The following is a 56054-nucleotide window of genomic DNA, read 5'->3' as shown; positions in this document are numbered from 1 at the left end:
ACCAAAGCAGTTGAAAATCCAGCGCCTCGGCCAATTCTGTCTGCACCGTTGGTTCGCTGTCCAAAATCAACGTTATTTCGGACATGACGGATGTTGTCATGCGCCGCGTCACGCCATCGTAGTGACGTTGAATAAAAACGACAGAGACCAAAAGCTGTAGAAAAATGACGGGCAGCAGCAGGATCATAGCGGCGCGACCGTATAGGCTGCGGGGCAGATAGGATTTGATTGGCTTGTCTGTCATGCAGAAAACCCTATCGTGAGGGCATAGAATAGGAAAGCGTCCGATGCATCGTTTCGAAACTGGTATTTGCTGTGTAACGGCGCCAAATCCTTCGCCGCTGACCTATCGCGGGACCAATAGTTTTATTATCGGGACATCGCGTGTGTCGATCATTGATCCCGGACCCGTTAGTGATAGCCATTTCAATGCGTTGCTGGCAGCGATTGACGGACGTCCTGTGGATGCGGTGATCGTCACTCATAGCCATCTGGATCATTCGCCTTTGGCGCGCGCCTTGGCTGATCGGGTGGATGCGCCAGTCGTTGCCTTTGGGGCGTCAGATGCCGGTCGTAGTGCCGTGATGCGTTCGATCGTTGATGACATCGGCGGTGGAGAGGGCGTTGATACCGATTTTCAGCCCGACCAAACCGTTGGTCATCTGGACGTGGTCTGCGGCATGACCGTTTTGCACACGCCCGGACATATGGGGAATCATATCTGTTTGGAAAAAGGCGATATTCTTTTCTGCGGTGATCATATCATGGGGTGGTCAACGTCACTGGTTTCGCCGCCCGATGGTGATCTGACGGACTTTATGGCGTCTTGTGCGATGTTGTTGGATCGTCCGTCCCGCCGGTATTTTCCTGCGCACGGTGATCCCATAGATCGCCCCCATGATCGGGTGCGTGAAATCATGGCGCACCGCAAAACCCGCGAGGCACAGATCCTTGAGGCATTGAAAAACGGTGCAAATTCGGCCGCTGCGTTGGTTCAGGCGATTTATCACGATATCGATCCGAAATTATGGCCTGCGGCCGAACGAAATATCATCGCGCATCTTATTGATCTTGTGGGGCAAAACAGAGTTCGCGCGGTGTCGGATATGTCTGTTTCAGGCTTGTTTGAATTGAGTTAAAAAATCTTCCGAATTCCTCTTGCGCCCCCGAAATACCATGGCTATACACCCCGGCATGTTCCGGCGTAGCTCAGCGGTAGAGCAGTTGACTGTTAATCAATTGGCCGTAGGTTCGATCCCTACCGCCGGAGCCAACATCCCCCACGTTGCATCGGGGGCCTTAGGGAAAGATGCACATGGCATTCCGGCGTAGCTCAGCGGTAGAGCAGTTGACTGTTAATCAATTGGTCGTAGGTTCGATCCCTACCGCCGGAGCCAATTTTCCTTAGACCGTTACAACGATCTTATGGCCATTGGCATCGATCACCTGAACAGGTGTATCGTATAGGTCTGTCAGCACAGGTTCATTGATCACATCACCCACTGGTCCTTGGGCGGCGATGGCACCGTTTTTCATGGCAATCACGTGATCGGCATAGCTGCCCGCCACCGTCAGATCGTGCAAAACCAGAACCACGGTTTTCCCTTTTTCAACTTCTTCGCGCGCGATTTTCATCACGCGGCGGGCGTGAACCAAATCTAGGTTGTTCAGAGGTTCGTCTAGTAGGACGATGTCGGTGTCTTGTGCCAATGACATCGCGATCAGCGCACGCTGTCTTTGGCCGCCCGATAGGGTGTCCAGAAAACGGTCGGAAAATTCGGCCAGATCCATTCGGGCGATGATGTCATCGACGACGTCGTGATCGCGCTGTGTCATGCGCCCGTGGCTGTGCGGATATCGCCCAAATCCAACCAGATCCCGAACGGTCAATCGTGGCGCGACATGCGTATCTTGGCGCATGATCGCCAAACGCAATGCCAGATCCCGCGGGGCAAAATCGGATATGTTTTTGTCTCCGATTGTGATCGTGCCTGTGTCGGCTGCAGTCAGGCGTCCGATGGCTGCCAAAAGGGTGGATTTGCCCGCTCCATTCGGGCCAACCAGCGCCGTCATCTGGCCCGCAGGGACGGTTGCGTCGACGTCTTTCAGGATCGGGGTGCGGTCCAATGTGACCGACACATTGCGGACGGTAATCATGCGCGTCGCCTTTTTAAAATCAGGTATAGGAAAACCAAACCGCCTAGACCTTCGATCACGACAGAGACGCTGGCCGATAGGTGCAGAACGCGTTCAAAAACGGTTTGGCTAAAGATTAGGATGATTGCAGATAGCAGCGACGCAACGGGGATCAGCACCGCGTGTCGCCATGTGCCTGCGATCTGATAGGTGACTGCGGACACCAAAAGGCCGAAAAACACGATGGGGCCGACCAATGCCGTGGAAACTGACACCAATAGCGCGACAACAATCAGCAACTGCCGTGTGCTGCGGTCATGATCGATGCCCAGATTGATCGCATGTTCGCGGCCCAATGCGATCACGTCCAATTCGCGATGACGGCTCCACAGCCACAGCGTACAGGCCAATGTGATGACCAAGGCGATGATCGTCAGATCCTGATTCATCGCGTTGAATTGGGCAAAGCTGACCTGCTGGATGATCGAAAATTCGTTCGGGTCAATGATCCGGTTCACCATGGATGTCAGGCTGCGAAACAACACGCCCAAGATTAGCCCCGTTAGGATCATGCGGCTGATGTCGCTGGCATCGCGCAACACGAGCCGAAACAGGATCAGCGCGGCCCCGGTCATGACCAGTGTTTCCGCAGCGAATTTTACGAATGATCCCAATGATGCATAAGCCAAGCTGCCGATGGTCAGCACCAGCGCGCTTTGGATCATCAGGTATAGCGCGTCAAAGCCCATGATGGATGGGGTCAGGATGCGGTTTCCGCTAAGGGTTTGGAAAATGATTGTGGACTGGCCGATCGCGATGGCGATCGTGAGCATCGTCATCAGTTTGCTGCCGCGAAATGCCAGAATGAAATCCCAATTTCCGCGCGCGCCCAAAGTCATGAACAAACCGCATGACAGGGCAAATCCCGCGATCAGGGTCGAAAATAGGATGGTGTTACGCACGGGCACGGGCCTTTGTATGCAGCAAATACAGGAACAAAATCGCGCCCAGAACGCCCAAAACAGTGCCGACTGGAATTTCGAACGGATATCGGATAACCCGCGAAATAATGTCGCAAAACAACACCAGACAGGCTCCGAAAATCGCAACGACGGGCAGGGTGCGGCGTAGGTTTTCGCCATAGATGCGTGCGACAATGTTGGGAACAACCAACCCCACAAATGGGATCATGCCCACTGTCACGACGGTGATTGCCGAAATGATAGACACCAAAGCCAGCCCCAACCGCATCACGTGGCGGTAGTTTAATCCCAGCGAATGGGACGCGCTATCGCCCATGCCCGCAATGGTGAAACGATCCGCGTAGATATAGGCAACGATGGCCATTGCACCGCCGATCCATAGGTATTCATAACGGCCCAGAATGACGCCTGAAAATTCGCCGCCCATCCAGATGCCGATGTATTGCAGCAGGTCACGTTCATAAGCGATGAACGTGGTCACTGCGCCAATGATGCCGCCGAATACGATGCCTGATAGGGGCACCATTAACGGATCCTGACGGGGCAGGCGGCGGACGATTTGCAGGAAAATTGCGGTGCCGATCAGCGCACTGGTCGTTGCCGCGCCCATCTGGACCCAGATCGGCAATCTAGGGGCCAAAATGGTGACCGCCACCAATCCCAACGCGGCAGATTCGCCTGTGCCTGCGGTCGATGGTTCAACAAAACGGTTACGGGCGAGCATTTGCATGATCACGCCCGCAACAGCCAGCCCCGCGCCAGCCAAGATCGCGGCTGCAGTGCGGGGCAGGCGGCTAAGGTACAACAGCCATAGATTATCAGCCGACAGCGACGCGACCCCCGTAAGAACACTTACGACAGATAATGCGGCCAGCGCCGATAATGCTATGGCTGTGTTTCGGGTCACGAATTGGTGTCGCCGAATGCTGCCTGAACGGCGTCAAGCAGTTTGATGGTCGATGTATAACCGCCGCCGCCAACGTAAACTTCGGCCGAAGGCAGGTAAACGATTTGACCATTTTGGCCTGCAGTCGTGCCAGCAACCAAAGGGTTGTTCAATGTCGCGGCTGCGGATTCGCCCTCTTGGCCGATGGCAGCTGCGCGGTCCAGAACCAAAATCCAGTCAGGGTTGGTTTCTGCGATGAATTCAAACGAAATCGCTTCGCCGTGGGTGACGGTTTCGATGTCTTCGATCACTGGGGCCAGACCCAGTTCGTTGTGCAGCCAGCCAAAGCGGCCTTCGGCACCGTAGGCCGAAACTTTACCACCATTGGTCATGACGATTAGCGCGTTGCCACGACCTTCGGTTAGGTCTTGGGTTTCTGCTACTTCGGCTTCCAGAGCCGCGACCAGCTCGGCGGCTTTGTCCTCTAGGCCGAACAGGGTGCCATAATCGGTGATGCGCGAACGGGTGTAGTCAATCAGATCATAGCCGCGCATGGTCATGTCGACGGTTGTCGCCAGTTTGGACAGATCTTCGACCTTGCCCGACGAACGGTTGCCGGCAACGATCAGATCGGGTGCCAGCGCGTTCAGGGCTTCGTAGTTTGGTTCATGCAGGGTGCCCAGACCCGCAGCGTATTGTGCAAGGTGCGGGAAATAGGTTTTGTCAGGCGCATTCAGGCCCGATACGCCCAAAGCGTCCAGAATGTCCAACTGTGCAATGTCCAGAACTGCGACGGTTGCTGGCTGAGATTCCAATTCGACAGGGCCAAGTGCGGTTTCGATGGAAACAGTTTCGGCGAATGCTGGCGCAGCCATTGCGATGATCGCTGCAGAGATTGTGAAATGACGGGTCATTAGACTTTTCCTGATGTCCTGAATTTCTGGCTACTTGCGTTGGCTATTAACCCACCAATTACGTCAGGTAATTCGGGATGACCACCCAATGTTGATAAAAAAGGTCGGTAAATTTTCCGAGAGCACCTTTGCGTAAATGCACAGAACTGTATTTCTGCCCTTTGGCGTTGCCCATCGCGCATGAATGCGCTATCGCAGCGGCAATCTAGACAGAGGGTTACCATGACAAACAAGAACGGTCTGACATATGCCGATGCTGGCGTAGATATTGATGCTGGCAATACGCTTGTTGAACGGATCAAACCTGCGGCGAAACGCACGGCACGTTCTGGTGTTATGGCCGGTCTTGGCGGCTTTGGCGCGCTGTTCGATCTAAAGGGCGCAGGCTATAACGATCCTATCCTTGTTGCAGCCACTGATGGCGTTGGCACCAAACTACGTATCGCGATTGATACCGGCAATGTCGACACTGTTGGCATCGATCTGGTGGCGATGTGCGTCAACGATCTGGTGTGCCAAGGTGCTGAACCTCTGTTTTTCCTTGATTACTTTGCGACCGGCAAACTGGATGTTGATGCGGCGACCCGTATCATCAACGGCATCGCCAAAGGCTGCGAAGACAGCGGTTGCGCATTGATCGGTGGTGAAACCGCTGAAATGCCTGGCATGTACGAAGGCGGCGATTTCGATCTGGCCGGTTTCGCGGTTGGCGCAATGGAACGCGGCGCGGATCTGCCTGCTGGCGTATCCGAAGGCGACGTTTTGCTGGGGCTGGGATCGAACGGCGTGCATTCGAACGGCTATTCGTTCGTCCGCAAAGTCGTCGAAATGTCCGGTCTGTCGTGGGACGATAAGGCTCCATTCGCGGATGGTTCGCTGGGCGCTGAATTGCTGGCGCCAACCCGTTTGTACGTCAAACAGGCACTGGCAGCGGTGCGTGCGGGCGGCGTTCACGCGCTGGCGCACATCACTGGCGGCGGTCTGACCGAAAACCTGCCACGCGTTCTGCCCGAAGGTCTGGGTGCAGATATCGATCTGTCGGCATGGGAACTGCCTGCGGTATTCCGTTGGTTGGCTGAAACCGCTGACATGGCGGAATCGGAACTGCTGAAAACGTTTAACTCTGGTCTGGGTATGATCGTTGTGGTCGCTGCGGATCGCGCTGATGAACTGGCGGCATTGCTGGCGGATCAAGGCGAAACTGTTTCGCGCATCGGCACCATCACCGCAGGCGAAGGCGTGCGTTATTCGGGCAAGCTTCTGTGACGAAACGCGTTGCGATCCTGATTTCTGGCGGCGGGTCCAACATGGTCTCGCTTGTTCAGGATATGCAATCGGGGGATCACCCATGTGAACCCGTGCTGGTCGTGTCCAACGTGCCTGATGCGGGCGGTTTGAAAAAGGCCGCCGATCTGGGCGTTGATACGGCTGTTGTGGATCACAAACCATTCGGCAAAGACCGCGAAGCGTTCGAGGCAGAGCTGACACGCGTTTTGGAACAGGCGCAGCCTGATATCATCTGCTGCGCTGGGTTCATGCGGATTCTGACCGAAACCTTTACCAAACGGTGGGGCGGTCAAATGTTGAACATTCACCCGTCGCTATTGCCGAAATACAAAGGTCTGCACACGCACCAACGTGCGCTAGATGCGGGTGACGCGGAACACGGCTGTTCCGTGCACGAAGTAACGGCAGAGTTGGATGGCGGGCCTATCTTGGGTCAGGCTGTCATCGCGGTTGAACCTGGTGATACCGCTGACACATTGGCCGCGCGACTGCTGGCATGGGAACATAAATTGTATCCTGCCGTGCTGCGCCGCTACGCTGCGGGTGACCGCACCATGCTGCGTTTGGGCTAAAGCAGGGCTTTTACCAACCGATTGGGAATGCAAGGGCGCGCAGGGATGTGCGCCTTTTCTATAAGGTCGGGAAAGATTTCCAGAATTTCGTCCATCGCCTCTGGTGGTAGATCCTGACGGGACTGCGGCCCAATCAATAGGCTTTCCGTGCCCGCACCTTCGGCAAAGATGACTTCATGCTGGTCAAACATCACATGGACATAGGTGATTTCTGCCATGGGTTTGCGATGAACTCCCATCCAACCAACCAGCGCGATTGCTGGCACCAGAATTTGCGGTTCGCCCAGATATAGTGCTGCTGACGGGGTGCTGACCACGACCCGATGTTGTGGCGACACTATCAAATCGCGTTCATTCGCAATCGTACCTTGCGGAATAACGACAGGGGCCAGTCGGTCGGTCGCATCGACTGTGCTTTGGCCGATCCAGCGAATAGGCTGGGCGCCATGATCCACCGTCTGGACCAGATCACCGACAGACAGGGTTTCGATGGGTTTTTGCCCCAATGGGGTCAAAACGGCTGTGCCCGTAGCAAAACAGGGAAAAGCTTTACCGTTTTTGTAATGTCCTAAATGTAGTCCGTTGTCGGATCCTTTGGGCATTCGTCAACTCCATCCTTGGATGATGAACGGTTTGCTCCTCCACCTATGGTTTATAAATCGGCTTTTGGGTGAAATGCTGTCGTGATCTTTCCAATCGGATCGAATTAATCTACACAACATATGAAAATATCCAGAGATGCCGCAGTAAATGAAGACCATCACAACGACCGAGGCGTTGGCCGCCTTTTGCGAAGAAGCAGCAAAACGCCCATATGTGACCGTCGATACCGAATTTTTGCGTGAACGTACGTATTATTCGAAACTTTGCCTTATCCAGATGGCCTATCAGGATGATCTGGGCGAAGACGCGGTTTTGGTCGATCCTTTGGTCGAAGGTCTGTCTTTGGAACCGATGTATGATCTGTTCCGGAACACCACCGTGGTCAAAGTGTTCCACGCCGCGCGTCAGGATTTGGAAATCTTTTTCGTGGATGCCGGTTTCATCCCGACACCTTTGTTCGACACTCAGGTTGCTGCAATGGTCTGCGGCTATGGCGAACAGGTTGGGTACGAAACACTGGTTCGTAAAATCGCAAATGCGTCGTTGGATAAATCATCGCGTTTCACGGATTGGTCGCGCCGACCACTGACAGATGCGCAGATGAAATATGCGGTCGCAGATGTGACGCACCTACGTGATATTTACGAAGTGTTGTCCAAACGTCTGGCAAAATCGGGCCGGTCCCGTTGGGTGTCCGAAGAACTGGCCGTGTTGAATGATCCGCAAACCTATGTGTCCCACCCCGAGGATGCATGGAAACGCGTGAAAACCCGCACCAATTCGGGTCGTTTTTTGGCCATTGTGCGTGAACTGGCCCGTTTCCGCGAAGGCTATGCTCAATCACGCAACATTCCCCGCAGTCGCGTTTTCAAAGACGATGCTTTGGTTGAATTGGCATCAACCAAACCAGAGACCGAAAAAGACCTGAGCCGGTCCCGACTATTGCTGCGCGAAGCCCGCAAAGGCGAAATCGCCGACGGCATTCTGACGGCGATCAAAATCGGCATGGCGGTCAAACCAGAAGACGCACCAAAACCAGATCAGAGCCGCGAAAAACTGCAGGTCAATCCAGCCTTGGCCGATCTTTTGCGCGTACTGTTGAAGGCCAAGGCAGAGACCGAAGGCGTTGCACAAAAACTGATTGCGACATCCGCTGATCTAGACGCAATCGCGGCAGGCGAACGTGATGTTAAGGCTCTAACCGGTTGGCGTCGCGAAGTTTTTGGCGAAGAAGCGTTGGAACTATGCGCAGGTAAAATTGCCCTTGCGACCAAGGGCAATGACGTCATCACGATAAAATTGTGATCTTAGCGGGTCGTTTGAAGCGACCCGTTTTGACCTTGGACCACCACACGGCGGATTTGGGCCAGATAGGCTGCATCTACGGGCGTTGCGACTGTGACCACCTGTTGGCCCGCAGATGCGCCGCGTTCCGTCACAAAGGCATATGTCGCTGTCCCGTTTTCTAAACTGACCAAAACCAGTTCGGCGTTATAGGGCTGTCCTGTGACCAGCGCGGTTGCGCGAATAATCGCGCCATTGTTCGTCCGTTCGATCGCAAGGGTGGTAATTTGATCTGCGGCAACGCGTTGATCCACGACGATGATCCCGCGATTTTCCGGAACCAATGGGCGGATCACCGTTTCTTCGGCCGTGACAATAGCGACAGGTTCGGCGCGACCAAACCAGTTCAGTGGATTAAGGCGCGATTGCGAAATGCGGGCACAGCCCGAGATGGTGATTAAAACGCAAGCTGCCAAACCGATTTGCCGCAACATGTCGTACCTCTTTTCGTCATTTGCAAAATTGGTAGACGAAACTGAACCTGTTGGAAAGCATCCTCTGGACGTTTTGGCCATAGCACCCTAAGTCCAAAGGGAAGACAAAGAAGGGACCGAGCCATGGCCACCGACGCCTTTGAAGAAATCGCAGACACCTTTGATTTTCTGGACGATTGGGAAGACCGCTATCGTCACGTGATCGATATGGGCAAAGCCATGCCGCCGCTGGATGATGCGTTCAAGGTTCCCGCGACCAAGGTTGACGGCTGCGCAAGTCAGGTTTGGATCGTGCCGCATACGGACGGCGGGACATTCACATTTGAAGGCGATAGCGACGCGATGATCGTCCGCGGTTTGATCGCGGTGTTGCACGCGCTGTATTCCGGCGTGCCTGTGGCCGAAGTTGGCAAAATCGACGCACATGCGGAATTGGGCCGTTTGGGCCTGAACGAACATTTGTCCGCACAGCGATCCAACGGTGTGCGCGCGATGATCGAACGCATCCGTCAGACCGCTGCGGCAGCTTAACGGGGTAGGGGGTCGATCTGTATCCCGATAAATTCGGCCAGTGTTGCGGTTGAAATTTCGTGGTCTTCGATCGACGGCAGACCCGAAATGCCGATCGCCGCAACAAAGCCGACGTTTTTCACGAAAATCGGAAAACCGCCGCCGTGAATCACGAAATCTTCGTAGCGCAGGCCGACGTCTGGCCATTGTTCGCGGCCTTCGGCGTTGTATTCCAGACCTGCGCGCATGGATGATTTATAAGTGCGTAGCACTGTGTTGATCTTGCGGCGGCCCCAATCCTGGTTTTCAGGCGTTGCACCCGGCAAGGTCGCAAAGAAATACCGCCGCGACGCAGACCGAATTTCGATGCTGACAGGGGCGTTCATGGCTGCGGCGCGGGCGCGCAGCGCGCAGCCCAATTCGAATGCGATGTTTTCATCAAAAGCATCCAGAACCAGACGCTTTTCTTGATCGGTAATGGCAGAAATCAGTTCACTGGACATTATAGCTCCTCCGGAATGGGGCCACGTTAATCGGTTGAAATGCAACTACAATGGGTGGATCGTATTTTGTGTCAAAACGCGTCATGCGTGTTGAATGGCGGTTTCCAATTCACCATAGCCCGTGAACCGTCGTTCATAGGCCAACCCCATCCGATCCGCGTGTTTTTGGGCCAAAGTGTCCAATTCAGGATCGTCGATTTGGGCTAGATAGACCAGTTTGTCGTAATTGCCGAAATACATGGACAATAGTTCAGGGTGTTTATCCAGCCCCAAGGGTTTCCAGACAAAGGCATCAAACTGACGCGCCAGAAAATCGGTTAGGAAAAACGCGGTGACTTCGCCGCGGGAGTCAAATTGGTCCACGCCGTCGAAAAACGCATAGCAATGCGGGCCGCGGATCATGCCGACGCCCATGTCGGCGCAAGCCATTTCCAGCAATCCGCCCGTGCCGCAATCGGCATAGGCGACAAACACGCGGTCATAGTCCGCGCGGTGTTTTTCCACGGCGGTACGGACAGCATCGGTGATGCGTTCGGGGTGATTGTGCAGGATCGCGGGCAGGCATTGAAGGTCTAGGTGGTCCAGACCATTCATGCGTTTGATCGCCAGAATTTCATGGGCCAAGGCCCCGCAGGCGATAATCAAAACACGGCCCCGCCCATTCGGGGCGAGGCCGTCATTCGTAAGTGTCTGATCGTTCAGATCAGGCATTCATTTGGTTGTGACGGCGCGCGACAAAGGTTTTCGCGGTTTCGACAGCCACGGCTGCGTCACGGCAATAGGCGTCAGCGCCGATCGCACGACCGAATTCTTCGTTCAGCGGGGCGCCGCCCACCAGAACGATGTAATCATCACGGACGCCTTGTTCGACCATCGTGTCGATCACGGTTTTCATATATGGCATGGTGGTGGTCAGCAGAGCAGACATGCCCAAGATGTCTGGCTTTTCAGCTTCCAACGCCTCTAGGTAGGACTCCACAGCGTTGTTGATGCCCAGATCGACGACTTCGAAACCTGCACCTTCCATCATCATGGAAACTAGGTTCTTGCCGATGTCGTGAATGTCGCCTTTGACGGTGCCGATCACCATTTTGCCAACGCGCGGCGCGCCAGTTTCAGCCAGCAATGGTTTCAGGATGGCCATGCCGCCCTTCATCGCGTTTGCAGCCAGCAGAACTTCGGGTACGAACAGGATACCGTCGCGGAAATCTTTGCCGACGATGGTCATGCCGCCGACCAACGCTTCGGTCAGGATGCGGTAAGGGGCCCATCCGCGTTCCAGCAGGATGTTTACGGACTCTTCGATTTCTTCTTTCAGACCGTCGTACAGGTCGTCGAACATTTGTTCGACAAGCTCTTCGTCGTTCAGGTCGGACAGGATCAGATCATCATCTTCAGACATGGCAATCGCTTTCATGCACATCGTTGTTTTATTCTAGATGCGGCCAAAGCGGCAATCGGTCTGAACCGATTGCGACTTTGGTTGTGCCGTAAACGACGGGCGAATTCGCCCGTGTCGTTTTTTATCCGCGGCGGCGGGATTTGCGGCGCTCTGGTCCGCTGTCGTCGGTGCCGTCGGATTGGGACGAAAATCCACCCAGTTTCGCGGCAATTTCATCCAGCGAAGGGCGTTCACCACGAGGGCGGGTTTCCAGCGCCTCTTTCATCGCGGCCAGATGTTCAGGCGTGGTGCCACAGCAGCCGCCGATGATGGTCGCGCCGCAATCGCGCGCTAGAACGGCATAGTCGCCCATCAGTTCAGGGGTGCCGTCATAATGGATGTGGCCGTCGTGGTATTTGGGGATGCCTGCGTTGCCTTTGGCGATGATCGGGGTTTCGGTGCCCGTCGCGGCAAAGCCCAAAACGGTGCGCAGCAGGTCGGATGCGCCAACACCGCAGTTTGCACCGAACGCCAAAGGCGGGTGATCCAGTTTGCCCACCAATTTCGCCAAATCCGCGCTGGTGATGCCCATCATGGTGCGGCCTGCGGTGTCAAACGACATGGTGCCGGCCCATGGCATGCCAGCCAGTTTCGCGGCTTCGGCGGCGGCTTTGTATTCTTCGGACGCGGAAATGGTTTCGACCCACAGCAGATCAACGCCGCCTTCTTTCAGGCCTTCGGCTTGTTCGTGGAACATCTCGACCGCCAGTTCGTGGGTCAGGCTGCCCATTGGCGCCATGATTTCACCAGTTGGGCCGACCGAACCTGCAACGATCACAGGGCGGCCTGCTTTGTCAGCCAATTCGCGGCCCAGTTCGGCGCCCGCGCGGTTCAGTTCGCGCACGCGGCCTTCGGCGCTGTGCAGTTTCAGGCGCGATGCGTTGCCGCCAAAGGTGTTCGTTAGGAACAGGTCGGACCCTGCGTCGATCGCGCCCGAATACAGCGCCTTGATCTTCTCGGGTTCGTCCACGTTCCACAGTTCGGGCGCATCACCCGAGCTAAGGCCCATGTTGAACAAATTCGTCCCGGTCGCGCCGTCGGCCAGCAGCCAGTTACGCGTTTCAAGTAGTTTGGACAGAGCGTTCGTCATGGTGGACCCCATAGATGCCAAGAATCAGATTTTGCCCCGCATTACACGGGGCATTCACTATTTAAAATGGTTATAGCCTTATGCCGTGGCCGGTAATCGGATGGACCCGCCGCACCATGGATCAAAAGCGACGTTTCGTTAGCTTTGGGCGGCAAGTTGCGCTTTGGCTTCTTTTAGAAATTCCGACATTTTTGAACGGATCGTTTGATCGTCGACCTTTCCGTTCAAATCGGCCGCCAATTTGCGATAAACGTCTTCGTCACCGACCTCTTCAAAGTCGGCTTTCACGACGTCTTTGGCGTAATCCTCGGCCTCTGTGCCAGTCTTTCCCAACAGATCTGCTGCCCAAAGGCCGATCAATTTGTTGCGTCTGGCCTCTGCTTTGAATTGCAATTCGGCGTCATGGGCAAATTTGGTCTCAAAGGCGTTTTCGCGGTCATCAAATGTGGTCATCATGGCCTCCGATCAGGGGTGAATGTCCTATTGATATGGGGACAGTGCATCTTTGTGCCAAGGTAGCGCGCCATTTGCGCATCTATTTCACGTCATATTCTTGCAGCTTTTCGGGGCTTGCCCTATACGCGGGGCCAAGACTCACGCCGCGTCACTGCGGCAATCATAGGGATTCCCGCATGGCGCGTCGCAACAAAATCTACGAAGGCAAAGCAAAGATCATCTACGAAGGTCCAGAACCAGGTACCATCGTTCAGTATTTCAAAGATGATGCGACCGCGTTCAACGCCGAAAAAAAGGCGGTGATCGAAGGCAAAGGCGTGCTGAACAACCGTCTGTCCGAATTCTTTATGACTGGTTTGCAGGCTGTGGGCATTCCAACCCACTTTATCAAACGCCTGAACATGCGCGAACAGCTGTGCCGTCAGGTTGAAATCGTCCCGTTAGAAGTCATCGTGCGCAACTATGCAGCGGGTTCCATGGCGAAACGTCTGGGATTGGAAGAGGGCATGCAACTGCCGCGTCCGATCGTTGAATTTTCGTACAAAGACGACTCTCTGGGCGATCCGCTGGTTCCCGAAGAATACATCGCGGCATTCGGCTGGGCGACACAGCAGGAACTGGACGAAATCGTATCCATGGCGCTGCGCGTTAACGATTTCCTGTCGGGCGTCATGCACGGCGTCGGCATCCGTTTGATCGATTTCAAAATCGAAATCGGCCGCGTTTGGGAAAACGATTTCCAGCGTCTGGTTGTTGCAGACGAAATCAGCCCTGACAGCTGCCGTCTGTGGGACATCGAAACCGGCCAGAAACTGGACAAAGACGTGTTCCGCCGTGATCTGGGCAACCTGACCGACGCATACACCGAAGTGGCGAAACGTTTGGGCGTTCTGCCTTCGAACGTGACCCACCCAAACAAACCTACCTTGATCAACTAAAAGGATACACCCGATGAAAGCTCGTGTGCATGTCATGCTGAAAAATGGCGTTCTGGACCCACAGGGCGAAGCTGTTCGCCATGCTTTGGGCGCGATCGGTTTCGACGGTGTCGAAGGTGTGCGTCAGGGTAAAGTGATCGAACTGGATCTGGCCGAAGGCACATCCGAAGAAACCGTAAAAGAGATGTGCGAAAAGCTGCTCGCGAATACGGTGATCGAAAGCTACACGGTGGAGCTGTCGTAATGAAAGCGGCGGTTCTTCAATTTCCGGGTTCCAACTGCGACCGCGACATGGCGGTTGCACTGGAACAGGCCGGTGCTGATGTCACCGTTGTTTGGCACAAAGACGCCGAACTGCCAAAGGTCGATCTGGTTGCAGTTCCGGGCGGTTTTTCGTTCGGTGATTACCTGCGTTGCGGCGCGATTGCAGCCCAATCGCCGGTGTGCAAAGGCCTGATCGATCACGTTCACGCAGGCGGTTATGCTTTGGGCGTGTGCAACGGTTTTCAGGTTCTGACCGAAACCCGTCTGCTGCCTGGCGCGCTGATGCGTAACGCTGGTTTGAAATTCGTGTGCAAATCCGTCGGCCTAAAGGTCGAAACCACCGATAGCGCGTTTACCTCGGCTTACTCGGACGGTCAGATCATCGACATCCCAGTTGCGCACCACGACGGCAACTATTTCTGTGACGATGAAACGCTGGCACGCCTACAAGGCGAAGGTCAGATCGCATTCACCTATACAGACAACCCAAATGGCGCACGTGCGGACATCGCTGGCGTTCTGTCGGACAACCGTCGCGTTCTTGGCATGATGCCACACCCAGAACGTGCTGTTGATGCCAACCATGGCGGCACCGATGGACAGGCGCTTTTCCGCTCTTTGCTGGACCAACTGGTCAGCGCCTGATTGAGCATTGCGTGGGGCGAGCGTAACATCGCCCCATGCGTGATAACCCCGTGAACCGTGTAAATCGTATCAAACTTGGCCGCTGGATTAACCGGCTTGCCTTTGCTTTGTTCGTGATGATTGCGGTCGGGGTGGTGTATTTCACCAACCTTTTACTGACCGAACGTTTCACCGAAAGCACCCGCAACCGCGCCGAGGTGCGGATGACGCTATATGTCGGTAACCTGATTTCCGAACTTCAGCGCAATTCTATCGTGCCGCAGTTGCTGGCGCGGGACCCGGAATTGCTGCGCGCACTGCAAGGGGCGGAATATACGCTATCCACCCAGCGGCTTTTGTCGTTTGTCGATGAAATCGGTGCTGCGTCTTTGATGCTATTGGACAAAGACGGGCGCACTGTTGCGGCCACGGATCGCAATCGTTTGGGCGAAAACCACCGCACTGATCCCTATTACGTCAATGCGCTGCGGTCTAATTCTACGATTTTCACCACAGTGCAGGGCGAATCCGGCGGATATGCGTTCGTCTATTCGCGCAGGATGGAAGATGCGGCCGGCCTTTTGGGTGTGATCACGGTCGAGGTTGACCTGCAAAAACTGGAACGCAGCTGGGCCAGTATTTCCGACGCCGTGTTTGTTGCTGACAGCGAAGGCACGATTGTGCTCACGACCGAACCGCAATGGCGCGGCATGAACGAAGGCGACGCGCTGACTGCGCTGACGCCATCCGACGCTATTGATCGTGCGTTTAGCACATTCAACCGTGACTGGGCCGTATCGCCCATTGATACCTACCTACGAGGCGAAGCCGTGATGCGCCGCGAAGCGCGCGTTCCGTTCCAAGGCTGGCGCATGGTCAGTTTCACAACCTACAGTTCCGTGCGGGAAAAGGTGAACGGCGTTCTGGCGTTGGAAATCATGGGATTTGCGATCCTGTTGGCATTGGCGTTTTGGGTGTCGTCCCGCAAATCGGCATCGCGCGTTGTTGTGTTTCAACGTGAATCGGCTGAACTGCGCGCGCTAAACATCCGCCTTCAAAGGGAAATTTCAGAGCGCCAGCGAATGGAGAAAACGCTAGAGGTCGCAGAACAATCACTGGCGCAATCGTCCAAATTGGCGGCCTTGGGTGAAATGTCAGCCGCCGTCAGTCATGAATTGAACCAACCTTTGGCCGCAATGCGCACGTATCTGGCGGGGGCAAAGCTGCTGTTGCAACGGCGCCGCGTGGACGAAGCGTTATCGTCATTTCAGCGTATCGATGATTTGATTGGCCGTATGGGCGCAATCACAAAACAGCTCAAATCCTATGCCCGCAAAGGCAAAGAGGCTTTTGAAAAGGTCGATGTGCGGGATGCTGTTTCCACCGCTTTATCGATGATGGAACCGCAGCTAAAGGCGCGTAAGATCGCGATCACGAAAACGATCCCGACCGAACCCGCCTATATCTACGGCGATCGTCTGCGGCTAGAGCAGGTGCTGATTAACCTGATGCGCAACGCATTGGACGCAACCAAAGGTGTCGATGATCCCGCTGTCGAAATTCAGCTGACTGTTGGCGACACGGTGCGTCTGATCGTGCGCGACAACGGCCCGGGTATCGAAGACCTAGAGGCGCTGTTCGAGCCGTTCTACACAACCAAACAACCGGGCGAAGGTGTGGGGCTGGGGCTCGCGATTTCGTCAGGCATTGTGAACGACCTAGGGGGTCGCCTCACCGCACATAACGGTGCAAATGGGGGGGCTGTATTTGATGTACAGCTACCTATCTATATCGAAGACGTCGAAGCAGCGGAGTAACGTAGTATGAGTAAGGCCATGAAAATCGCCATCGTCGATGACGAAAAGGACATGCGCCAGTCAATCGGACAATGGCTTGCCTTGTCCGGCTTTGATACGGAAACCTTCGCCAGTGCCGAAGATGCATTAAAAGCGCTGACCCCTGATTATCCGGGGATCGTGATTAGTGACATTCGCATGCCCGGCATGGACGGTATGCAATTTCTGCGAAAGCTAAAGGGGTTGGACAGTTCGATCCCCGTGATCATGATTACCGGTCACGGCGATGTTCCCATGGCGGTCGAAGCGATGCGGATCGGTGCGTTTGATTTTCTGGAAAAACCGTTCAACCCAGACCGCATGACCGAATTGGCCAAAAAGGCCACGGCATCGCGTAGGATGACCTTGGACGCGCGTGTTTTGCGCAAAGAATTGTCCGACGGCACCGCGTTGATGCAGAAACTGATTGGGGCGTCTCCTGTTATGGAACGCCTACGCGAAGATATTCTGGATCTGGGGCAGTCTGACGGTCACGTTCTGATCGAAGGTGAAACAGGAACCGGCAAAACGTTGATTGCTCATGCGCTGCACGCAGTCAGCGCCCGCGCGTCAAAACGGTTTGTCATCCTGTCGTGTTCTGCGTTTGATGAAGACAGCCTAAACCGCCGTTTGTTCGGGCCAGCCCAAGACGACGAACCGATCCCAGCCATGGAAGAAGCGCGCGGCGGAACGCTGGTTCTAGAAGACATTGAATCCTTGTCGGCCGCGCAGCAGTCACGCCTGATGACCGCGATCAATGAACAGGGTACACCGTCAGAGACGCGGATCATTGCGATTTGTAACCTGCAAGAGCAGGACAAAACCTGCGAAAGCGAATTGCGCGCCGATTTGTTCTATCGCCTAGCGGCCCTTCGCCTGACGGCTCCGCCTTTGCGCGCGCGGGGCGAAGATATTTTGACCCTGTTCACATCCTATAGTGATCAATTCGCTGACGAATACGGCTGCGACGCGCCCAAAGTGTCCGCGCAAGAGGCGGCCCAGCTGTTGCAAGCGCCGTGGCCGGGTAACGTCCGTCAGTTGATCAATGTGGCCGAACGCGCCGTTCTGCAATCGCGCCGCGGGTCTGGCACCATCGCATCACTGTTGATGTCCGACACCGAAGAACACGCGCCAACCATGACGACCGAAGGCAAACCGCTGAAAGAGTTCGTCGAGGCGTTTGAGCGGATGTTGATCGACAACACAATGCGCCGCCACAAGGGATCGATCGTATCGGTCATGGATGAACTGTGTTTGCCGCGTCGAACCTTGAACGAAAAAATGGCGAAATACGGCCTGCAGAGATCCGATTACCTTTGACAGGACGTGTCATCCTTTAGTTTAAAGCCCCTGATTTTGATCTGTTCTGGATTGTGTTGGGGGCTTTATGCGTTTTTTGGGATTTGCACCGTTTGTTTTTCTGATGGCCTGTGGCGGGGGCGAACGGTTGTATTTCGGCGGAAGCATAGAAGAGCCGCAGCCTGACGGCAGTTTTCTGATTAACGAAATCGCTGAAACCAAGGTTCTGGAATACGATGGCGCGGCTGCTGCCGCCTATGGTTATGGCTGGGCAGATCCCGCGACTATGGGCGGTGATCGCGGCGTTTTTGCTGTTGCTGGATATATGGACGATACGGATGTTGGGACGACCCCGACATCAGGCACCATGTCTCAATCAGCGATTTACGGCATGTACGTTGTGACAGGCGCATATCAGTCGTCATCACCGTCGGATTGGGAATACAACGAAGTCGTTGGCGCCGTAACCGTCACCGTGGATTTTGATGATCAAAGCTTTACCGCAACATCAAACAATGCACTGATTGCGATGGACGGCTATGTGAATAATGGCACGTTATCGGGGAGCGTTGTGTACAGCGACGCAAACTATGAAGCGTCCGGGTTTGTCGAAGGTTTGTTTGGCGCTGACGGCACTGTTGGTGCGTTCGATTGCGAAGGCAATAACATCATCTGTGCAGGTGCATTTGCTACGCCATAATGGCTGGTTTTTCAGTTCATTTGGGCAAACTGAAACTTATCCATTGTAATTTATCCCCAGCCGCTATTAGATAGTAGAACGTGATGGCGTCCGCATTGGCGCGGCCGACCTCCGGAAAGTTTCACTGTCTCAGGCATTTGGGTTAAACGACTCGGCCTCCGACAGAGTTGATCGGGCCCGATAATGGGCCGCAGAATTGCCCAGGCAGCGCGAGTTTATCGGACGCGCCGGGCGTGTAACGGGCGCCCCCGAAAGGGTCGGCGCTAAGGAAGAACCGCGATGCAACGCGTGCTGGACACAGGCAACAAAATGACGGCCCTCGGGGGCCTCTTTGCCTGCCGCATGACGATCGCCAATGACAGACACATCCAAAAGGCAACCACCGCTCCTCCGGGGCGGGCGGGCCGTTTTGCATGTGCATATGGAACCCATGGCAAAGAAGATGCTAATCGATGCCACTCACGCGGAAGAAACCCGCGTCGTAGTGGTGGACGGCAACAAAGTAGAGGAATTCGACTTTGAGAGCCAATCCAAACGCCAGCTTGCTGGTAATATTTATCTCGCAAAAGTAACGCGCGTCGAACCGTCGCTTCAAGCGGCGTTCGTAGACTATGGCGGTAATCGTCATGGTTTCTTGGCGTTTTCCGAGATTCATCCGGATTACTACCAAATCCCAGTCGCCGATCGCGAAGCGCTGATCGCAGAGGAAAAGGCATACGCCGAAAGCCTTGCTGCTGAGGACGAAGAAGAAAAGCCCAAAAAGGTATCGCGCCGTCGTCGGTCGCGGTCCAAAGCGGCTGCTGCGAAATCGAACGATCCGGTCGCAACCAAAGAGGTCGATGCCGAACCAAAAGGCATGGAAACCATCGATTTGGGCGATGAGGAAGATAATCACGACGATGCGGCGACTGCGGAAACAGTCGAAGCACCAGAGGCAGACACAACAGAAGCGCCAGTCGCCGAACCTGTTGCTGAAGAAGCCGTGACTGAAGACGCCCCTGTTGAGGCCGAAGACGCCCCAGCGCCAGAAGCAGACGTCGCCGAAACCGAAGCGGAAACCGCCGAGGAAGAAGCCGCTGATGCGGACGCTGACGACAGCGATGACGCGTCGGGTGACGACGACAGCGATGATGATGCCGACGAAGATGACGGTATTGAATCGGTCGCTGACGAAGACGATTCCGAAGAGGTTCGTCCAGCACGTAAACCGCGTCCAAAGCGTTACAAAATCCAAGAAGTCATCAAGGTCCGTCAGGTCCTGTTGGTTCAGGTCGTCAAAGAAGAGCGCGGCAACAAAGGCGCTGCGCTGACCACCTATTTGTCGCTGGCAGGTCGTTACTGTGTCTTGATGCCAAACACCGCACGTGGTGGTGGGATCAGCCGCAAAATCACCAACGCCGCTGACCGCAAAAAACTAAAAGAGATCGCGAATGAAATGGATGTGCCAGATGGCGCAGGCCTGATCATCCGCACGGCGGGGTCCCAGCGGACCAAAGCCGAGATCAAACGCGACTACGAATATCTGCAACGTCTGTGGGAACAGATCCGCGAACTGACACTTAAATCGGCGGCTCCGGCCAAGATTTACGAAGAAGGCGATCTGATCAAACGCACCATTCGCGATCTGTATTCCAAAGAGATCGAAGAAGTGATCGTTGCGGGCGAGGGCGGTTATCGCACCGCCAAGGACTTCATGAAAATGATCATGCCGTCCCATTCGAAAAATGTGAAATTCTACGCCGACCAGCTACCGCTATTCGCCCGCTATCAGGTCGAAGGCTATCTGGCTGGTATGTTCAATCCAGTCGTTCAACTGCCGTCGGGCGGTTACATCGTGATCGGCGTGACCGAAGCGTTGGTTGCGGTTGACGTCAACTCTGGCCGTGCGACCAAAGAAGGGTCGATTGAACAGACAGCGTTGAAAACCAACCTAGAAGCCGCCGACGAAGTTGCTCGCCAGTTGCGTCTGCGCGATTTGGCTGGTCTGATCGTCATCGATTTCATCGATATGGACGAACGCAAGAACAACACAGCCGTTGAAAAACGGATGAAAGAAAAGCTGAAAACCGACCGCGCCCGAATTCAGGTGGGTCGCATTTCCGGCTTTGGTCTGATGGAAATGTCCCGTCAGCGTCTGCGCCCAGGCATGATCGAGGCGACCACGCAGCCTTGTCCGCATTGCCATGGCACGGGTCTGTTGCGTTCGGATGACAACGTCGCTTTGTCGATCTTGCGCCAACTGGAAGAAGAAGGCGTTCGCGGCCGTTCGAAAGAGGTGCTGGTCAAAGCGCCGATTGCGATCGCAAACTTCTTGATGAACCAAAAACGCGAACACATTGCACAGATTGAATCGACTTACGGCATGGCCGTCAGCATCGAATGTGACCCGACCAAAGTGTCGCCTGATTTCGAAGTCGAAAAATTCAAAACGGCGACTCGCATCGTCCCTGCTGCTGCGCCGGTTGTGTCGGTAGCAAGCGTTGTCATCGACGAAGATGATGATGTGGATGTGACCGAGGACGAAGAAAACAAAGTCGAAGCCGAAGAGAGCGAAGACGACAAGCCCAAGAAGCGCCGTCGTCGTCGTCGTCGTCGGAAAAAGCCAACCAATGGCGAAGGCGAAGCAACCGAGGGTTCATCGGAAAACGAGTCGGATGAAAATGCTGAACCTGCGTCCGAAGGCGATGCCGAGGCTGAGAAACCAGCCGAGGAAGAGCCCGCAAAGGATGCGCCTGCGGTAGAAGCCGAGACCGAAACCGAGGACGCGCCAAAGCCGAAAAAACGCACCTATACGCGCCGCAAAAAGGCCGAGCCAGCCGCTGAGGCCGAAGGCGAGGCTGCGACCGAAGAAGCTGCACCAGCGGAAGAGGCAGAAGCGCCCAAGCCCAAGCGGACTCGTACGCGTAAAAAGAAAGAGCCTGAGGCCGAAAAGCCAACCGAAGCCGCAGCGGAGGACTCCGATAAGGCTGAAGAGGCGCCCAAGCCCAAACGGACCCGTACCCGCAAGAAACCAGCGCCAAAGGCAACAGAAGTTGTTGAAGGAACGGTAGAGGGCGATTCAGCCGCGGTGTCAGAGGCAGCTCTAGAGCCGACTGAAACCGAAGAGACCGCGCCTGAGGTAAAACCAGAGCCGGTGGACGTGGCAAGCCCGGAACCGGTCGAGGCGCCTTCGGACACCACCGCACCGGTCGGCGCGGGGCCAGAGCCAACGCAAGGTGAAGTCGTCGCCGTTGAAACGGTCGAGGCCGAAGAACAAGCAAAGCCCGAGCCTGAACAGCCCAAAAGACGCGGCTGGTGGTCGCTAGGCTAATAGACAAAAGGCCGTCCCGATGGGGCGGCCTTTTCTTTCATTCCATCGCCAAACTGTGACGACGTTGCGCAGTCATTTGGGATGACCTTTGGCGCGCGGCGCGCTATTTCAGATCAGACGAAACAAAGGAACCGATATGGGCGAGCTGTTTTCAACTGAATTTGTTATGGATGCCAGCCTGTGGGCCGCGATGTCCGTGGCGTTGATTGCAGGGCTGCTGTCATTCCTTAGCCCATGTGTTTTGCCCGTCGCCGCGCCGTATCTTGCCTATATGGGCGGCGTCACCGTGTCTGAAATGGACGCCGGAGAAAGCCGCGCGCGGGGCCGCGTTGTTCTGGCAGCGGTCTTTTTCGTGCTGGGCCTGTCAACGGTGTTCATCTTTCTGGGCTATAGCATGTCGATCATAGGCAAGATGTATTGGTCTGTGATCGAATGGATTAACTACATCGCTGGCGTCATCGTCATCATTTTTGGCCTGCATTTTATGGGCGTCTTTCGGTTTGCGTTCCTGATGAAAGAAGCGCGTTTCGACGTCCGCGATCAGGGCGGCTCTGCGGTGGGCGCCTATGTTTTGGGGTTGGCCTTTGCCTTTGGGTGGACGCCATGTTTGGGACCGATTTTATCGGCGATCCTATCGCTGGCCGCACAAGAGGCGAACGCAGCCCGCGGAGCGGTGTTGCTGGGCACCTATGCGGCGGGGCTTGGTATTCCGTTTCTAGTGGTGGCGATCTACTTCTCTCGGCTGAAGGGGCTGATGAACTGGATGAAACGCCATATGGGTGTGATTGAAAAAACGTCTGGCGTGTTTTTGATCATCGTGGGCGTTTTGCTGCTGACGGGGCAATTCACGGTTATGTCAAACTGGCTCTTGTCCACGTTCCCGTTTCTGGCCAAAATCGGCTAGGGCTATCGTTCTGGGATCAATCACGCTAACCTGATGATCAGAACGCATAATTTGGCGTAGGGTGATGACAGGTTCGCAGACAGTGAAACGGCGCAAAGTTTTTTATGTGCCGGGATATGACCCGATCCATCCGCGTCGCTACCGCGAATTGTACCGCCGTGAATCCGCCGATCAGGCGCAGATTTCCGGCTATGACATTTCGCAAACGGCAAAATCCGGCAAGGGCGGTTATGGCTGGCATGTAACCGCAGATATCGATGGCTGCGCAACACAAGCCGATATCGAAGTTCTGGTTTGGTCAGACATTGTGCGCAGCAGCATGTCGCAAACCATCCCCGCGACCTATGCGCAATTGCTACGCACGGCGTATGAATACATCGCGACGGGCGCTTTGTTTCGGCTTATGCGTTTGCGCAAAGGTCCGGTTATCGCGGCCTTGTATCCGGTGGGTATGTTGTTGCTGCAACTGGCCGTGGCGATCGGCTTGGGCGTTGGCGTGGCGGCGATCCCATCCCATGTGGTGGGCGGCATTGTGGGGAATGGCGCTGCGATTGTCGTCTTTGCCGCGACTGTCGGTGTGGTGCTGCGTTGGTTCAAATCCATCGATGGCAAATTATTCGCCTATTACCTGATGCATGATTACGCCTATTCGGCACGTTGGCGCGGTGCCAATCCGCCCCAGTTGGAAAAACGCATGGCCGAATTTGCAGAGGCGATTATCGCCGCCCAACAGCAAGGCTATGACGAAATACTGGTCGTGGGCCATTCGTCTGGTGCGCATTTGTCGGTGTCGATTTTGGCGGATCTATTGCGGGACAATCGCCTGCACGGAACGCCAGTCGCGTTTTTGTCGCTGGGGCAGGTGATCCCGATGGTCAGTTTCCTGCGCGACGCATGGCGTTTGCGTGCAGATTTGGAATTTATGGCGGGACAGGACCAAATCGCATGGGTCGATGTGACGGCTCCGGGGGATGGATGTGCCTTTGCGCTGTGTGATCCGGTCAGCGTCACGGGCGTTGCGCCGCAGGACAAAAAATGGCCATTGGTTATGTCCGCGGCCTTTACGCAATCGTTGTCGGCAAAGCGTTGGAAAGAACTGCGTTGGAAATTCTTTCGGCTGCATTTCCAGTATCTCTGCGCCTTCGATCAGCCCAAAGATTATGACTATTTCCAGATTACGGCGGGTCCGATCACGCTGCGCGAACGATATGCAGACCGTCCGCCGTCGCGCAGTCGCAAAGAAACGCCAGCATCACGTTACACGTCGGTTGCGCCATGACGACGCCGCCTAAACCGAAATCCAGACGTGATCGCGTTTCGCTGTTCCAATATCTGCGGTTGTTTCGTCAGGACATCCTGTCTGCGCAACCCGAACGATTGTATCGGGCGTGGATGGCCGAATTCAAAACGCCGTTTTTCCGCAGCTATCTGTGCAACGATCCTGCGTTGATACGCTCAGTTCTGCGCGACCGGCCTGATGATTTTCCCAAAAGTGAACGCATCGGCGAAGGCCTTCGCCCGTTGTTAGGCAATTCGGTGTTTTTGACCAACGGTGACCACTGGAAACAGCAACGTCGGATTATTGATCCTGCATTCGAAGGTGGTCGATTGCGCGATGTTTTCCCTGCGATGTTTGATGCCGCTTTGGCGGCCGTGGACCGTTTGTCCCGTCATGATGGCGAACAGGTCGAGATCGAAGAGATCGCCAGTCACGTTGCAGCGGATGTGATTTTCCGCACGCTGTTTTCCATCCCAATCGAACATGAAACGGCATCCAAAGTGTTTGCCGAATTCAAAGCGCACCAGCGGACCCAACCGATTTTGAATGTGGCCGCATTCGTTCCCGTGCCGCGTTGGTTTCCTCGCATGTTCAAATCCGAAACGAAACAGACCGCGCAAACCATACGTGCGTTGATTTCGGGGTTGGTGGCCGAACGGCAAACGCAGATTGATGCGGGGACCGCGCCAGACGATCTGGCCACCAAAATCATGACGACGACAGACCCCGTTACGGGCGAAAAGTTTGCCCCTGATGAAATGGTGGATCAGGTCGCGATCTTTTTCCTTGCGGGACATGAAACCAGTGCGTCCGCATTGGCGTGGGGGCTGTATTTATTGGCGACCAACCGCGAATGGCAAACCGCCATCGCGCAAGAGGCCACAGCAATTTCCGAACCTGATTTCGCTGTTCTATCCCGTCTGAAACTGTGCCGTGATGTGTTTCGCGAAACGCTTCGTCTGTATCCGCCTGTTCCGATGATGGTGCGCGAGGCGACCTGCTCAGAACATTTCCGCGACCGCACTGTGAAACCCAAATCCCAGATCGTTCTATCGCCGTGGCATCTGCACCGTCATAGCCGTATGTGGGATAATCCAGATGGTTTTGACCCAACGCGCTGGGAAACCGAGAACGGTAAATCCTGCCAAAGAGAAGCCTATATTCCATTTTCAGCCGGACCGCGTGTTTGCACCGGCGCGGGTTTCGCCATGGCCGAAGGCGTTCTGTTGCTGTCTATGCTGGTGCGTGCCTTTGAATTCGAACCTGTGCCAGACCTGATTCCGGTTCCGGTTGCCCATCTGACAGTTCGGTCTAAGGACGGAATTTGGTTGAAAATCCGCAAACGGACCGACAATTCCTGATTTTACCTTACGTTAGCAGTTTTAGAACGAACCTATTTGTTCAAAATTTTTATTCTAATAAAATCAGATACTTGTTGACATAAAATTGCCTCATTTTAGCCATTTTGATTTTTGGCGCTGTTTATTCCCCGTTCTGTGACAATTGTATGAACGCGGCTCTGTTCATATCTAAATCCCGTAACCTTGGGGGATACGTAATGATTAGAACAGTTATGAAAATGATGACCGGATCGTCTGCCAACGATTCTGAATCGACCTCAACCTTTCGCGTGGCTGTGCCATCGTGGGGCTATGCTGGGATCCGTATCGTGAACGAACAAGAGCCTGTTCAAACGCTGTCGCGCGATGAAATCGAAGCATTGTTTCAAAACGATTTGTCACGTGCCGCGAAGGATAGCGCGTCGGACAAATATACCGATCTAGAACGCGAAGAAATGCAGATCACGGCGATGTTGCGACATGCGCTGTATGCCCCGCAGGGCACGATGGCGGCCTAGCCACAATCGTCCACAGAGGCGGGCTTTATACCTTGTGGTATACGTGGTTTGTCGCGGGTTTATAGCGCCGCTTCTGTCCAAATCGTTAACATCGAAGCGATCGAAAGGCGTTGAGATGCTAAACTTTATCTTGGAATTCTTTAAAAAACCAAAGATCGCAGAATTGGTCGAATGTGAATCCGACAACGTTATTCCGCTCGTCCGGCCTGCGCCGTTAACGGCGGCTGAAAGGTCCGAGATCGAAGATAACGCACGACTGCGGCACGCGTTGTACGACGAACCAGCGGTTTAGCGGCTGATCTGGTTTTGCAAATGACGTAGCACAAACACCCGAATAGCAGAGGCAAGGCCCGCATCGGTGCCGCGGTCTGCATCGACTTCGGCTGCCAAAGCATTGATTGGTTTACCTTGATCCGCTGCGATTTTTACAAAGGCATCCCAAAACGGCGCCTCAAGGCTCACCGATGTGCGGTGCCCATGCAGGGTCAGGCTATGTTTGACAGGACGGCCGGTCATTCGTCGATTTTATGCTGATCTAGGTGCGATTTCGCGCGGTCGGCGTCGCGGTCTTCGGCCTGTTTTTGCGCCTTGGTGCGTCCGAATTTCGCAGAATTGACATCGCCCTGCGCGCGTTTGTCTGCGCGGGCTTTTTGTTTGCGAAACTGGTTTAGGTTTGTGACGTTTGACATGGTGCAAATTTACGGTCGGGCAGGGCGCAGCGCAACGAAAAAGGCCGCCCGAATGGGGCGGCCTTTCTAACAGGTTCAGATGGATTAGCCTTTTGGACCAATCATCTGTTCAGGACGCACAACCGCGTCGAATGTTGCTTCATCCACAAAGCCCAGTTTGATGGCTTCTTCTTTCAGGGTGGTGCCGTTTTTGTGCGCAGTTTTCGCAACGGTGGTTGCGTTGTCGTAACCGATGGTCGGCGCCAAAGCAGTCACCAGCATCAGCGATTCATGCAGCAGTTTTTCGATGCGCACTTCGTTCGCTTTGATGCCCACAACCATGTTGTCAGTGAACGCCGATGCGGAATCGCCCAGCAGCTGCATGGATTGCAGCACGTTGTACGACATCATCGGGTTGTAGACGTTCAGTTCAAAGTGACCTTGGGAACCTGCGAAACCAACGGCTGCGTCGTTGCCCATGACGTGGGCGCACACCATGGTCAGCGCTTCGGCTTGGGTTGGGTTCACTTTGCCTGGCATGATGGACGAACCTGGTTCGTTTTCAGGCAGGATCAGTTCGCCCAGACCGCAGCGTGGGCCCGAACCCAGCAGGCGGATGTCGTTTGCGATTTTGAACAGCGACGCCGCAACCGTTTTCAACGCACCCGAGAACATGACCATCGCGTCATGCGCTGCCAATGCTTCGAATTTGTTTGGCGCGGTGACGAATGGCAGGTCGGTGATCTCTGCCATGTTTTTCGCGACCATTTCGGCCCAGCCTTTTTGGGTGTTCAGACCGGTTCCAACAGCGGTGCCGCCTTGGGCCAGTTCGTAGATCGCAGGCAGGCACATTTCAACGCGCTGGATGCCCATGCGGACCTGATGCGCGTAACCACCAAATTCCTGACCCAAGGTCAGAGGCGTCGCATCCTGTGTGTGGGTACGGCCAATTTTGATGATGTCTTTGAAATTTTCTGCTTTTTCTTCTAGCGCGGCCAGCAGTTTGTTCAGGCCAGGCAACAGAACGTCACGCGCCAGCATGCCGATTGCAACGTGCATTGCGGTTGGGAATGTGTCGTTCGACGACTGACCCATGTTGCAGTGATCGTTCGGGTGCACAGGTTTTTTCGAACCCATTTCGCCGCCCAGCATTTCGATAGCGCGGTTCGAAATAACTTCGTTCGAGTTCATGTTCGACTGCGTGCCGGAACCCGTCTGCCAAACAACCAGAGGGAAGTTGTCGTCGAATTTGCCTTCGATGACTTCGCCTGCTGCTGCGATGATCGCGTCCGCGATTTCCGCGTCCATGTTGCCCAGCTCTTTGTTGGCCATGGCACATGCTTTTTTCACAACGCCCAATGCGCGCACGATCGGCACAGGCTGTTTTTCCCAGCCGATAGGGAAGTTGATGATCGAACGCTGGGTCTGTGCGCCCCAGTATTTATCTGCAGGAACCTCTAGCGGGCCAAAGCTGTCCGTTTCGGTGCGGGTTGCGGTCATTATGAACACTCCGAGTTGTGATTGAGAGTGTCATACCGCATCGACGCGCGAAATCAATGCGGTATACCGCTGCATACCGCAATGAGACCGCTAACAGTCGATAAATTTTGCTTACTTACGGAATTTGTCCAGACTGACGACTTCTGCCTCTTTGCGCGGCTCGTCTTCAGGTTCGGCCATTTCGACCATCGGCGCTTCGTCTTCGTCGTCCAGATCGTCGTCGTCAAAGTCGTCGTCTTGGGTTTCGAAACGCAGTCCGAATTCAACAGATGGGTCTACAAACGTGCGGATCGCGTCGTAAGGCACATAAATCGGTTCTGGATTGTCGCCAAACGATAGGGTGACTGCAAAACCATCGTCATTCACGGTCAGATTTTCAAACCAGTGTTCCAACACGACCGTCATTTCACCCGGATAACGATCAGACAGCCAGTCGGCCAGTTCGACGTCTGGGTGCATCGTATCAAAGGTGATAAAGAAATGATGTTTACCAGGCAGGCCGTTTTCAGCGACGCGCGTCAGAACCTTTTGAATCAGGCCGCGCATAGCCTCGTGCATTAGGTTGCCATAGTCGATTTTCTGGCTCACGGTCTGTCCTTTCTGGGTCCCCTATATCCACCATACGATATTTTAAGTTCTAGAAAAGAGGCTATCTTTCTAGGGTGTGGTAGACTGGATTATCGTTGGTCGCTTTTTGCCAAAGGGCATGTTGCACCGCAAGTACAGAAAGACTCTGGTACAAAATTTGCACCGATCATGCTGCAATTGCAGAAAATAGGGCGTTGATATGGGTAAAGTCTTGATCGGATTGGCATTCGCCGTAACCGCTGTGGTGGTGTATTTCACGTTATCCGCGCTAGGAATGGTGGGGGATAGCCGTAGCCCTGCGGAACGCATGGCGGATAATTTGACATCCATCGGGTCGGAATTTGAATCGGACGGCCATCTGCCATGGGACAACACCGCAGAGGTGCACAGCGTTCAAACTGTGGGCAACACGTTGAAAATCACGGTGCGTTCAGCGCCTGATCTGCCCGATACGATCAAAGCGATCGTTTGCAATTATCGGGACTTGCGCGAATTGATTTATGATGGCGCTGAAATCGAAATCATCTGGAGACCAGCAGAAATAGGTCGCGTTATGGGAACGACGTCCATCAATTATTGTCCAAGCCTGCGGGGATGAAGTGAAGGTTTCTGTTGCCAGGTACCTTCGAACCCCGCCTAACGCGGCTAGGCGCTAGGACTTAAGTTTCGGAAACTCCGACTGCTTAAGCAGCCATTGCTACCGGAGCACGATTGTCATTTGCAATTGTACAGTTTGAACCGATAACGGTGGTATCTCACCGAGACAAAGCAACACCTTTACACGTTCGTCGATCCTGTTTCGGCCCCATGATCCCCAAATGAAGGATATATGGTGGAGCCGCCGGGTACCGCCCCCGGGTCCGATCCGCTTATTACGAGCGCGTTTATGTCCATAGTCCCCGAAGGGACACTGTTGATATAGGCAGCGATGTTGCTGGCTTCAAGGGCAAATTCAGGCGCCATCTGGATAGCTATCATTTGACATCTCACTTGTCCCATTACAGCGTGGCAATACATGTCGAATTATCTGAATGGAGGATGCAGATGTTCAACGCTTTGGTCGTGGAAAAAGACGAAGACGGTAAAACTCATGCCGCTGTGAAAGGATTGGAAATCAACGACCTGCCCGAAGGCGACGTTTTGGTTTCTGTTGAATATTCGACATTGAACTACAAAGACGGTTTATGTGTGGGGCCGGGCGGCGGTCTGGTTCGCAATTACCCGCATGTTCCGGGTATCGATTTTGCGGGAACTGTCGAAGACAGCAGCGACCCGCGCTACAAGGCTGGCGATAAGGTTGTATTGACCGGTTGGCGCGTCGGCGAAGCGCACTGGGGCGGCTATGCGCAAAAGGCGCGCGTCAAAGCCGATTGGCTGGTGCCATTGCCCGATGGTTTGACAGCGCGTCAGGCGATGGCGGTCGGCACCGCAGGGTTTACCGCTATGATCGCGATCTTAGCGCTAGAGGATCATGGTCTAACCCCCGAAAAAGGCGAAGTTTTAGTAACTGGTGCGTCGGGCGGCGTGGGGTCGGTGGCGACGTCGATTCTGGCCAATTGCGGGTATCAGGTTGCTGGCGTCACGGGCCGCCCCGAAACCGCAGATTACCTGCGCGATCTGGGGGTAACGCGCATTGTTGACCGCGCCGAAGTGGCCGAGGTCACCAAACGCCCATTGGAAAGCGAAATGTGGGCGGGCTGTATTGATGCCGTTGGGGGCCCAATGTTGGCCCGAGTTTTGGGCCAAATGAAATACGGGGGCAGCGTCGCCGCGGTTGGTTTGGCTGGCGGTGCTGATTTGCCTGCAAAAGTGATCCCTTTTCTGCTGCGCGGCGTAAACCTGTTGGGTATCGATAGCGTTCTTTATCCAACCGAAAAACGCAAAACCGCATGGGACCGCATCGCCTCTGACCTGCCTATGGACAAGTTGGAAACGATGATCGTGCCTGCAACGCTGTCTGATGTGCCGAAATTGGGCGCAGACATCTTGCAAGGTCAGGTCCGTGGCCGCGTTGTGGTGGATGTGAATGCGTGATGCGGACAAAGGGTTGAAAACAAAACAAAAGCCCTAAGTCCATTTCAGGAATTTAGGGAGTTTTTATGTCTGACACCTCTGCCATCATCGTCTGGTTCCGCCGCGATTTGCGTCTATCCGATCACGAAGCGTTAAACGCGGCGGTTTCAACGGGCCGTCCAGTCATTCCGGTTTTTATCCGCGATGACATCGTCGATGCGACAGGTGCGGCCCCTAAAATGCGCTGGGGCCAGTCAATTTCGGCTTTGCAAACGCAGTTGGAAAAACTGGGCAGTCAGCTGATTTTGCGGTCGGGAAATGCGCTGGACGTTCTAAAGGCTCTGATCGATGAAACAGGCGCTTGCGCGGTTTACTGGTCGCGCCTGTACGATCCTGCATGCAAAAAACGTGATACAGAAATTAAATCTGCCCTGAAAGATCAAGGGGTTGAGGTTCAAAGCTACACCGGTCATCTGTTGTTTGAGCCTTGGACAGTTGAAACGAAAACGGGCGGTTTTTACCGCGTTTACTCTCCCATGTGGAAAGCCGTCCGTGATCTGCCGGTAGCCGAATGTATTCAGGCGCCTTCGTCTTTGCCAAAGCCCGAAAATTGGCCAGAAACCGAAGAATTGGCAGATTGGAACCTTGCGGCTGATATGCGCCGCGGTGCTGAAATTGTCACGCAACATCAGTGCATTGGCGAGGTTAATGCACGTGGACGTCTGGACGATTTTATCGAACAGAAAGTGGATGATTATAAAAAACTACGCGACTTTCCCGCGATCGACGCGGTGTCGGGCCTGTCTGAAAACCTGACCTACGGTGAAATTGCGCCTCGGGCCATGTGGCATGCAGGATGGCGCGCGATGGAGGGCGGCGCAAAGGGCGCAGAGCATTTCCTGAAAGAAATCGTATGGCGCGAATTTGCCTATCATCTGCTACATCACACGCCTGAAATTCTGGATCGTAACTGGCGCGAAGAATGGGATAATTTCCCGTGGTCCACTGACGAAGACAGCGATGATGTCAAAGCATGGAAAATGGGGCGAACGGGTGAACCCTTTGTCGATGCGGCCATGCGCCAGATGTATGTGACAGGCACCATGCACAACCGCGCGCGCATGATCGTAGCGTCGTATTTGACCAAACATCTGATGGTCCATTGGAAAATCGGGTTAAAATGGTTCGAAGATTGTTTGACCGATTGGGACCCTGCATCGAATGCTATGGGATGGCAGTGGGTTGCTGGATCAGGCCCCGATGCCGCGCCGTATTTCCGAATTTTTAATCCCGAAACCCAATTGGATAAATTCGATGAAAAAGGAGACTATCGCGCGGCGTGGATTGCCGAAGGGTATGGTAACCCATCGCAAACCGCTCTTAGTTATTTTGACGCGATCCCCGAAAGCTGGGAATTGACCGTTGATATGGACTACCCCGACCGTATCGTGGACCTAGCTAAAGGCAGAGAGCGCGCTTTGGCGGCGTATGAAGCGCGGGAAAAATAAATCCAAGGGTTGCAATGACACGTATCCTTTTGGCTAATATATAAAAAGGGCGGTTAAATGCCCCAACAGGAGGTCACATGATCCTGACATCGACCCATGGCCAATCTGGCCTACCACGTTACTTCGTGCCGGTTTTTGATATTCTGTCACGCATTGAACGGGGAAGGATCGATATAATACTGCCCGATGGTCGCAGGTTCCGCGCCGAAGGTCCAAACGCAGGCTATGTGACCGAACTACATGTCCATAACGCCGATATCTTTGCGCGCCTGATCCGCGAAGGCGATCTGGGGTTCATGGAAGCCTACATGGATGAATGGTGGTCCACGCCGGATCTGATGGCATTTATGGATTTCGTCCACGACGCATCGGACGAAGTTTTCGATGGCTTCCCAGGGCAAACTTTGGTGCGGGCCTATGAAAAACTACGGTTTTGGCTGCAATCCAACACCAAACGTCAGGCCAAGAAAAACATCAGCTATCATTACGATTTGGGTAATGATTTCTATGGCTTATGGCTCGATCCTAGTATGACATATTCATCGGCGTTGTATTCCGAACCGCAGATGTCACTAGAGGATGCGCAGACCGCCAAATACAAAGCCATGGTTGATCAGATGGACGTGAAACCGGGCGATCACGTGCTGGAAATCGGCTGTGGTTGGGGCGGTTTCGCGGAATACGCTGCCAAAGAACGCGGGCTGCGCGTCACTGGCCTGACGATCAGCCGTGAACAGTTCGATTATGCGACCAAACGCATTGCAGATGCAGGTCTGTCTGACCGCGTGACGTTTAAAATGCAGGATTACCGCGACGAAAAAGGCCAATACGACGGCATCGCCAGCATCGAAATGTTCGAAGCGGTCGGCGAAAAATATTGGCCAACCTATTTCAACACCGTCAAAAAATGCCTGCGCCCGGGTAAAAATGCGACTTTGCAGATTATCACCGTTCAGGACCATCGGTTTGAGTTGTACCGCAAGGGCGTTGATTTCATTCAGAAATACATTTTCCCAGGTGGTATGTTGCCCAGCCCCAAAGTGCTGCGCGAACAGGTAAACAGCGCGGGGATGAATGTGGTCGGGTCCATCGAATTTGGCGAAAGCTATAGCCAGACTTTGCGTCGCTGGTACGATACTTTTAATGAAAAATGGGATGAAGTCGCCCAAATGGGGTTCGACACAAGGTTTAGGCATATGTGGAATATGTATCTAACCTCTTGCGCGAGCACATTTCATAGCGGTAACTGCGATGTAACGCAGATAACGGTGCAGCGACCCGCCTAAGTGTCCTTGCTCCGCAGGAACGGGACGGTGGAATGCCAACATTTGCAAAATTGGTCGCAGCGGTTGCTATGGCCGCGTTGATGTACGTTGTAACCGATATGGTTTTGCCTTTGTTCGAACCGTCCCAACCGCCGCGGTGGTTTATGCAAATCAACATGGCGTATGGCGCTTTGTTTGGTTGGAAAATTGTGGGCGGGCGTGCTGGTAATGGGATCGTTATCGCAATTAGCACCGGCATTTCCGCGATTGTCGTAACGGTTGCTGCGATCCTGCTGACGCATGGGTTTGATGTGATGTTAGAACGCGCCTATGACATGCGGTATGACGGCCCAGTCGACGCGTTGACCGGCGCTGTGGGCATCGCGATTGATCTGGGTGCCAAATTGTTTACGCCGATTGTTGGAATGACCTTGATCGTCGGCGTTATCATTGCATCACTGGTGGCTGAAATTGTGTCACGTTTTGCAGATTAAAAATGAAGTTATTTCTATTCGGATCGTTACGAGATCCAGAGTTATTCCGAACCGTCGCGGGTAAGGGCGGGGTATCGGAACCCTATGAATTAACAGGATATCGCGTTGATCGCATCGCCGGTCACGAGGTGCCGATGTTGGTGCCTGACCCTGATGCCGTTGCGGTTGGCGTTTTGTGGACGGATTTAACACCCGAACAGATCGGTCGGCTGGATCGGTACGAACGGCCGTGGGGGTATTTCCCGCGTGATGTGGGTAACGGCGTCACGGTCTATTGGCCGAACGATGATATCGTCAGTAGCGGCGATGCGTGGTCATTTGAACGCTGGCAGGCAACGGATGCGATTGTCAGCCGCGCGGCGGCCGCCGAAATCTACGCCCATAATCCGCCGCTGTCTGCGGAACAGATCGTTCTGCGCTGGCCCCAAATTCGGGCGCGTGCCTGTTCGCGTGCCCGTGCGTCGCAATCCACTGTACCGGCAACGTTGCGGCGGTCTGCTGGGTTTGCTGTCGAAAAACAGCTGACTGCGCTGGACGGTGATTTTTTTAAATACCGACGCGTGACTTTGGCGCATGAACGGTTTGACGGAAAAACTTCGGCTGACCTACCAAGAGAAGCGATTGTTGCCTTTGATGCGGCGCTTGTGCTGCCATATGATCCCAAACGGGACCGTTTTTTGTTGGTTGAACAGTTTCGGGTTGGCCCGTTTTTGCGCGGGGATGCAAACCCTTGGGCGATTGAACCCGTTGCGGGGATCATCGACGCCGAAGAAACCCCAGAAAACGCCGCGCGCCGCGAAGCAGAGGAAGAAGCGAACCTAGCCGTCACTGATTTGCGGCCGATGTTCGCGGCATACCCCAGCCCCGGCAATTCAACCGAACAATATTACGCCTATGCCGCGATTTGTGATCTGCCTGACACGCTAAAGGGGTTCGGAGGTCTGGATTCCGAGGCGGAAGATATTCGCGTTCACCTTGTGGATCGCGAACATGCGCTGGAATTGATCGACACAGGCGAAATCAACATTCTGCCTTTGATCACTATGATATACTGGGTTGACCGAAATAGGGGGAACTTGGGCTCTCCAGCTTGAGTTCTGCGCGTATGGAGCCTACACAGGACCAAAGAATGAAAGGCCTGAAAATGGAATTCAAAAAAGACCTAGCTGACGCAATCGGAAACACGCCGCTGATCAAACTGCGCGCCGCATCCGAGGCAACGGGCTGTACCATTTTGGGCAAGGCTGAATTCATGAACCCCGGTCAATCGGTCAAGGATCGTGCGGCGCTATATATCATCAAAGATGCGATTGCCCGCGGCGACCTGAAACCAGGTGGCACAATCGTCGAAGGCACCGCAGGCAACACCGGTATCGGTCTTGCGTTGGTTGGCGCATCGATGGGGTTCAAAACGGTGATTGTGATCCCCGAAACCCAAAGCCAAGAGAAAAAAGACATGCTGCGTCTGGCGGGCGCAGAATTGGTTCAGGTGCCTGCGGCGCCGTATAAAAACCCAAACAACTATGTTCGTTATTCGGGGCGTCTGGCTGAAAAGCTGGCAAAGACAGAACCGAATGGCGCGATCTGGGCAAACCAGTTTGATAACGTCGCCAACCGCCAGTCGCATATTGAAACCACGGGTCCGGAAATCTGGGAACAGACAGGCGGCAAAGTCGATGGTTTCATCTGTGCGGTTGGATCGGGCGGAACGCTTGCGGGTGTCGGCATGGCGCTTCAGCCGAAAGGCGTTAAAATCGGTCTGGCTGATCCGATGGGCGCGGCTCTGCACAACTATTACACCGAAGGCGAGCTGAAATCCGAAGGTGGGTCCATCACCGAAGGGATCGGGCAGGGGCGTATCACCGCGAACCTAGATGGCTTCACACCTGATATGTCCTATCAGATCCCCGACGAAGAAGCGTTACCGGTTGTCTTTGATCTGCTGGAAAACGAAGGCCTGTGTCTGGGTGGTTCGTCCGGCGTGAATATCGCTGGCGCGATCCGCATGGCCAAAGAAATGGGTCCGGGGCATACGATTGTCACCATCCTATGTGACTATGGCACGCGCTATCAGTCGAAACTGTTCAACCCTGATTTCCTGAAATCCAAGGGTTTGCCGGTGCCTGCTTGGCTAGGCCAAGGACCATCATCGATCCCTGGCGTTTTCGAAGACTGATGAAAATGCTCCGCCAGATTTGCCTTGTGGCGGGTTTGCTGGTGGCGGGTAACTTCGCCACCGCGCAGGAATTAGTTTCCTCTACCGAACCTGAACAGCAGGTCGAAACGGTTGCTGTTCAGGATACATCGCCTACAGACGCGTTAGCCCAGACGGGGATCGACGTTGATGCATGGAATGCGGTTGCCGTTGCAGCCGAACAGGCGTTGGAAAATCCGAACAGCACCGATTTTGCACTAGAACGGTTGCGCAATGAACTTGCGACGTGGCGGGATGCATTGCTGAATGCACAATCCGTCAATTCGGCGCGTATTTCCACCGTTTCGGCGCAGTTGTCCGCATTGGGTGCCGCCCCCGAAGAAGGGGCAGAGGAAGCCGCTGCCATCGCAAATCGCCGCAGCGAGCTGAACGCCCAACTAGACGCCCTAAAAGCACCTGTCGTTCTGGCCCAAGAGGCCTATGCACGCGCGAACGGTTTGATCAGCGAAATTGACTCGACCCTGCGCGCCAGCGAAGCAAAGCGTTTAGGCACCCGCGGCGAAAGCCCGTGGGTCTGGGAAAACTGGGTGACCGCAATTGCGGCGGTGACGTCCACGCTGTCCGCTGCGTGGGCCGAAACATCTGCGCGTGTGGCAGCAGATGCCGCAAATGGCGATTGGATGGCCACATATCCGGCAGCGTCATTGCTGTTTGCGCTTGCGCTGGCTTTGTTGGTGTATGGTCGCCGTTTGGTGATGCGCGTACAGGCAACTGTGGCATCGCGTGACACGATCGGACGCGGTTTTTGGCTGTTCGTGATTTCGCTGGGGCAGATCGTTGTGCCTTATATCGGAGTGCTTTTGTTGGTGTCCGCCGCAAAAGCAGGCGAGGTATTGGGCTATCGCGGCCAGTTGATTGCCAATGCGATACCTGACGCATCGTTGTATGTGATCGTTGCATATTGGCTGTCGGGGCGTTTCTTTGGCGGAGATGGCGGTACTGCCAATCCTTTGGCGATGGATGCAGATTATCTGGGCAAAGGACGCAGGCTGACCCGCGAAATCGGCTGGGTTTTGGCATTGGGCGCGATTGTTGTCGTGATTGCCGATATTGGCGGCAGCGAAACGACATCTCTATTGTTGCTGCCCATCGAAATCCTGGTCGCGATCTTTTTGTTCCAGTTTGGCGTGCTGATTAAACGGCACTGTTCGGGCGAAAATACCGATGCCATGTCTCGCAACCGTATTTATGCGTTTATTGGTCAGGCGGCGGTTGTCATCGCGATTGCCGGTCCTATTTTGGGCATTTTGGGATATGGTATCGCATCGCAATCGTTGCTGTATCCTGCGGTCACCACGCTGGCGGTGCTGGGGCTTGTCCTGCTGTTGCAGCGGTTGGTGGTGGATCTGTATATCCTGTTCACCGGCGCACCCGATAGTGCAGGGGACGCGCTGATCCCGGTGCTGATCGGTTTTGTATTGCTGCTAATTGCAGTGCCTATATTGGCGCTGGTCTGGGGTGCCCGAGAGGCGGACCTGTTAGAGCTGTGGACGCGTTTCCGCGAAGGGTTCCAGATTGGTGATACGCGGATTTCGCCGACCGACTTTATCACCTTTGCGTTTGTCTTTGGGGCTGGCTACGCCATCACCAGATTTGTCCAAGGCACGCTGCGGTCAACCGTTCTGCCAAAGACGCGTATGGATATCGGCGGACAGAATGCGGTTGTGTCCGGTCTGGGATATTTGGGTATTTTTCTGGCAGCGGTTGTTGCGATCACGACGGCAGGTATCGATCTGTCGAACCTTGCGATTGTGGCTGGTGCGCTGTCGGTCGGTATCGGTTTTGGTCTGCAAACCATCGTACAGAATTTCGTGTCGGGTATCATTCTATTGATCGAACGCCCAATTTCCGAAGGTGACTGGATCGAGGTGAACAGCCAAATGGGCGTTGTTCGCGATATTTCGGTGCGAGCAACGCGGATCGAAACCTTTGATCGGCGCGATGTGATCATTCCCAACGCCGATTTGGTCAGCGGTCAGGTGACAAACTGGACACGTGGCAATTTGGTCGGGCGGATCATTGTGTCGGTTGGCGTCGCCTATGGCACTGACACCCACCGCGTCGAAGAAATCCTGACAGAAATCGCCGAAGCGCACCCCATGGTCCTGTTGTCGCAGCCTCCGGCGGTTCTGTTCACAGGGTTCGGTGCCGACAGTCTGGATTTTGAAATCCGTGCGCTACTGCGTGATGTGAATTTTATGCACATTACAAAATCTGAAATTCACCATGAAATCGCCAAACGCTTTGCCGCTGAGGGTATTGAAATTCCGTTCGCCCAACGTGATCTTTGGATCAGAAATCCAGAAAGTTTACGCCCCATAGAAGAGTAGACCACATGACCGACCCATTGTTCCGCGCTGATGCCTATCTACGTAATGCGACTGCAACCGTGGTCGGACATACGGCTGAAGGCGGGATCATTTTGGATCGGTCGCTGTTTTACCCGACATCGGGCGGCCAACCCGGCGATAGCGGACGCCTAGAATGGCAGGGCGGCGGATTGGATATCGCGGTCGCTGTAAAAGGCGAGGGGGAAAGCATCGTGTTGGTGCCATCCGAACCCGCGCCATTACCGCCCATCGGTCAGGCCGTCGAACAAGAGATCAACTGGGATCGCCGTTACCGCCACATGCGCGTGCACACCGCGCTGCATTTGTTATCGGTCGTTGTGCCGTTGCCCGTGACGGGCGGATCAATCAGCACTGGAAAAGGGCGGCTTGATTTCGATATGCCAGAGGCGCCTGCGGACAAACAAGAAATCGAAACGGCGCTGAACGCGTTGATTGCTGGGGATTATGTGGTCACGGAATCCTACATCAGTGACGCCGAACTGGACGCGCAGCCCGATCTGGTGAAAACCATGTCAGTCAAACCGCCGCGCGGAACAGGGCAGATACGCATGGTGCGTATTGGCAATGCCGATACAACGATTGACTGGCAGCCTTGCGGTGGCACGCATGTAAAATCGACGGCGGAAATTGGGCCCATACGGGTTGGCAAAATCGAAAAGAAGGGCGCGCAGAACCGCCGTATAAATGTGATCTTGGATTAAAGGTCTTGTTCCGTATCTGGTAATCCTTCGCGTGATAGCAACACGGCGACGGGGCGCAAATTAGGCACGTGGCTGCAGATCACCATCATCATCACCATGATTGGAACGGACAAAAACATGCCCGGTACGCCCCAAACAGCGCCCCAGAATGCCAGCGAAATAATGATGCCAAACGATGACAGGCGCAGCGCGCGCCCCATCAGCATCGGTTCAATGACATTGCCCATCGTGAACTGAATAACCGACGTGATACCGAACACCATCCATGTCACGGATGGATCCTCGGTCTGGATATAGGCGACCAGCGCAATCAGCAGTGTCGCGACCAAAGACCCGACGTTGGGGATATAGTTCAAAACGAATGTCAAAATGCCCAAAGCAGCGGCCAATTCCAAACCGAACCACGTGGCTAGGAAATAGACCAAACCACCTGTCGCGACGCTGATCAGCGTTTTGACCAACAGGTAATAGTTCACGCGGTGGATAATGGATTGCGTGATGCGCGCGATGCGGGCGGCTTTGATCGGGTCCGTTACCAGATTGCTTAGCTTGGCTTCGAACCAGATGCGTTCGGCAAATAGGAAGCCCACAAAAAGGATCACCAAAACTGTGAATGACGTCACATTGCCGGCCTGACCGGCAAGCGTTTGCAGGTATCCACTGAATTCAATCCCCGAAATCGCGCTATGAATCGCGCTTTCGACGTCTTCGCCCATAAAGCTGAACAATTGCGCAATTGCGGATGGCGCACGTTCAGCATATTCCAATGTCAGGCTGATTACCGTGTTGACTTGGGTCAATAGGATCGACGACAGCGATAGCAATGCGGTCGAAATCAGAAAAAGCGCGGCGATACTGGCGATCCAGTTCGGGATGCGGAATGGCCCAACCGACTGCCGCGCGATGAACTGAATCACGTCTGACGTTAACGAAAATAATATGATCGCCACGGCCAGCGCGATCATCATAAACTGGGCCTGTACCAGCAAAAACAGAACCATTGCAGCGGCGATAATGACCAATGCAGCGGTTTGAACTCTGGCTTGATTTGTCGTCGGGATCGGATCGTTCGTCATAGGTGCAGATTTGCGGTTTTGGCCCGACTGTCAACCTATCAAAGTAATATGATTTTTTTGTCTTGCGCCTATTGCAATCCCCCGCGCTGTCAGGATAAACCCCGCCTCGGACAGGTGGCCGAGTGGTCGAAGGCGCACGCCTGGAAAGTGTGTAGGCGGGGAACCGTCTCGAGGGTTCGAATCCCTTCCTGTCCGCCATAAACACCTGTTAAGTTTATGAATAATAACATTTTTTGTTGTTAAGAATGTCGCCGGCCCCACATTCAGCCCCACACGAAATTTCGGTTAAAAAGCGTATTGACGCATCGCGTCTCATCTGACAGCGTTTAGGTGCGATAAGACGCGGCACGCCGTTTCGAGTCGTTGGAAGGCATAGGATGTGCATCCACCAAACCCTTAGAAGTTATTTTCTGGCTGGTGATACATGTCCGATAAACGCAGAACGCGTAAACACGCCTCAGATCAATTTTCCTTTCAAGGTTTCGCTTCTGACGAGCAGGTTGCGCCTAAACGCCCAGGTATGTTGCGTTCGCCGACGGTTGGGTCCAAGACACCTGTATCGAAGGTGTCCGGCGTGCCGCAGCGCCAGTACTGGAAAGACACTGAAGTCGCAGAGTTCTTTAGTGTCACCAAAGCCACCATTTGGCGGTGGGTGAAGTCAGAACCAGGGTTTCCAAGTCCAATAAAGCTGGCCAAGGGTACGACCCGCTGGGCGATTGTGGATATTGAGGCCTACGCCCTTCAATGCCGCAAAGGACAGGGGATCGATTGATGGCCCGTTCGTACAAATCGATCCGTTGCAAAAAGCACCAAGTTTACACCGTCCAGCACGTGATGGAGCTTTATGGCGTGTGCCACAATACTGTTTCTAATTGGGTAAGATCCGGCCTGATGCCGTCACCCTGCGAAGGCACCCAGATCTTTCGAGGCAGTGCGCTTAGCAAGTTCCATGAAATGCAAGCTGCACGGAGAAAGCATGAACTACGGTTCGGAGAATTCTTTTGTTTGAAGTGCAGGGCGGCCGTGCGCCCCGACCATGATCAAATCGACTTATCGGGCGGGCGGCAAAGCGCTTGGTCGCAATGCCCGAACTGTCAGCTGGTCCTGTCAAAGATACTACATGCGACCGAATGCGACGCCGTTAAAAAAGCGCAGATTCACAACACACCTCCGGACTACGGAGACGAAGTTATAGTCCCAGTTCCCGCTCGTATTGTGAAAATTCAGGACCTTTATGCGGATAAGACGCCCACCGCGAACGATCGCATCCTGCTAGAGTGGCAAGACTATGCAGGTCGATGGGATGAAAAGACGGTTGATGCACACCTGATTGCAATCAGGGAATTCGAGGTTTCGACAGGTTGCAGGCCGTGAGCAGTAGTCGGTGCGCGAGCTATCAAGCTAGCCTCAGGACTCATGGCCAATAGATGACGGTTGCGGCGAGAGCGATGGCGGAGAAGAAAGCCTTGGGGCACCGGTCGTATCTGGTTGCCACACGCCGCCAGTCCTTGAGTCTGCCGAACATGATCTCGATACGGTTGCGCCGTTTGTAGCGGCGCTTGTCGTATCTCACGGCCGTCTTGCGTTGTTTTCTGCCCGGGATGCACGCGCGTATCCCTATGTCTTGCAACGCTTCTCGGAACCAATCGGCGTCGTAACCCCGGTCCCCAAGCAGCCAGTTGACATCCGGCAGGCTGCCGAGCAGTGCCCGCGCCCCGATGTAATCGCTGAACTGTCCGGCGGAGACAAAGAAGTTGATCGGGCAGCCATTGCTATCGCAGATGGCATGCAGCTTGGTATTCATGCCGCCCTTGGTGCGACCGATCAGGCGGCCACGCCCCCTTTTTTTACGCCCAGGCTGGTCTCCGTGCGATGTGCCTTGAGTTAGGTCGCGTCTAGCATCACCGTCTTTTTCTCACCGTGCCCGGCAGACAGCCCGGCCAGCATCCGGACGAAGATGCCTTTTTCGCTCCACCGCTTCCAACGGTCGTAGAGCGTCTTGTGCGGACCATACTCTTTCGGCGCATCCCGCCGGCGTAACCCATTGCGGTTTATGAAGATAATACCGCTCAGGACGCGGCGATCATCGACGCGAGGCTTGCCGTGGGGTTTCGGAAAGTAGGGTTCCAAACGCGCCATCTGCGGGTCGCTCAGCCAGAAGAGATCAGACATATCACCACTCGTTTTCTGAACGCTGAATCTAGCTGCTCACGGGAAATCAATGGGTCCTAAGCCTAGCGCGTAACATGCCCATCGCAGCTTTGGTGGGCCTGTCGAAACGGGGCAGTCTTCATTCGCGGCTGTAGCGGAAATCGTCCAAATTCTGTCAGAGGATCCTGAAACGAAGTGGGCGATGGAGAACGTATTGCCTCTTACGCAGACCTGCGTCCGTCGGCGTCGCACCCCCCCTGGTGCGCGAATGCGGCGTAAACAGTTCAGGTCGAAAAGACCCAGTTCACAACGTCGACCAGAAGCGAGCTTTGCGCCTTCAGCGAAGGGTCAACACCGAGCTGGGTGAGCTCTCCTTCATGGAGGGCAACAATGATGCGACAGAAACGGTCAAGCGTTTCCGGTGTCTTTGCCAACTCAGGGCGCAGGGTGAGCAAGATATCAGAGAGCCGTGCCTTGCTGCCTTCACGCGAGGCCAGCAACCGCTTGCGTGCCGCTTCGTTGCGCAAGGCGTGAATGATGAATTCCTTATTGAGGATGTCCCATTTCAGCTCGTCTTCGTCCGTTTGGCGGAGTTCCTGCGCGAGCAAATTCATGGGGTCGTCGGCTTCCCGCGCTGCGGTCGCGATTCGGCTCAAGCGTGCGTAGAGCCGATCCGTTCTGAGTTCATAAAGAGCGAAGAACAGGGCGTCTTTATCCTCGAAATTCGAGTAAAAGGCCCCTCGCGAAAAACCCGCTTTCTCACAAATGAAGTCAATTGATGCGCCTGAAAACCCTTTCTCTGCAAAAGCTTGCATTGCGCCCTCAATCAAACGTGCACGGACTTCTTCACGTTTGGGGCGGCGCAGGCGCGCGGTTTGGGTGACGTTGCGTTGTTCCTCAATCATGCTTTGCCTTTCAAAGCTTTCGATACAATGCTGTATTGAAGTCATACTTGTTTTCAAGTGTGCCATAGGTTGGAGGAGGAAACCATGGACAACAAAGTGGATGTCATCGTTGTCGGCGGTGGTCTGGCAGGTCTGGTCGCGGCAACCGAGGCGGCTGACGCCGGCGCCAAGGTTCTTATCGTCGATCAAGAAAGCGAGGCCAATCTGGGGGGGCAGGCATTCTGGTCGCTTGGTGGCTTGTTCATGGTGGACACGCCCGAACAACGGCGGCTTGGAGTCAAAGACAGCTTTGATCTGGCATGGGCGGATTGGCAGGGCGCAGCAGGTTTTGACCGCGACGAAGACCACTGGCCACAGAAATGGGCGCGCGCCTTCGTCGAATTCGCCGCGGGCGAAAAACGTGACTGGCTGCGCTCTATGGGGCACAAGACATTCCCGATTGTAGGTTGGGCTGAACGCGGCGGGATTGATTCCTCGTCTCATGGCAATTCCGTGCCACGGTTCCACATCACCTGGGGCACCGGGCCGGGCATCGTAGAGGTCTTTGAAACCCGCGCCCGTGCCATGATGGCTGTGGGTAAGATCGATATCAAATTCCGTCATCAGGTCGACAACCTGATCGTAGAGGCAGGGGCCTGCGTCGGGATCAAGGGCTCGGTTTTGGCGCCGGATCCGTCGGATCGGGGCAAGCCTACCAATCGCGACGTCGTGGGTGACTTCGAGTTGCGCGCGCCCGCTGTGATCGTCTGTTCCGGCGGTATCGGTGGCAACCTCGATCTGGTGCGTGCGAGTTGGCCAGAACGTCTCGGTAAGCCGCCTGCGCATATGATCAAAGGCGTTCCCGCCCATGTAGATGGCCGCATGATCGGCATCTCCGAGGAGGCAGGGGCCAACACAATCAATAAAGACCGCATGTGGCACTATGTCGAAGGCGTGCGCAACTGGGATCCGATCTGGCCCGATCACGGGATACGCATTTTGCCAGGGCCGTCATCGATGTGGTTCGACGCCACAGGCCAGCGTATGAAAGCGCCAAACTATCCGGGCTACGACAGTCTTGGGTCGCTGCAGGATATCATGGAAACGGGCTATCACTACACGTGGTTCATCCTAACCCAGTCGATCATCAAGAAAGAGTTTGCGCTTTCGGGTTCGGAGCAAAATCCGGACCTGACGGGACGTGACTGGAAAATGGTTGCGGGTCGCGCGTTTGGCTCGAAAGCAACGGGTCCTGTGGAGGCATTCAAGGAGCACGGTGAGGATTTTGCGGTGGCAGACAACCTCGGAGACCTTGTGGCTAAGATGAATGCGATTGCGGGCAACGATCTGCTGGACGTCGACACCGTGCAGCGCCAAATCGAAGACCGCGATCGTCAGATCGACAATAGGTTCACCAAGGATCAGCAGATCATGGGGGTGCGGACTTATCGCAACTACATCGGTGACAAGCTTATCCGCACTGCAAAACCGCACAAAATCCTAGACCCGAAGCATGGGCCACTCATTGCAGTGAAGCTCAACATTTTGACGCGCAAAACACTGGGCGGGATTGAAACCGACTTGGGGGGGCGCTGTTTCCATCAGGCCGCAGGGCGGGGCGCCGAGGTCATGCCGGGGCTTTACGCAGCCGGCGAGGTCTCAGGCTTCGGCGGCGGTGGGTATCACGGCTACCGTGCTTTGGAGGGCACGTTCCTGGGAGGTTGTATATTCTCGGGGCGCCAGGCCGGACGCACTGCGGTGGCGGACACGAAGTAACAAAAGAACGTCGCAGTTTCGCGGCGCATCAGGGAGGAGAACGAAATGAACATCTTGGAAGTATTGCCGGATCTTCTGATTATCGCGCTGGCATTGGTTATGCTTGGATTGGGGTTCGAGCTGACGGTCGGCGACTTTGCTCGCGTGCTGAAATACAAAGGAGCGGTCGCGCTGGCTCTGGCCTTGCAGGTGGTTTTGCTGCCGATCGCCTGTTTCGCCATCGCTTGGGGATTTGGTCTGAACGCGGCATTCGCTGTGGGACTGCTTATTCTCGCAGCGTCGCCGGGCGGAGTGACCGCAAATCTGTTCAGCCATCTCTTTGGTGGTAAAGTCGCCATGAACATCTCGCTCACGGCAATCAACACCGTGCTGGCGATTGTGACGTTGCCGCTATCTCCAATCTCGCGATTTCCGCCTTTGCACCCGCCGGATCCGAAGGCGCGGTTGTGCCGCTGCAATTGGGTAAGGTCGCGCAAGTAGTCGCCGTCGTGTTGGTTCCCGTCACGATCGGCATGGCCGTTCGTGCGATTGCACCGGGCGTTGCCGCTAAGATGGAAAAACCGTTCAAGATCATCTCGGCTTTGGTGCTTGCCAGCTTTGCGCTGTTGGCAGTTGTGTCGGAATGGGACGCATTGGCTGACAGCTATGCAAGCCTTGGCCCGGCGGTCATCGTGTTCAATCTGGTGTCGCTTCTGTCCGGTTACTTCGTGTCGCATTGGGCGGGTCTGGACGAAGGCTCTTCGCGCGCAATCAGCTTTGAAATCGGGATCCACAACTCGACCTTGGCGCTCTATATCGCTGTGTCCGTGTTGCAGAATTTCCAGATTGCATTGCCCGCCGCGCTCTACTCGGTTTCGATGTATGTGACAGCAATGCTCTTTGGCATGTGGCTGAACCGCCGAGGTAAAAAGGCAGGATGAGCGTTGTCATTGTAACGGGCGCCTCCGAAGGGGTCGGTCTGGAACTGGTCACCCAAATGGCCTAAAAGGAGCGAAGCAAGCTGACGCTTGTTCTCGCTGCGCGCCGTGCCGACAAACTCGAAGAGGTGGCGCAGGAGCTGCGCCGCTTCGGAACGCGAGTCGAATGCATACCGACGGACGTCACCGACAAGCAGGCCAGTCATCACCTGATTGAAGAAACCGTGCGACGCACTGGGCGGATCGATATTCTAGTCAATAACGCTGGCATGTCTGCGCACGCCAACTTCTAGGGTGTGACGGAGACTGACCTGCCACGGGATTTTTCCTCCATTATTGATTAGAGTCTGATCCAAGTTGAGGACAGACAATGAAGCGCACACGATTTACGGACGAACAGATCATTGGCATTTTGACCGAGCATGAGGCTGGCTCAAAATGTGCCGACCTTTGCCGCAAGCACAGCATGGCCGAAGGCACTTTTTATAACTGGAAGGCGAAGTTTGGCGGGATGACTGTGCCTGAAGCCAAGCGGCTGAAGACACTCGAAGACGAGAATGCCAAGGTGAAGAAGCTGCTGGCCGAGCAGATGCTGGATCTGGCAGCGATGCGTGAGTTGGTTTCATAAAAGTGGTAGCGCCCGTCGCGAAGCGCGAGGCGGTCGCGCAGCTGAGAAGCCAGTTCGGGTTCTCGGAAAAGCGGGCGTGCCGGATTGCGGGCGCGGATCGCAAGATGGTCCGTTATGTTGCGCAACGTGCGCCAGATACAGCCTTGCGTGGCCGGTTGCGAGAGCTGGCAAACGAACGGAGGCGGTTCGGTTGCCGCCGGCTGTTCGTATTGTTGCGCCGTGAGGGCGAACCATCTGGCATCAACCGGATTTATCGACTCTACCGCGAAGATGGAGGAGGAAATGAAAACAGTCTGGGGGACTGTTTTCCCGACGACCTTAACAGTCCGCAAACGCAAAGCCCGCCGCAAAGCGATCGGGACGCGGGCACCGATCCTGGTCGAAGCGCGGCCAAACGCACGCTGGAAAAAGAGCTTGGCGCGCCCATTGGTATTTTGCAGGACTTGCAGGGACCGAAGATCAGACTTGGACGCATCGAAAGCGGATCACGCATTCTGGACCGGCACGAGAAGGTCTGTTTCCTGCCATCAGAAACGGTTGAGGGCGAAACATGCTTGCCCCTCCCGCACCCAGAAATCTTTGATGCCATTGAAACGGGCCACCGCCTGTTCATCGATGATGGGCGGATACGCCTAAGGGTCACGAACAAGCAAGAAGGCCGGATTGAGGCCGAAGTTTTGGAAGGCGGAAAAGTCAGTGATCGCAAGGGGGTCAACCTACCTGACTGCATTTTGGATTTACCCGTGCTAACCGAAAAGGACCGCGCCGACCTTCAATTCGGGCTGGACAACGGTGTGGATTGGGTAGCGTTGTCCTTTGTGCAAAAGGCTATTGACCTCGATGAAATTAAGGCAATCATCGACGGTCGTGCTGGCTTGATCTCGAAAATAGAAAAGCCCTCCGCTCTGGTGGAAATTGAAGGGATCGTTGAAAAATCTGACGCGATCATGATTGCGCGGGGCGACCTTGGCGTCGAAATACCTCCTGAGGACGTGCCCGCCCGTCAAAAAGAAATCATCGCTCTGTGTCGACGCACCTGCCGCCCGGTCATTGTGGCGACGCAGATGCTGGAATCTATGGTTACATCCCCGACACCGACCCGAGCCGAAGCGTCGGACGTTGCCACGGCGATTTATGACGGCGCGGACGCGGTGATGTTATCGGCAGAAAGTGCTACAGGCGACTTTCCAACAGAAGCCGTCGAAGTGATGGATCGGATCATTTGCTCGACCGAGAGGCATAGTTTCTACGAGGCGGCCATGTCTTCATCGCGAGAGGCTTGCCTAAGCGATGCTGACGCGATTGCCGACACGGGTGCGACACTGGCCTGCGCCTTGAATGCTGTCTGCATCACGGCCTACTCAATGAGCGGTCTGACGGGGCTGCGGGTCGCTGCACGCCGCCCGAAATTGCCCCTCGTGGTGATGACCCGCGATCTTTGTGTGGCACGCCGGCTGGCGCTGGTCTGGGGCGCGCGATCAGTGTTGGAGTCGGCTGCTATGGACTACGACAGCATGGTCGAAACGGCCAAGTTAGAATGTAGAAACTTATTGCAACCAGAGTTTGGTGATAAAATGGTGGTCCTATCGGGCGTGCCATTCGGTCAGGTCGGTAGCACAAACAACATTCGGGTCGCTACAGTACGTTAAAATCGCCCGCTCATTGGACTTGCCCGGATTGAGTGGAGCGCGTTTAGCTTACTTTCAGGGGTTCAGCCATCGCTTCAGCGCGCAAAGGCCAATGTTAAGAACATTTACGATATCTCGCCGCGTGTGTACGCTCAAGGAATATGCAATTCTAGGTGCACCTCAACTAGCTGTCCAAACTTTTCTTCAGGCGGAGTCCCGTACGACCAGTCGACCTAGAAACACTTTATCAAGATCGACATCGGCGTCGTGCTCAAGCACCTCTACGACATAGTTTGCCATCTCGGTCATGGGCTGGCGGTAGGTGGTCAGCCGATAATTAGGTGTGGTAGCCTGGGGAACGTCATCAAAGCCGATTACAGCAATGTCCTGCGGGACGCGGAGGCCAAGATTGTGGCGGATCGCATCTATGGTTCCTATTGCGAGCGCATCGTTTTCGCACACAATGATATCGGGGCGGCGTTCCAAGGGGCGCGATGAGAGTGTTTGTGTGATGATCTGAGTTGCAAGCAGCGGGTCGTATGAAGCCACGGACATGCTAAAGGGCTCGACTCCGAACTGGGCTTTCCAGAACGCATCAAAAGTCTCTTTGCGTTTGAGGTGGGCCGACACCGTGCGCGGGCCTGCGAGATACATCGGATGACGATATCCTTTGGCCAGGACATATTTTGCGATTTCGATCGTTGCCACCTCGTCATCGACGGCGATTGAGATGGTGTCGGGGTAGTTCGATGTGCGCGCAAAAATGATCAACTTGCGAAAGCGCCGCGAGGATTGCGCTGCAGCGAGCACATCATCATCGAATTGAATACCAATAAGGATTGTCGCGTCCACGCGGCGGCGGGAGGCGTTGAGTAGGGCGGAGCCAGCGTCCTCGGCGTCGAGTGTGTTGACCAGCAGCGTGTCCCACCCGTGCGCACGCAATGCGCGAGTAAGCCGCTCCAGCATCACCAGTTTGTGGGGGTTGGCAAAGTCGTCCACGAGCAACGCCACAAGGTTAGAGCGGTCCGAGGATAGCGCTGCGGCGCGTAGGTCGGGGACATAGCCCAGCTCTTGCGCCGCCGCCATGACGCGGTCACGTGATTTTGGCGAGATCGACGCGTCCTTTTTGAACGCTCTGTTCACAGTCCAACGCGAAACACCAGCTGCGAGGGCCACGTCGTCGGCTGTCACGTTGGAGCTCTGTTTTGTTTTAGTCACATTAAATTCCTTTTGGGTGCACTTCTTTTACAGCGTGGGGTGTCCCAAATCCAGTGGTCGGTTTGATCTCTTTTGCTCTCGAGAGCAAAAAATGTGCACTCGAGAGCAAAAGGGGTATTGCACTCGAGTGCAAAGTTGCTAACGATACGTCCCAAGAGGCGATTAAGTGCGACTCGACATTGCGCCCAACGGAGGAAAAAATGCTGAAAATTGGTTTGCTCGGCGCTGGCCGTATCGGTCAGGTGCATGCCGTGAATATCGGGGGCAATCCGCGCTCTAGTTTGGTTGCTGTGGCCGACGTCTATGCGCAGGCCGCTGAAAAATTGGCGGCAGAACACGGGGCAGAGGCTCGTTCCGTCGATGATATCCTGAATGACGACACAATTGATGCGGTGCTGGTAGCATCGTCCACTGACACGCATTCGGACCTGATCGAAGCCGCGACCGCAGCGGGCAAGGCGGTTCTGTGTGAAAAACCTGTCGATCTGTCGTTGGAACGCGCCAAGGCTTGTCTGGCCGCTGCATCGACCACGGGCAAACCGGTGATGATCGGATTTAACCGCCGTTTTGATCCGAACTTTGCCGCCGTGCGCGGTGCCTTGGTTTCGGGCGAAATCGGCAAGGCTGAATTGCTGTCGGTCACGTCGTTCGACCCTGCGCCGCCCCCCGTTTCCTATATCAAAGTGTCGGGCGGATTGTTCCGAGACATGATGATCCACGATTTCGATATGGCGAATTTCCTGATGGGCGAACGCCCTGTGTCAGTCCGCGCGGTCGGAACGTCCATCGTTGATCCTGAAATCGGTGCAGCAGGCGACGTGGACACCGCAGTTGTCACCATGACCTATGCCGATGGCCGTATCGCCGTGATCAAAAACAGCCGCCGCGCTGTGTACGGATACGATCAGCGGGTCGAACTGTTGGGCTCCGAAGGATTGCTTCAGGCGCAGAACATGCTGGAAAACACGGTCGTCAAATCGACGACAGCCGGCGTTGTGTCTGCCAAACCAACCTATTTTTTCCTTGAACGTTACATGCCTGCCTACGCGGCAGAATGGGACGCATTCGTTTCGGCCGTTTTGGACGGAACTGATATGCCGGTCACGCTCGAGGACGGTATCGCCGCATTGGCGATGGCCGAAGCCGCGACCGAAAGTTTCAAAACAGGTCAAGCGGTTAACGTCAGCTACTGACGCCAGTTTTGCGCGCCGTCCCATGCGGCGCGCATCCGAAATCGTGTGCAAACGTGCGCGATCAAAACGGCAGAACATACTGCCATTCATTCCTAGGGAGGAGAACCTAATGAATAAATTCCTAGCTACTGTTGCGACCGCTGCGGCTGTTGCTGTTGCCGCGCCTGCTATGGCCGCTGACATCATCGTTGTGGCTCATGGTCAAGCAAACGATCCATTCTGGTCGGTTGTGAAAAACGGTGTTCAAAAAGCGGGCGAAGATACCGGCGCAAACGTTGAATTCCGTTCGCCAGAAACCTTTGACATGGTCGCAATGAGCCAGTTGATCGACGCCGCCGTAAACCAAGAACCTGACGGTTTGGTTGTTTCGATCCCTGACGCTGATGCGCTGGGGCCATCGATCGAACGTGCGGTTGCTGCTGGCATTCCTGTGATCTCGATGAACTCGGGTTCGGACGTTGCAAAAGAACTGGGTGCTTTGCTGCACGTTGGTCAGTCTGAATATGACGCAGGTCTGGCTGCGGGTGAACGTCTGGCACAAATGGGCGGCACCAAAGGCATCTGTGTAAACCAAGAGGTCGGCAACGTATCGCTGGACCTGCGTTGCGAAGGTTTCGCAGCTGGTTTCGGCCAAGAGGTCACCGTGATCCCAACCCAAAACGACCCAGCCGAGGTTGAATCCAAAGTGCGCGCAGCGCTGGATTCCGACCCTGATGTAGACACCGTTCTGGGCTTGGGCGCATCGCTGGTTGGTGAACCTGCTGTTGCAGCAGTCAAGGCACTGGGCCGCGACGACGTTCTGGTTGCATCGTTCGATTTGTCGGCTGGTTTCCTACAGGCGGTTGCTGACGGTGACGCAGCATTCGCAATCGACCAGCAGCAGTTCCTGCAGGGCTATCTGCCAGTTGCTTTCCTAGCGCTGAACGCAGAATTCGGCCTGATGCCAGGCGGCAACGTACCATCGGGTCCAAATCTGGTGACCCAAGATAGCGCAGCCCAAGTGATCGAACTGTCGGCACAAGGCATCCGCTAATTCAACATCGTCGGGCCGCGCATCAGGTGCGGCCCGACACCAAAAAACTGGGAGGAAACTTAAATGGCAACGGACGCCCCCGCGGTAAATGACGAACGGATAAAGGCCGAGTCATTCGCAACAAAACTTATGAAACGCCCCGAACTTGGCGCGATTGGCGGCGTCATCCTTGTGACGGTTTTCTTTATGATTACAGCCGATAGCGCTATGTTTACGCTGTCTGGCATTATGAATTTTATGACCCCTGCGGCGCAGTTGGGTATTCTGGGTATCGCGGCTGCGATGTTGATGATCGGCGGCGAATTTGACCTGTCGATCGGGTCCATGGTGGCCTTTGCCGGTATGATTTTTGGCGTTCTGGTGGTGAATTTGGGCCTGCCGCTGGTGTTTGCGATCCCGCTGACAATGGCCGCAGCGGCGGCGATTGGCGGCGTGAATGGATCGATCGTGATCCGCACCGGACTGCCATCTTTTATTGTGACCTTGGCGGGTCTGTTTATCCTGCGCGGTATGTCGCTGGTCGGGCTAAAGATTTTCTCGGGCGGGTCCACACAGCTGCGCGGCGTGCGTGACGCGGTCGAAGGCGACCCATTGCTGACCCTGTTTTCGGGCGATGCGCTGCCTGGTCTGTTTTCGTGGCTAGCCTCTGTTGGTCTGGTCGAAACCTTCCGCAATGGCGCCCCAAAGGTTCCGGGTATTCCTGTTGAAATCCTGTGGTTCATCGCGCTTGCACTGATCGCGACCTATGTCCTGCTGCGCACTCCTGTTGGTAACTGGGTGTTCGCCACGGGCGGCGATTCAAATGCGGCATCGAATTCCGGTGTTCCTGTGAAAAAGGTCAAAATCTCTTTGTTCATGGTAACGGCAATGGCTGCTGCGCTGGTTGCGATAATCACAGTGATTGACGCGGGTTCAACCGACGCGCGCCGTGGTTTCATGAAAGAATTCGAAGCCATCATCACAGCCGTTATCGGGGGGTGCCTATTGACGGGCGGCTATGGTTCGGCGATCGGCGCATTCTTTGGCGCGATTATCTTTGGCATGGTGACCATCGGCCTGACTTACACCAACTTTGACCAGGACTGGTTCCAAGTGTTCTTGGGCGGCATGCTGTTGCTTGCTGTGGTGTTCAACAACGTGATCCGCAAACGCGTAACCGGGGAGCGCTGATATGACCAACCCTATTATCCATATGGAAGGCATCAAAAAGCACTTTGGTAACGTGATTGCGTTGAATGGTGTGACATTTGATGTGACCCCTGGTGAATGTCACTGCCTATTGGGCGACAACGGCGCGGGTAAGTCGACCTTTATCAAAACGATGTCGGGCGTACACAAACCGACCGCTGGGTCGATCACATTCGAAGGTAATCCACTGGAATTCGGATCCCCTCGCGACGCGATGGAGGCAGGCATTGCCACCGTGTTTCAGGACCTCGCCATGATCCCGTTGATGAGCGTCACCCGCAACTTTTTCATGGGCCGTGAACCGACAAAAGGGCGCGGTATCATGAAACGGTTCGACATCGACGCCGCCAACGAAATCTGCATGGAAGAGATGCGCAAAATGGGCATCAACCTGCGTGCGCCGGATCAGGCCGTTGGCACGTTGTCGGGCGGTGAACGCCAAACGGTCGCGATTGCCCGTGCGGTGTATTTCGGGGCCAAGGTTCTGATTTTGGACGAACCGACCTCGGCTTTGGGCGTTCGTCAAACATCGAACGTTTTGTCCACCATCGACCGTGTACGCGCCCAAGGCGTGGGCGTCGTGTTCATTTCCCACAACGTGCGTCACGCACTGGCTGTTGGGGACCGTTTCACCGTGCTGAACCGCGGTCAGACTCTGGGCACAGCTGTCAAAGGCGAAATCACCGCTCCTGAGTTGCAGGACCTGATGGCAGGCGGCCAAGAGCTTGCCCAGCTCGAAGGGTCCTTGGGCGGTACCATTTAATCCTCCCTGGCGGGCGACATGCCGCTACGGCGTCGCCCGCACCTGATTTTATGAACGGAGCGAACCATGGATCACATGCCAGAGGTTTCATTAGGTGTTGCCGTTATCGGCACGGGTTTCATGGGTAAATGCCACGCGATGGCGTGGAATAACGTTTCTACGGTTTTTGGCGGCGCGCGTCCGCGTTTGGTAACGCTGTGCGATGCGAACGCAGAGGCCGCGACCGCATTGGCCGGATCGTGGGGGTTTGTCCAAGGCACCGCTGATTGGGAATCCGCCATCGCCGATCCCGCCGTCGATGTTGTGTCTATCACATCGCCAAACGGGCTGCACCGCCCAATGGCAGAGGCCGCCCTGCGCGCAGGTAAACACGTATGGCTGGAAAAGCCGATGGCACTGACGCTATCCGACGCCGAAGCAATGACCAGCCTAGCCGCCAGCCTGCCAAACCAGCAGACGGTGTTAGGGTACAACTATTTGCGTAGCCCCGCATTCCAGGCCGCCCGCGCAATGATCGCCGATGGCGACCTAGGCGAAGTCCACAGTTTCCGCGGCGTCTATGACGAAGATTACAGCGCTGATCCAACGATCCCGTGGAATTGGCGCAACACCAAAGAACACGGCGGTTTGGGCGTCTTGGGCGATTTGGGCTGTCACATGGTAGCGCAGATGACAGACCTGATGGGCGATGTGTCTTCGGTCACGGCTTTAACGCAAACCGTGGTGGCGCAACGTCCGTCTCCTGATGGAATGAAACCCGTCGAAAATGAAGACAGCGTCGTTGCGATGGTCGAATTTGCGTCCGGCGCCCAAGGGTCATTCTGCAGCTCGCGCGTGGCGCGGGGCCGCAAATGCCGTTTGCAGTGGGAAATCCACGGCACGCTAGGATCGATTGTATTCGATCAGGAAAACATGAACGAACTGTGGGTCCACACCGCCAGAACCGATGGGTTTACGCGGCACCTAACGGGCCCCGACCAACCAGATTTCACCGCGTTCTGCCCCGCACCGGGGCATAATCTCGGCTTTAACGAACAAAAAACAATCGAAGCCCGCGATCTGCTGCGCGCGATCGCTGGTGGCCCAAACCGTGGCCCCGATTTTGTACAGGGCCTGCAAATTGAACGCATCATTCATGCGATGGCAGCCTCGAACGGGCGCCCAGTGACGATTGGATAAATCATGAAAGACGTTGATGTAATCACGATTGGACGCGCGGGCGTTGATTTGTACGGTGCTCAGATTGGGGGCCGTTTAGAGGACATGGGGTCCTTTGAGAAATATATTGGTGGCTCGCCGACGAACATCGCGTGCGGGACGTCGCGTTTGGGTCTGCAGACAGCATTGATCACGCGCGTTGGCGACGAACACATGGGCCGCTTTATTCGCGAACAGCTGGTCCGCGAAGGCGTCAACGTCGAAGGCGTTGTGACCGATCCTGAACGTCTGACCGCCTTGGTCATTCTGGGCATTCGCGACGAAGAACAGTTCCCGCTGATTTTCTATCGCGAAAACTGTGCAGACATGGCGCTGTGCGAAGATGACATTGACCCCGCGTTCATCAAACGCGCGCGGTCGGTTGTTGCGACAGGCACGCATTTGTCGAACCCGAAAACCGAAGCGGCGACGCTGAAGGCGCTGAAACTGGCGCGCGAATTTGGCGCGCGCACGGCTTTGGACATTGACTACCGTCCGAACCTTTGGGGCGTTGCGGGTCACGGCGACGGCGAAAGCCGTTTTGTTGAAAGCGCGGCGGTGACCGAAAAACTGCTGTCGACCTTGCACTACTTTGACCTGATCGTCGGCACCGAAGAAGAATTCCACATCGCGGGCGGATCGACCGACACGGTTGCTGCGCTGCGTAAGGTACGTGAAAATTCGGGCGCGACGCTGGTGTGCAAACGCGGCGCATTGGGCGCGGTTGCATTCGAAGGCGACATCCCTGACAGCCTAGATGACGGCCAGACCGGCATGGGTTTCCCGATCGAGGTATTCAACGTTCTGGGCGCGGGCGACGGGTTCTTCTCGGGTCTGCTGAAGGGTTGGATGGACTGCGCGGACATCAACAACATCGATTGGCCGACGGCTCTGAAATACGCGAATGCTTGCGGTGCTTTTGCGGTATC

General features: G+C 55.1%; 58 protein-coding genes, 3 tRNA genes, 1 other RNA gene and 2 pseudogenes (1 of these 64 running past the window's edge). 43 read left to right on the top strand and 21 right to left on the bottom strand.

The window, feature by feature from the left end; all coding sequences use genetic code 11:
- Nucleotides 1-244: the 5' end (the start) of an ATP-binding protein gene (locus ACXAGA_RS15175; protein ID WP_475118312.1), read on the bottom strand. Its footprint begins 1055 nt before the window's first position; 244 of the gene's 1299 nt are visible here — the first part of the coding sequence; its start codon is at nt 242-244; the stop codon falls past the left edge of the window.
- Between the two features lie 43 nt (nt 245-287).
- Between ACXAGA_RS15175 and ACXAGA_RS15170 the strand changes: the two genes are divergently transcribed.
- The 3 genes from ACXAGA_RS15170 to ACXAGA_RS15160 all read left to right on the top strand — a co-directional run bounded on the left by ACXAGA_RS15170 (nt 288) and on the right by ACXAGA_RS15160 (nt 1397).
- On the top strand, nt 288-1139 hold the full coding sequence (locus ACXAGA_RS15170; protein WP_475118311.1) for an MBL fold metallo-hydrolase: 852 nt from the start codon (nt 288-290) through the stop codon (nt 1137-1139).
- A gap of 59 nt (nt 1140-1198) precedes the next feature.
- Nucleotides 1199-1273, top strand: a tRNA-Asn gene (locus ACXAGA_RS15165).
- A gap of 49 nt (nt 1274-1322) precedes the next feature.
- A tRNA-Asn gene (locus ACXAGA_RS15160) sits at nt 1323-1397 on the top strand.
- Nucleotides 1398-1404: 7 nt separating this feature from the next.
- On the opposite strand, the gene ACXAGA_RS15155 is transcribed toward ACXAGA_RS15160, so the two are convergent.
- Genes ACXAGA_RS15155 through ACXAGA_RS15140 form a run of 4 tightly spaced genes read right to left on the bottom strand, consistent with a single transcriptional unit; the run spans nt 1405 to nt 4919 of the window.
- Entirely contained in the window at nt 1405-2157 is a 753-nt protein-coding gene (locus tag ACXAGA_RS15155) for an iron ABC transporter ATP-binding protein (protein WP_475118310.1), read from the bottom strand.
- Nucleotides 2154-3098 carry an iron chelate uptake ABC transporter family permease subunit gene (locus ACXAGA_RS15150; protein WP_475118309.1) on the bottom strand — a complete coding sequence of 315 codons (945 nt, stop codon included), beginning with the start codon at nt 3096-3098 and terminating at the stop codon, nt 2154-2156. Before ACXAGA_RS15150 ends, ACXAGA_RS15155 begins: the two co-directional genes overlap by 4 nt.
- On the bottom strand, nt 3091-4026 hold the full coding sequence (locus ACXAGA_RS15145) for an ABC transporter permease (RefSeq protein ID WP_475118308.1): 936 nt from the start codon (nt 4024-4026) through the stop codon (nt 3091-3093). The genes ACXAGA_RS15150 and ACXAGA_RS15145 overlap by 8 nt, the downstream gene beginning before the upstream one ends.
- Nucleotides 4023-4919, bottom strand: coding sequence for a siderophore ABC transporter substrate-binding protein (locus ACXAGA_RS15140; protein WP_475118307.1), 897 nt, complete (start codon nt 4917-4919; stop codon nt 4023-4025). Before ACXAGA_RS15140 ends, ACXAGA_RS15145 begins: the two co-directional genes overlap by 4 nt.
- A 222-nt stretch (nt 4920-5141) precedes the next feature.
- On the opposite strand from ACXAGA_RS15140, the gene purM reads away from it, so the two are divergent.
- Entirely contained in the window at nt 5142-6185 is a 1044-nt protein-coding gene (gene purM / locus ACXAGA_RS15135; protein WP_475118306.1) for a phosphoribosylformylglycinamidine cyclo-ligase, read from the top strand.
- The gene (gene purN / locus ACXAGA_RS15130; RefSeq protein WP_475118305.1) at nt 6182-6778 is read left to right on the top strand and encodes a phosphoribosylglycinamide formyltransferase; all 597 of its coding nucleotides are present in this window, start codon (nt 6182-6184) and stop codon (nt 6776-6778) included. The genes purM and purN overlap by 4 nt, the downstream gene beginning before the upstream one ends.
- On the opposite strand, the gene ACXAGA_RS15125 is transcribed toward purN, so the two are convergent.
- Nucleotides 6775-7380 carry a Hint domain-containing protein gene (locus ACXAGA_RS15125; protein ID WP_475118304.1) on the bottom strand — a complete coding sequence of 202 codons (606 nt, stop codon included), beginning with the start codon at nt 7378-7380 and terminating at the stop codon, nt 6775-6777. The two genes, purN and ACXAGA_RS15125, sit on opposite strands and share 4 nt — an antisense overlap.
- A 148-nt stretch (nt 7381-7528) precedes the next feature.
- Here ACXAGA_RS15125 and rnd point away from each other — a divergent pair, with 148 nt between their 5' ends.
- Nucleotides 7529-8686, top strand: coding sequence for a ribonuclease D (gene rnd / locus ACXAGA_RS15120; RefSeq protein WP_475118303.1), 1158 nt, complete (start codon nt 7529-7531; stop codon nt 8684-8686).
- Nucleotides 8687-8688: 2 nt separating this feature from the next.
- Here the strand turns inward: rnd and ACXAGA_RS15115 are convergent, their stop codons facing one another.
- The gene (locus ACXAGA_RS15115) at nt 8689-9159 is read right to left on the bottom strand and encodes a hypothetical protein (RefSeq protein WP_475118302.1); all 471 of its coding nucleotides are present in this window, start codon (nt 9157-9159) and stop codon (nt 8689-8691) included.
- Between the two features lie 123 nt (nt 9160-9282).
- On the opposite strand from ACXAGA_RS15115, the gene ACXAGA_RS15110 reads away from it, so the two are divergent.
- Entirely contained in the window at nt 9283-9690 is a 408-nt protein-coding gene (locus ACXAGA_RS15110) for a SufE family protein (protein WP_475118301.1), read from the top strand.
- On the opposite strand, the gene ACXAGA_RS15105 is transcribed toward ACXAGA_RS15110, so the two are convergent.
- The 5 genes from ACXAGA_RS15105 to ACXAGA_RS15085 form a co-directional block, all read right to left on the bottom strand.
- A complete protein-coding gene (locus tag ACXAGA_RS15105) occupies nt 9687-10172 on the bottom strand; it encodes a heme-degrading domain-containing protein (protein ID WP_475118300.1) in 486 nt (161 codons plus the stop codon). The genes ACXAGA_RS15110 and ACXAGA_RS15105 overlap by 4 nt on opposite strands.
- Before the next feature lie 81 nt (nt 10173-10253).
- A complete protein-coding gene (locus ACXAGA_RS15100; protein WP_475118299.1) occupies nt 10254-10883 on the bottom strand; it encodes a DUF1638 domain-containing protein in 630 nt (209 codons plus the stop codon).
- On the bottom strand, nt 10876-11574 hold the full coding sequence (locus ACXAGA_RS15095) for a corrinoid protein (RefSeq protein WP_475118298.1): 699 nt from the start codon (nt 11572-11574) through the stop codon (nt 10876-10878). Before ACXAGA_RS15095 ends, ACXAGA_RS15100 begins: the two co-directional genes overlap by 8 nt.
- Before the next feature lie 121 nt (nt 11575-11695).
- Nucleotides 11696-12703, bottom strand: coding sequence for a betaine--homocysteine S-methyltransferase (gene bmt, locus ACXAGA_RS15090; RefSeq protein ID WP_475118297.1), 1008 nt, complete (start codon nt 12701-12703; stop codon nt 11696-11698).
- 138 nt (nt 12704-12841) lie between these two features.
- Complete coding sequence (locus ACXAGA_RS15085; protein ID WP_475118296.1) at nt 12842-13156, bottom strand: DUF1476 domain-containing protein; 315 nt, start codon at nt 13154-13156, stop codon at nt 12842-12844.
- A gap of 179 nt (nt 13157-13335) precedes the next feature.
- Between ACXAGA_RS15085 and purC the strand changes: the two genes are divergently transcribed.
- From purC to ACXAGA_RS15025, 12 genes are all read left to right on the top strand, one after another.
- The gene (purC, locus tag ACXAGA_RS15080; protein WP_086450596.1) at nt 13336-14097 is read left to right on the top strand and encodes a phosphoribosylaminoimidazolesuccinocarboxamide synthase; all 762 of its coding nucleotides are present in this window, start codon (nt 13336-13338) and stop codon (nt 14095-14097) included.
- A 13-nt stretch (nt 14098-14110) separates the two neighbouring features.
- A complete protein-coding gene (gene purS, locus ACXAGA_RS15075; protein ID WP_086450595.1) occupies nt 14111-14341 on the top strand; it encodes a phosphoribosylformylglycinamidine synthase subunit PurS in 231 nt (76 codons plus the stop codon).
- Nucleotides 14341-15006: a phosphoribosylformylglycinamidine synthase subunit PurQ gene (purQ, locus tag ACXAGA_RS15070; RefSeq protein WP_475118295.1), complete on the top strand. Its 666-nt coding sequence runs from the start codon at nt 14341-14343 to the stop codon at nt 15004-15006. The genes purS and purQ overlap by 1 nt, the downstream gene beginning before the upstream one ends.
- Before the next feature lie 35 nt (nt 15007-15041).
- The gene (locus ACXAGA_RS15065; protein WP_475118294.1) at nt 15042-16802 is read left to right on the top strand and encodes a sensor histidine kinase; all 1761 of its coding nucleotides are present in this window, start codon (nt 15042-15044) and stop codon (nt 16800-16802) included.
- A 6-nt stretch (nt 16803-16808) separates the two neighbouring features.
- A complete protein-coding gene (locus ACXAGA_RS15060) occupies nt 16809-18140 on the top strand; it encodes a sigma-54-dependent transcriptional regulator (protein ID WP_086450592.1) in 1332 nt (443 codons plus the stop codon).
- Nucleotides 18141-18207: 67 nt separating this feature from the next.
- Entirely contained in the window at nt 18208-18819 is a 612-nt protein-coding gene (locus ACXAGA_RS15055; protein ID WP_475118293.1) for a hypothetical protein, read from the top strand.
- 430 nt (nt 18820-19249) lie between these two features.
- A complete protein-coding gene (locus ACXAGA_RS15050) occupies nt 19250-22129 on the top strand; it encodes an Rne/Rng family ribonuclease (RefSeq protein ID WP_475118292.1) in 2880 nt (959 codons plus the stop codon).
- A gap of 145 nt (nt 22130-22274) precedes the next feature.
- Nucleotides 22275-23033, top strand: coding sequence for a cytochrome c biogenesis protein CcdA (locus ACXAGA_RS15045; RefSeq protein WP_475118394.1), 759 nt, complete (start codon nt 22275-22277; stop codon nt 23031-23033).
- A gap of 64 nt (nt 23034-23097) precedes the next feature.
- Complete coding sequence (locus tag ACXAGA_RS15040; protein ID WP_475118291.1) at nt 23098-24312, top strand: hypothetical protein; 1215 nt, start codon at nt 23098-23100, stop codon at nt 24310-24312.
- The gene (locus tag ACXAGA_RS15035) at nt 24309-25673 is read left to right on the top strand and encodes a cytochrome P450 (RefSeq protein ID WP_475118290.1); all 1365 of its coding nucleotides are present in this window, start codon (nt 24309-24311) and stop codon (nt 25671-25673) included. The genes ACXAGA_RS15040 and ACXAGA_RS15035 overlap by 4 nt, the downstream gene beginning before the upstream one ends.
- A gap of 197 nt (nt 25674-25870) precedes the next feature.
- Nucleotides 25871-26170 (top strand): hypothetical protein, encoded by a 300-nt coding sequence (locus tag ACXAGA_RS15030; RefSeq protein WP_475118289.1) that lies wholly within the window; start codon nt 25871-25873, stop codon nt 26168-26170.
- Between the two features lie 115 nt (nt 26171-26285).
- Nucleotides 26286-26462, top strand: a complete 177-nt coding sequence (locus tag ACXAGA_RS15025; RefSeq protein ID WP_475118288.1) for a hypothetical protein — start codon at nt 26286-26288, stop codon at nt 26460-26462.
- On the opposite strand, the gene ACXAGA_RS15020 is transcribed toward ACXAGA_RS15025, so the two are convergent.
- The 4 genes from ACXAGA_RS15020 to ACXAGA_RS15005 all read right to left on the bottom strand — a co-directional run bounded on the left by ACXAGA_RS15020 (nt 26459) and on the right by ACXAGA_RS15005 (nt 28926).
- Nucleotides 26459-26686: a ribbon-helix-helix domain-containing protein gene (locus ACXAGA_RS15020; protein ID WP_475118287.1), complete on the bottom strand. Its 228-nt coding sequence runs from the start codon at nt 26684-26686 to the stop codon at nt 26459-26461. The two genes, ACXAGA_RS15025 and ACXAGA_RS15020, sit on opposite strands and share 4 nt — an antisense overlap.
- Nucleotides 26683-26859: a DUF4169 family protein gene (locus ACXAGA_RS15015; protein WP_475118286.1), complete on the bottom strand. Its 177-nt coding sequence runs from the start codon at nt 26857-26859 to the stop codon at nt 26683-26685. Before ACXAGA_RS15015 ends, ACXAGA_RS15020 begins: the two co-directional genes overlap by 4 nt.
- Nucleotides 26860-26943: 84 nt before the next feature.
- A complete protein-coding gene (fumC, locus tag ACXAGA_RS15010; RefSeq protein WP_475118285.1) occupies nt 26944-28338 on the bottom strand; it encodes a class II fumarate hydratase in 1395 nt (464 codons plus the stop codon).
- 111 nt (nt 28339-28449) lie between these two features.
- Entirely contained in the window at nt 28450-28926 is a 477-nt protein-coding gene (locus ACXAGA_RS15005) for an SspB family protein (protein WP_475118284.1), read from the bottom strand.
- Between the two features lie 199 nt (nt 28927-29125).
- Here ACXAGA_RS15005 and ACXAGA_RS15000 point away from each other — a divergent pair, with 199 nt between their 5' ends.
- Nucleotides 29126-29524 (top strand): hypothetical protein, encoded by a 399-nt coding sequence (locus tag ACXAGA_RS15000; protein ID WP_475118283.1) that lies wholly within the window; start codon nt 29126-29128, stop codon nt 29522-29524.
- Here the strand turns inward: ACXAGA_RS15000 and ssrA are convergent.
- Nucleotides 29525-29874, bottom strand: a transfer-messenger RNA (tmRNA) gene (gene ssrA, locus ACXAGA_RS14995). It lies immediately after the preceding gene.
- Nucleotides 29875-29970: 96 nt separating this feature from the next.
- Here ssrA and acuI point away from each other — a divergent pair.
- From acuI to ACXAGA_RS14955, 8 genes are all read left to right on the top strand, one after another.
- Nucleotides 29971-30960, top strand: coding sequence for an acrylyl-CoA reductase (NADPH) (acuI, locus tag ACXAGA_RS14990; protein WP_475118282.1), 990 nt, complete (start codon nt 29971-29973; stop codon nt 30958-30960).
- Between the two features lie 65 nt (nt 30961-31025).
- A complete protein-coding gene (locus ACXAGA_RS14985; protein ID WP_475118281.1) occupies nt 31026-32447 on the top strand; it encodes a cryptochrome/photolyase family protein in 1422 nt (473 codons plus the stop codon).
- A 77-nt stretch (nt 32448-32524) separates the two neighbouring features.
- The gene (locus ACXAGA_RS14980; protein ID WP_475118280.1) at nt 32525-33733 is read left to right on the top strand and encodes a class I SAM-dependent methyltransferase; all 1209 of its coding nucleotides are present in this window, start codon (nt 32525-32527) and stop codon (nt 33731-33733) included.
- A 32-nt stretch (nt 33734-33765) separates the two neighbouring features.
- On the top strand, nt 33766-34206 hold the full coding sequence (locus ACXAGA_RS14975) for a TrgA family protein (RefSeq protein ID WP_475118279.1): 441 nt from the start codon (nt 33766-33768) through the stop codon (nt 34204-34206).
- A gap of 2 nt (nt 34207-34208) precedes the next feature.
- Entirely contained in the window at nt 34209-35300 is a 1092-nt protein-coding gene (locus ACXAGA_RS14970) for an NUDIX domain-containing protein (RefSeq protein ID WP_475118278.1), read from the top strand.
- Between the two features lie 50 nt (nt 35301-35350).
- Nucleotides 35351-36382: a cysteine synthase A gene (locus ACXAGA_RS14965; protein WP_475118393.1), complete on the top strand. Its 1032-nt coding sequence runs from the start codon at nt 35351-35353 to the stop codon at nt 36380-36382.
- A 5-nt stretch (nt 36383-36387) separates the two neighbouring features.
- Nucleotides 36388-38751 (top strand): DUF3772 domain-containing protein, encoded by a 2364-nt coding sequence (locus tag ACXAGA_RS14960; RefSeq protein WP_475118277.1) that lies wholly within the window; start codon nt 36388-36390, stop codon nt 38749-38751.
- 5 nt (nt 38752-38756) lie between these two features.
- Nucleotides 38757-39473, top strand: coding sequence for an alanyl-tRNA editing protein (locus ACXAGA_RS14955; RefSeq protein WP_475118276.1), 717 nt, complete (start codon nt 38757-38759; stop codon nt 39471-39473).
- Here the strand turns inward: ACXAGA_RS14955 and ACXAGA_RS14950 are convergent.
- Nucleotides 39470-40549, bottom strand: coding sequence for an AI-2E family transporter (locus ACXAGA_RS14950; protein WP_475118275.1), 1080 nt, complete (start codon nt 40547-40549; stop codon nt 39470-39472). The genes ACXAGA_RS14955 and ACXAGA_RS14950 overlap by 4 nt on opposite strands.
- Before the next feature lie 108 nt (nt 40550-40657).
- Between ACXAGA_RS14950 and ACXAGA_RS14945 the strand changes: the two genes are divergently transcribed.
- The 3 genes from ACXAGA_RS14945 to ACXAGA_RS14935 all read left to right on the top strand — a co-directional run bounded on the left by ACXAGA_RS14945 (nt 40658) and on the right by ACXAGA_RS14935 (nt 41923).
- Nucleotides 40658-40747, top strand: a tRNA-Ser gene (locus tag ACXAGA_RS14945).
- Nucleotides 40748-40973: 226 nt separating this feature from the next.
- Entirely contained in the window at nt 40974-41321 is a 348-nt protein-coding gene (locus tag ACXAGA_RS14940) for a helix-turn-helix transcriptional regulator (protein ID WP_475118274.1), read from the top strand.
- A complete protein-coding gene (locus ACXAGA_RS14935; RefSeq protein WP_475118273.1) occupies nt 41321-41923 on the top strand; it encodes a helix-turn-helix domain-containing protein in 603 nt (200 codons plus the stop codon). Before ACXAGA_RS14940 ends, ACXAGA_RS14935 begins: the two co-directional genes overlap by 1 nt.
- A 40-nt stretch (nt 41924-41963) precedes the next feature.
- Here ACXAGA_RS14935 and ACXAGA_RS14930 read toward each other — a convergent pair.
- Both ACXAGA_RS14930 and ACXAGA_RS14925 read right to left on the bottom strand, forming a co-directional pair.
- Nucleotides 41964-42721: pseudogene (locus tag ACXAGA_RS14930) on the bottom strand (IS5 family transposase).
- A 263-nt stretch (nt 42722-42984) separates the two neighbouring features.
- Nucleotides 42985-43605 carry a TetR/AcrR family transcriptional regulator gene (locus ACXAGA_RS14925; RefSeq protein ID WP_475118272.1) on the bottom strand — a complete coding sequence of 207 codons (621 nt, stop codon included), beginning with the start codon at nt 43603-43605 and terminating at the stop codon, nt 42985-42987.
- An 84-nt stretch (nt 43606-43689) separates the two neighbouring features.
- Here ACXAGA_RS14925 and ACXAGA_RS14920 point away from each other — a divergent pair, with 84 nt between their 5' ends.
- The 6 genes and pseudogenes from ACXAGA_RS14920 to pyk all read left to right on the top strand — a co-directional run bounded on the left by ACXAGA_RS14920 (nt 43690) and on the right by pyk (nt 48554).
- Nucleotides 43690-45360 carry an FAD-binding dehydrogenase gene (locus ACXAGA_RS14920; protein WP_475118271.1) on the top strand — a complete coding sequence of 557 codons (1671 nt, stop codon included), beginning with the start codon at nt 43690-43692 and terminating at the stop codon, nt 45358-45360.
- Between the two features lie 45 nt (nt 45361-45405).
- Nucleotides 45406-45840: a bile acid:sodium symporter family protein gene (locus ACXAGA_RS14915; RefSeq protein WP_475118270.1), complete on the top strand. Its 435-nt coding sequence runs from the start codon at nt 45406-45408 to the stop codon at nt 45838-45840.
- Nucleotides 45807-46280 (top strand): bile acid:sodium symporter family protein, encoded by a 474-nt coding sequence (locus ACXAGA_RS14910; RefSeq protein ID WP_475118269.1) that lies wholly within the window; start codon nt 45807-45809, stop codon nt 46278-46280. The genes ACXAGA_RS14915 and ACXAGA_RS14910 overlap by 34 nt, the downstream gene beginning before the upstream one ends.
- An 80-nt stretch (nt 46281-46360) precedes the next feature.
- A complete protein-coding gene (locus ACXAGA_RS14905; protein WP_475118392.1) occupies nt 46361-46570 on the top strand; it encodes an SDR family NAD(P)-dependent oxidoreductase in 210 nt (69 codons plus the stop codon).
- A 77-nt stretch (nt 46571-46647) separates the two neighbouring features.
- Nucleotides 46648-47310 (top strand): annotated as a pseudogene (locus ACXAGA_RS14900) (transposase); the annotation flags it as partial.
- 29 nt (nt 47311-47339) lie between these two features.
- The gene (gene pyk, locus ACXAGA_RS14895; RefSeq protein WP_475118268.1) at nt 47340-48554 is read left to right on the top strand and encodes a pyruvate kinase; all 1215 of its coding nucleotides are present in this window, start codon (nt 47340-47342) and stop codon (nt 48552-48554) included.
- A gap of 183 nt (nt 48555-48737) precedes the next feature.
- On the opposite strand, the gene ACXAGA_RS14890 is transcribed toward pyk, so the two are convergent.
- On the bottom strand, nt 48738-49751 hold the full coding sequence (locus ACXAGA_RS14890; RefSeq protein WP_475118267.1) for a LacI family DNA-binding transcriptional regulator: 1014 nt from the start codon (nt 49749-49751) through the stop codon (nt 48738-48740).
- A gap of 200 nt (nt 49752-49951) precedes the next feature.
- On the opposite strand from ACXAGA_RS14890, the gene iolG reads away from it, so the two are divergent.
- The 6 genes from iolG to iolC all read left to right on the top strand — a co-directional run.
- Nucleotides 49952-50944 (top strand): inositol 2-dehydrogenase, encoded by a 993-nt coding sequence (gene iolG, locus ACXAGA_RS14885; RefSeq protein WP_475118266.1) that lies wholly within the window; start codon nt 49952-49954, stop codon nt 50942-50944.
- 109 nt (nt 50945-51053) lie between these two features.
- Complete coding sequence (locus ACXAGA_RS14880; RefSeq protein ID WP_086452562.1) at nt 51054-51977, top strand: sugar ABC transporter substrate-binding protein; 924 nt, start codon at nt 51054-51056, stop codon at nt 51975-51977.
- A gap of 63 nt (nt 51978-52040) precedes the next feature.
- A complete protein-coding gene (locus ACXAGA_RS14875; RefSeq protein WP_475118265.1) occupies nt 52041-53147 on the top strand; it encodes an ABC transporter permease in 1107 nt (368 codons plus the stop codon).
- A 1-nt stretch (nt 53148) separates the two neighbouring features.
- A complete protein-coding gene (locus tag ACXAGA_RS14870) occupies nt 53149-53928 on the top strand; it encodes an ATP-binding cassette domain-containing protein (protein ID WP_475118264.1) in 780 nt (259 codons plus the stop codon).
- A 66-nt stretch (nt 53929-53994) separates the two neighbouring features.
- Nucleotides 53995-55107: a Gfo/Idh/MocA family protein gene (locus tag ACXAGA_RS14865; RefSeq protein ID WP_475118263.1), complete on the top strand. Its 1113-nt coding sequence runs from the start codon at nt 53995-53997 to the stop codon at nt 55105-55107.
- Nucleotides 55108-55110: 3 nt separating this feature from the next.
- The coding region (iolC, locus tag ACXAGA_RS14860; RefSeq protein ID WP_475118262.1) for a 5-dehydro-2-deoxygluconokinase at nt 55111-56054 on the top strand (944 nt) is incomplete at its 3' end.

It is taken from the genome of Marivivens sp. ABH4_498, assembly GCF_056160585.1.
The sequence above is the reverse complement of the archived record's forward strand: the minus strand, read 5'-3'. Positions and strand labels throughout refer to the sequence as shown.

Bases quoted from the DNA above. Each gene is read 5' to 3' on its own strand.
- ACXAGA_RS15170 (WP_475118311.1), top strand. From the start codon at position 288: ATGCATCGTTTCGAAACTGGTATTTGCTGTGTAACGGCGCCAAATCCT.
- ACXAGA_RS15155 (WP_475118310.1), bottom strand. From the start codon at position 2,157: ATGATTACCGTCCGCAATGTGTCGGTCACATTGGACCGCACCCCGATC.
- ACXAGA_RS15140 (WP_475118307.1), bottom strand. From the start codon at position 4,919: ATGACCCGTCATTTCACAATCTCTGCAGCGATCATCGCAATGGCTGCG.
- purM (WP_475118306.1), top strand. From the start codon at position 5,142: ATGACAAACAAGAACGGTCTGACATATGCCGATGCTGGCGTAGATATT.
- ACXAGA_RS15125 (WP_475118304.1), bottom strand. From the start codon at position 7,380: ATGCCCAAAGGATCCGACAACGGACTACATTTAGGACATTACAAAAAC.
- rnd (WP_475118303.1), top strand. From the start codon at position 7,529: ATGAAGACCATCACAACGACCGAGGCGTTGGCCGCCTTTTGCGAAGAA.
- ACXAGA_RS15115 (WP_475118302.1), bottom strand. From the start codon at position 9,159: ATGTTGCGGCAAATCGGTTTGGCAGCTTGCGTTTTAATCACCATCTCG.
- ACXAGA_RS15110 (WP_475118301.1), top strand. From the start codon at position 9,283: ATGGCCACCGACGCCTTTGAAGAAATCGCAGACACCTTTGATTTTCTG.
- ACXAGA_RS15105 (WP_475118300.1), bottom strand. From the start codon at position 10,172: ATGTCCAGTGAACTGATTTCTGCCATTACCGATCAAGAAAAGCGTCTG.
- ACXAGA_RS15100 (WP_475118299.1), bottom strand. From the start codon at position 10,883: ATGCCTGATCTGAACGATCAGACACTTACGAATGACGGCCTCGCCCCG.
- ACXAGA_RS15095 (WP_475118298.1), bottom strand. From the start codon at position 11,574: ATGTCTGAAGATGATGATCTGATCCTGTCCGACCTGAACGACGAAGAG.
- bmt (WP_475118297.1), bottom strand. From the start codon at position 12,703: ATGACGAACGCTCTGTCCAAACTACTTGAAACGCGTAACTGGCTGCTG.
- ACXAGA_RS15085 (WP_475118296.1), bottom strand. From the start codon at position 13,156: ATGACCACATTTGATGACCGCGAAAACGCCTTTGAGACCAAATTTGCC.
- purC (WP_086450596.1), top strand. From the start codon at position 13,336: ATGGCGCGTCGCAACAAAATCTACGAAGGCAAAGCAAAGATCATCTAC.
- purS (WP_086450595.1), top strand. From the start codon at position 14,111: ATGAAAGCTCGTGTGCATGTCATGCTGAAAAATGGCGTTCTGGACCCA.
- purQ (WP_475118295.1), top strand. From the start codon at position 14,341: ATGAAAGCGGCGGTTCTTCAATTTCCGGGTTCCAACTGCGACCGCGAC.
- ACXAGA_RS15065 (WP_475118294.1), top strand. From the start codon at position 15,042: ATGCGTGATAACCCCGTGAACCGTGTAAATCGTATCAAACTTGGCCGC.
- ACXAGA_RS15060 (WP_086450592.1), top strand. From the start codon at position 16,809: ATGAGTAAGGCCATGAAAATCGCCATCGTCGATGACGAAAAGGACATG.
- ACXAGA_RS15055 (WP_475118293.1), top strand. From the start codon at position 18,208: ATGCGTTTTTTGGGATTTGCACCGTTTGTTTTTCTGATGGCCTGTGGC.
- ACXAGA_RS15050 (WP_475118292.1), top strand. From the start codon at position 19,250: ATGGCAAAGAAGATGCTAATCGATGCCACTCACGCGGAAGAAACCCGC.
- ACXAGA_RS15040 (WP_475118291.1), top strand. From the start codon at position 23,098: ATGACAGGTTCGCAGACAGTGAAACGGCGCAAAGTTTTTTATGTGCCG.
- ACXAGA_RS15035 (WP_475118290.1), top strand. From the start codon at position 24,309: ATGACGACGCCGCCTAAACCGAAATCCAGACGTGATCGCGTTTCGCTG.
- ACXAGA_RS15030 (WP_475118289.1), top strand. From the start codon at position 25,871: ATGATTAGAACAGTTATGAAAATGATGACCGGATCGTCTGCCAACGAT.
- ACXAGA_RS15025 (WP_475118288.1), top strand. From the start codon at position 26,286: ATGCTAAACTTTATCTTGGAATTCTTTAAAAAACCAAAGATCGCAGAA.
- ACXAGA_RS15020 (WP_475118287.1), bottom strand. From the start codon at position 26,686: ATGACCGGCCGTCCTGTCAAACATAGCCTGACCCTGCATGGGCACCGC.
- ACXAGA_RS15015 (WP_475118286.1), bottom strand. From the start codon at position 26,859: ATGTCAAACGTCACAAACCTAAACCAGTTTCGCAAACAAAAAGCCCGC.
- fumC (WP_475118285.1), bottom strand. From the start codon at position 28,338: ATGACCGCAACCCGCACCGAAACGGACAGCTTTGGCCCGCTAGAGGTT.
- ACXAGA_RS15000 (WP_475118283.1), top strand. From the start codon at position 29,126: ATGGGTAAAGTCTTGATCGGATTGGCATTCGCCGTAACCGCTGTGGTG.
- acuI (WP_475118282.1), top strand. From the start codon at position 29,971: ATGTTCAACGCTTTGGTCGTGGAAAAAGACGAAGACGGTAAAACTCAT.
- ACXAGA_RS14985 (WP_475118281.1), top strand. From the start codon at position 31,026: ATGTCTGACACCTCTGCCATCATCGTCTGGTTCCGCCGCGATTTGCGT.
- ACXAGA_RS14980 (WP_475118280.1), top strand. From the start codon at position 32,525: ATGATCCTGACATCGACCCATGGCCAATCTGGCCTACCACGTTACTTC.
- ACXAGA_RS14975 (WP_475118279.1), top strand. From the start codon at position 33,766: ATGCCAACATTTGCAAAATTGGTCGCAGCGGTTGCTATGGCCGCGTTG.
- ACXAGA_RS14970 (WP_475118278.1), top strand. From the start codon at position 34,209: ATGAAGTTATTTCTATTCGGATCGTTACGAGATCCAGAGTTATTCCGA.
- ACXAGA_RS14965 (WP_475118393.1), top strand. From the start codon at position 35,351: ATGGAATTCAAAAAAGACCTAGCTGACGCAATCGGAAACACGCCGCTG.
- ACXAGA_RS14960 (WP_475118277.1), top strand. From the start codon at position 36,388: ATGCTCCGCCAGATTTGCCTTGTGGCGGGTTTGCTGGTGGCGGGTAAC.
- ACXAGA_RS14955 (WP_475118276.1), top strand. From the start codon at position 38,757: ATGACCGACCCATTGTTCCGCGCTGATGCCTATCTACGTAATGCGACT.
- ACXAGA_RS14950 (WP_475118275.1), bottom strand. From the start codon at position 40,549: ATGACGAACGATCCGATCCCGACGACAAATCAAGCCAGAGTTCAAACC.
- ACXAGA_RS14940 (WP_475118274.1), top strand. From the start codon at position 40,974: ATGTCCGATAAACGCAGAACGCGTAAACACGCCTCAGATCAATTTTCC.
- ACXAGA_RS14935 (WP_475118273.1), top strand. From the start codon at position 41,321: ATGGCCCGTTCGTACAAATCGATCCGTTGCAAAAAGCACCAAGTTTAC.
- ACXAGA_RS14925 (WP_475118272.1), bottom strand. From the start codon at position 43,605: ATGATTGAGGAACAACGCAACGTCACCCAAACCGCGCGCCTGCGCCGC.
- ACXAGA_RS14920 (WP_475118271.1), top strand. From the start codon at position 43,690: ATGGACAACAAAGTGGATGTCATCGTTGTCGGCGGTGGTCTGGCAGGT.
- ACXAGA_RS14915 (WP_475118270.1), top strand. From the start codon at position 45,406: ATGAACATCTTGGAAGTATTGCCGGATCTTCTGATTATCGCGCTGGCA.
- iolG (WP_475118266.1), top strand. From the start codon at position 49,952: ATGCTGAAAATTGGTTTGCTCGGCGCTGGCCGTATCGGTCAGGTGCAT.
- ACXAGA_RS14880 (WP_086452562.1), top strand. From the start codon at position 51,054: ATGAATAAATTCCTAGCTACTGTTGCGACCGCTGCGGCTGTTGCTGTT.
- ACXAGA_RS14875 (WP_475118265.1), top strand. From the start codon at position 52,041: ATGGCAACGGACGCCCCCGCGGTAAATGACGAACGGATAAAGGCCGAG.
- ACXAGA_RS14870 (WP_475118264.1), top strand. From the start codon at position 53,149: ATGACCAACCCTATTATCCATATGGAAGGCATCAAAAAGCACTTTGGT.
- ACXAGA_RS14865 (WP_475118263.1), top strand. From the start codon at position 53,995: ATGGATCACATGCCAGAGGTTTCATTAGGTGTTGCCGTTATCGGCACG.